The following is a 57,671-nucleotide window of genomic DNA, read 5'->3' on the forward strand; positions in this document are numbered from 1 at the left end:
CCCCGCGTTATTTAGTCCATTCTCATTTGACTTCACTGTCTTTGAATTATCGTAGGAAGTCGTGATGAGATGCCTGTTAATGGATAGTGACAAAGTAGATCCCCTCTCAGTGTACATAATGTTTTTAGCTGCCCACTTATCTTTCATCGGCAGTAAAACTGAAGATAGCCTGAGAGAATGCTGAGTGATAACTGAATGAATTCGGACTGTCCCATACTGTACTCCTTTTCTTTCTTCCTAGACTATAGTCAAGGAAAGCCCCCTCCGCAGGACGGGGAGCTGAGCCCTACTCCAGACAGGAGCAAGTAGAGGGATAATTTGTTACTCTTAGCAGAGAATAAATGAACGTTTTAGAAAATTGAAGGTAGGGAAAAGATGTATGATCCGTATTAGTCATTTGGTTCAAGAAAGACTTATGTTCCTGTTCAAATTTCTGTACTCGCCTACGTATGTGGGCAGCGTAACACCCAGTTCCAGATTTCTAGCTAAAAATATGATAGAATCCATTCCATGGAGTGAAGTTCATGCCGTGGCTGAGCTCGGGGCTGGCACGGGGGCCATCACCCAATACATCCCGTCTACGACGAAAATTCAACCCAAGGTTCTGCTCTTTGAAAAGGACTCGACCATGCAGCAGAGTTTGAAAAGAAGATTCCCAAACTATCTGTGCTATTCCGACTCGCGTGAGCTTCAGCTTGCTATGAAAAATGCTCAAATTGAACAGCTTGACTGTATAATCAGCGGACTGCCATTCTTCAATTTTCCACAAGCAATGCGAGATCAAATCGTAGAACAAATCCATCTATCACTCAGGGATGGAGGAATGTTTGTCGCCTTTCAATATTCTAAACAGATGAAGCAGCAGCTAGGTAAATGGTTTGATATTGAAGAAATCAAGTTTGTACCTATGAACGTTCCACCCGCCTTCGTCTATGTATGCCGAAAGAAAGCTTAAGAAAGGAGTATGGGAATGGATGTTGAATATTTAATTTCCATTATCGAACAATATGGCTATGCAGCATTGTTCTTCTCTCTATGGCTCGGAATTGTAGGACTGCCCATTCCAGACGAAGTTATAGTAATGACTGGCGGGGCCGTAACAAGCATGGGGATACTTCATCCGTTACCTGCTTTTTTACTTGTATATCTTGGAGTTGTGTCAGGCCTGTCCTTAGGTTATGTGTTGGGGAGAAGCTTGGGCACACCCATTTTGGATCGTTTGCGCCGAAAGAAAAAAATGGACAAATATATTACATTTTCAGAAAATTTAATACATAAGTATGGAAACTTCACGATATGTATCAGCTATTTGTTACCAGTCGTTAGGCATATTATCCCTTATATTGTCGGAATCAATAAAATGAGCTTTAAGCGGTATGCCCTCTTCTCTTATTCAACAGGTCTAATCTGGACGCTGATCTTCTTTTGGCTCGGACGTCTCTTTGGCGACCATGTACAAGCAGTAGCAGACCTGATCCATCTTTATGGCATGCAGATGGCATTGCTTCTCATCATGCTGACAGCTATATTTTTTATAATGAAATTTGTGTGGGGGAAGAAAACGACGGAGGATTAAAGGTTGAGGATATTCGGCATGTTCATAATGCAAGCGAATTTGAAAGTTACCGGTCGTGCCACTACGCAGACGGATAGTGCTTCCCATCGCCACCGTCCCCGGATTTCTGAAATAATGTCTTCATCAGTAGAAATCCGGGGACAAAAGCGACCGCTTCGCTTGTACAGCACCATTCCGTCTACTCCGTTTGTCATGTACTTTTTTTCAGTTCAGCATATATAGACCTTATTCCTCTTATAACAGGACAAGAGCTATAGGATCAGATCATAATGGTCGCTTGCCTAACTGTAATTTGAAAAATTTCATTATTCTATTGTTTTCTTAACTCGGTTACCAGTCTCAAAATTATACTCATCCAAATCTCTTGCGGCTTTAAAAACCTATGAGCATTCCCCAAATAAATTTAACCTCATATCTATGTACAAGACGTGTTAGTCGTTCCCCAGTCATCCATAACTTCGTTTCCATCTTCATTTTCTTTCATCGACTTACTCCAGAGATCGTTCGGTATCCAATTCAGTTCTAACCCAGTGAGTAGCCAATTATATTCCGTTTGGATGTTACTTATGGATTCGAAAACCAGTTTTAGATTCGTATAAAAGGGAATTTGCCGTGAACTAATTAATATAGCGTTCATGCAGATTCCCCCTTACACATCTTTTATTCTTATCTGTCACCTTAAAATAAGATTATGATCTCAGTTTGATATCACCATAATGGAGGAAGATAAATGAAAGCTATACAAGAAGCCCTTAATCAATTCGTTTCTATTCGCATGGAACATGTAGCTGGGTCGATGGTGGCTAATTCTCCAGAATACAAAGACTTAATGAATGACTGTAATCAACTTTTTTCTATTTTACATGATTGCTTGCCAAAGGAATACATACAAGCTCTTTACGATTATGATACCAATACTACTCTACTCCAAGGGATGGTTGAATCTTTTATGTACGAGCAAGGCTTGAAGGATGGTATTTGTTTAAACCAAATTTTATCTGATTAATATTTTCACTTCGAAAAGAGAAATTCAACCCTTGTTAGGAGAACTTTATTCTAAATAAATTTTTAACCAAAATTGTGTACTCTACCTGTGTCGAAACAAAGCGTTGGAGATGGAAGATACCATCCAACTGCGCAGCGGCACGACAGGCAACATTTTAGTTCAGGTTTATCCTTTTTAGCAATACTATCCATATGATATACTATAAACTAACAACAGAATGGCTTAGATGGGCGGTCGGCTAGTCTCCTGCAAAGGAGGTGATGCCTGTGGAGGTTAAAGATACGCTGATGTTGATGATTCAATTTGCAACGTTGGTGATCTTGATTATTTCCTTCAACAAAAAGAAATAGACCGCCCTCTGGAAAAGGTTAGCGGTCTATTTTTCTAATCCAACCCTACAGCCACCGCCCTTATAAGCGGCTGTTGTAAAAGAGTGAGGATGTTAGAGCATCCTTACTCTTTTTTAGTATATACTTATTGGCTATAGTTTATCACAAGAAAAACCATATTGCCAATATGGAAAACCTTTTACGGGCAGCTTCAACCCTGGGCTATTTTTTTAATTGAAGCAGCTTAACCAGCTTGTCATGAATGGCCGTATTCGGATAATTTCCACTAAATTGAGAGGAACCCGGACCCATTGCAGTCAATGCTACATCTACTGCGGTGTGTCCTTTTGTCGTCCAATCAATATAGAATGTTTCATTTGTGCCATGAATGGTGAAAGGACCGTCTTCATTGGTTGTACCATCGTCGGCTTCATCTTTCGCATCCTTGCCTTCAATCGCCAAACCGCCCGTTTCATGATCTGCCGTCACTAACACCAATGTATCTGGATGTTTTTTGGCATACTCCTTAGCTACTTTGACAGCCTTGTCCAGCTGTTGTCCAGCTTTAATGGTTAATTCACCTTCATTGTCATGCGCCATCTCATCCGTTCCTTCTTCCTCTACCATCAGGAAAAAGCCCTTTTTGTTTTTGGATAGAACATCAATTGCTTTCGCTGTCATATCCGGCAAAGAAACTGTTGGTTTGTAAGAATTACCCAGTTTGTTGTGAGCTTGGAACATTTCTTCATTGGCGAACAGCCCTAGCAGTTTAGAGCCATTGGATGCTTTCATTTCTGCCTGGTCTGTTACATAGCTATAGCCCAGCTTCTTCGCTTGTTCCACCAAATTTCCTTGAGTCCCCTTACTAGCTTCCTCAGGGTCTTCTGCCGGTGCATCTGGATGTTTGCCTGCTGTTCCGGCAGGGTACCAGAAATCCTCACCCCCGCCCAGAATCACATCCAGCTTGCTTTTCTCAATATACTGCTTGGCAATCTCACTTTGCTCGGAGCGTTTTTCTACATGCGCACCAAAGGCGGCGCCCGTTGCATCGGTCACTTGGCTTGTCGTTACCACTCCTGTAGACATGCCTGATTTTTTAGCCAGCTCCATAATCGTTGTCACTGGTTTTTTATTCAAATCCATCCCAATCGCGCCGTTATACGTTTTCACACCTGTTGCAATGGCAGTCGCAGCGGCGGCAGAGTCTGTAACCAGGTTGTCCCCTGAACTTGTACTAACCAGGCCCGTCACAGGCATGTTGTCCATTTCAAGTAATCCCGACTTTCCAACTGTTGCTAAGCGAATCGCGTTGCGACTGGCTTCTCCCATACCATCACCGATAAAGAGGATGACGTTTTTAGGAGTATCCGCTTTAACTGATGCAGCCTTCTGTGTCTTGGAATCTGCTGTAGCGGACTTCGTAGGAGCCGAGGCTGCAAAAGCTTTAGGAATTTCGGCAGATAATAAGGGTACAGCCAAAACGGTAACAGCACTCATCGCAAGGATACTCTTCTTCATGGAACGCTTTTTCACAAGGTCACACTCCAATAAGTTTAATATAAATATATGATAAAATAATCATATATTTATATTGTAAAACGTCCTCTAGCAAAAGATTATCTGACTGTAAAAAATAGAGTGATCGTCTATTTTTTACAACACATAAAAAAGGCATCGACTCGGGTATACCGAGCGTCGATGCCTGCTGGTGTTTATATTAAATCGCAGCGATATTTTTGCCGATGGGCAGGGTGTAGTACAGCGGTTTTTGCTGTCCGTTTTGCTGATAAACTACAAGCAGCAATGTACGGCCTTCAGCAGTTAGCGGGCTACCACCACCCAGAATATGCTCCAGACTGAACGGCAGAACATCCAGCACAGCGTGCTTTTGCAGTTCCTTTTCACCCAGCTTCAAAGAAGCAAAGGCTGGGATCATCTCGCGGTATGGCTGCGGCTGTTGACTAGCCACACCCATCTCATCCGTGCTTTCCTCGCCCACATCCGCCACCGCAGGTGACAACAGCGCGTCTGGGTGCTGAAGAACCATTTTCATATAGCTGGACCAATCGTCCTTCTCCAAGGTATGTTCCCACCAGATTTTACGCGGTTTGTATTTATGGTTTAGGAAATAATCAAGCTTCATCAGCCCAAGCACCATGCCCATTCGCTTGGTTCCCCGCGATTCTAAAAAGGACTGGAGACGGGTAAACAAGTCTTCGAGTTGATGTCCGATTTTTTGCCAACCCTGTCCTTCCCAGTAGTCTCCGAATTCCTGGAAGAAGTCAAAGGCGGACGAGAATTCACGCTCAATCAGGTAGTTCACTGTATGGTCCATACGATGGGAGTTCCAGTATTTTTCCAATACATCTTCCAAACGTTTGAGCCGTACAATATCGGCAAAGGAAAGGACGTCATTGCTCAACATTTCATACGGCGCAACATCCATATACGTATAGTTATACTTATCGGCGTCAATGCGCAGACCTGTACCACGCAGCATTTTGAGGAAGCCAAGCTGAAGCTCTTCCGGACCGAGCGCAAAAACGTCATTAAACGTTTTACGGAATGTATTGTAGTCCTCCAATGGCAATCCGGCGATCAGATCGAGATGCTGGTCAATTTTACCGCTTTGCTTGACCTTTGTAACGGTACGAGAAAGCTTGGTAAAGTTCTGGCGGCGCTTAACCAGTTCATTGGTGGGATCATTCGTAGATTGGACACCGATCTCAAAGCGAAATACCCCCGGTGGCGCATTCTCCGCCAAATAATCCAATACCTCGGGGCGCATAATATCTGCCGTAATCTCAAACTGGAAGACACAGCCACGGTGATTTTCAATTAAAAACTTGAACATTTCCAACGCATAATCGCGTTTGATATTGAAAGTGCGGTCCACAAATTTAATCAATTTGGCCCCGTTGTCAATCAGATACAGAATATCCGACTTGGTACGCTCGATATCGTAATAACGCACCCCGACCTCAATGCTGGACAGACAAAATTGGCAACTGAACGGACAGCCCCGGCTCGTTTCAAAATAGACTACCCGTTTCCCAAGTTCCGGGATATCCTCTGCAAAACGATATGGCGATGGCAACTCGTTCAAGTCCGCTTTTGGACGACCTGGCATGATAATGACCTCTTCTCCCTTACGGTAAGCCAGTCCATATACAAAATGGAACTTGCGATCCCCCTCGAGCTCCTGCAGCAGTTGATGGAAGGTTTCCTCTCCCTCACCAACAACGATAAAATCCACATTCGCCAAGCGCTTCATCCAGTACTCTATATCGTAAGATACCTCCGGGCCGCCCAAAACAATTTTGACCTCAGGCATAATCTTTTTCAACACATCAATGACTTTAATCGTCTCTTCAATGTTCCAAATATAACAGGAAAAACCGATGACATCTGCCCCTCGTTGAAATAGATCGGATACGATGTTCATCACCGGGTCCTTAATTGTATACTCCGCCAGCTCGATGTCAAAATCCTTTTCACTGTAGGCTTTGAGGCATCGGATGGCTAGCGAGGTATGAATGTATTTTGCGTTTAATGTTGATAAAATGACTTTCATAGGTCACAACCTTCTATAAGTTTGCATGAACTCTTATATTCTTAGTATAGCTATTCAAAATCCTCGTACACATCGTCTGCAAAAATCTCGTCCTCGCTTACCATTCCGCCGGTATTCCCCTGATTTTGAAAGAAATCAAGAAACGGCTTGCCATATTTGCGGAACTTCACTTCACCGACACCCTTGATCCGCAGCATGTCTGCCTCGGATTGCGGACTCGCTACGCTCATCTCTCGCAGCGTGGCATCATTGAAGATGATATAAGACGGTACATGCTCCTGTGCGGCCAGATCGCGACGGATTAAGCGCAATTGCTCAAACACAGTTTCGTTGACCGCAGCAGGGTAGGTATCGCGTCCTTTGCGTCCGCGTGAACCTGCTCCACCAGCAAATGCAGTGGCATGACGCACCACACGCTGCATGACTTCACGCTGACCTCTCAGCACTTCAGCAGCAAGCTGTTGCAAGCGTACGACCGGATACTGCCCTTCGGACAGCATCAGATAGCCTTCCGAAACAAGAACATTGATAATTTCAGCAATTTCTTTTTCTGTACGGTTGCCCATCACACCATAGGTTGGCAGACTGTCAAAACCATACTGCAGCACTTTTTTGTTACGCGAGCCCTTCAACACCGAGGCCACCATAGAAACCCCATACCGCTCCCGCATACGATGAATGCAGGAAAAAATCTTTTGCGCATCTATGGTCATATCGACCAATTCCCGCTCATCTGTGCACGAACTGCATATGCCACACGCTTCATGGTCCTCTGCTTCTCCGAAGTACTCCAGCTGTGCCGAACGCAGGCAGCGAGTCGTGTAACAATAATCAACCATCTGCTGGAGCTTACGGTAGTCGTTGCGCTTGCGGTCTTCATCCTGTGGGTTTTGCTCAATCAGGAACTTCTGGGTCACAATATCTTGCGGTCCGAACAGCAGAATACATTGACTGGGGTCGCCGTCACGTCCTGCGCGTCCCGCTTCTTGTACGTACGCCTCCATATTTTTAGGCATATTGTAGTGAATGACATAGCGTACGTTTGATTTATCTATCCCCATACCGAAGGCATTGGTTGCGACAATGACACGGATATCGTCGTACAGAAACCCTTCCTGGCTATCTGCACGTTCCTGATCTGTCATTCCTGCATGATAACGTCCTGCGGCCATGCCAGCGTCACGCAGGCGTTGATATAAATCATCCACGTCCTTACGTGTCGCTGCATAAATTATCCCCGGTTCACCCTCATGTTCACGAGTATAATTCAGTAAAAAACTGCGTTTGTCTTCCCCACGCAGCACACTGAACGCCAAGTTCGGTCTTCCAAGACCCGTAACGAACGTTTCTGGTGAGCGCAGACGAAGCAGGCGTACGATATCATCCATTACCTGCGGTGTAGCCGTGGCCGTAAATGCAGCTACGATTGGACGTTCATACAGCCCGTCCACGAATGGAGCCACGGCCAGATAGCTGGTACGAAAGTCATGACCCCACTGGGATACGCAGTGAGCCTCATCCACCGCAACGCAGGAAATCGATAACTGTGCCATCTCATCACGGAACCAATCCAGCTCCAATCGTTCAGGGGCAACATACAGCAGCTTCAAATCCCCGTTGCGTGCAGCGCGTATGCGATCATTGACCTCTCGACCACTCAAAGTGCTATTAATGTAGGCAGCTGCAATCCCCATCGTGGTCAGCGCATCCACCTGGTCTTTCATTAGCGAAATGAGTGGTGATACAACAATAGTCAGCCCCTCATGCAACAATGCAGGAATCTGGTAACATATCGATTTTCCGCCACCTGTCGGCATGATGCCCAGCGTATCGTTGCCTTCCAGCATACTGGCCACAATTTTCTTTTGTCCCTCCCGAAAATCGGGATAGCCATAAAATTTTTGCAGCAAGTCCTGCGCCTGTTCCAATGTTGGTGCTTGTACACTCATAGTTTCAAAACTCCTCATATTTCTAGCGTCCTCGACGCATATCGGCTTTTCTTTCGTTACCTTATAGTTTACCGGGGTTCAGGGTAATGTTCAACCGCTGGAAGTCTGTTAATCGGGTTTAGTCTCTTATGGCAATCACTGTTTTCTCATGATATAGTGAACACGGTGCCGCAAATTGGTCCACAACATATGAAGAGACCCGGCTCCAAGAAGGAGAAAGAACCCATGAATAATCGGAAACCCCAACGGAAAAATCATACTAAATCAACACCAAACACAAGTCCTTCCAGACGAAATCACAAACCCGCCGGAAAATCTGGCTCCTATAGACCGGAAGCTCAACAGAGATCCCATACTTTGGATAAAGCTCCTTCCAAAACATACATCGTTCAAGAGCCTGCCGAGCTATTGAGCTTTTTAGTTGAGCATGTGACTGGCATGGGCCGTAATTCCATTAAATCTGCACTGGCTCGTGGACAAGTTTCCGTCAATGGTATTCCTCGTACCGTGCATAATTTCCCGCTGGAGCAAGGACAGACTGTCGCGCTCTCCAAGGAAAAAGTAGCTCCTGTGGTGCCGCTAACCGGGCTGCGTATTTTGCATGAGGACGAAGCTATTATCGTGATCCATAAAGATGCTGGGCTACTTTCTGTCGCTTCTGCGCAGGAACAGGAAGTCACAGCCTATCGCCAGCTTACAGCCCACGTACGACGCGAGCATCCGTACAACCGTATTTTTGTGCTGCATCGTTTGGATCGTGATACATCAGGAGTGATGATGTTTGCGAAAAGCGAAGCCATACAGCAGGAAATGCAACAAGCGTGGAAGGAAGTTGTGTATGAACGAACATACATCGCTCTCGTAGAAGGACAGGTTAAAAAAGACGCGGGCACAATCACCTCATGGCTGAAAGAAAGCAAGACGCTGAAAATGTACTCCAGTCCTTATCCGAATGACGGCCAGCATGCAGTCACTCATTACAAGCGGCTTCAGGCCAATCGGCATTTTTCTTTGCTTGAAGTACGCTTGGAGACTGGACGTAAAAATCAAATCCGAGTGCATATGGAGGATATCGGTCATCCGATTGTTGGAGATAAAAAATACGGTTCCAAGAGCAAGTCGATTGGCCGCCTTGGTCTGCATGCACAGGTATTGTCGTTTATTCATCCCGTCACCGGAGTATTGCTGCGTTTTGAATCCGACATTCCTAAAAGCTTTTTGAATCCATTTCGAGAGTAGCCTGGAGTGAAGCACACGAAGAAGAGTGTAAAAACACAAAAGGAAATTAGGGGGCTGTAAAAAACAGCCCCTTTTTTTGTTGGTTAAGCGGTATGCCTCCGAACACCATCAGCCAGCTTCATCAACTCATCCCATATGTATATGGGTGAATTACACACTGGACATTCTACCCAACCGTTTAAGTAAGGTAACTGGGCAAGAAGTAATTTCTCATCTATTTTTTGAGCATATTCGTATAGCCACTGTATATCGGCACCTCTATGGTCCAATGAACGGGGGCGAATCGGATAGGGGATTAGATTGCCTGAACTGACAGGGTCTTTATCATAGACAACGAGAGTGTCACCCTGTTCATCAGGCCAAATATAGAGCGGGGTACCGCAATGGGGACAATCCAGCATATATTCGTCACCTGTATCAAAAGTTTGTAGCATATAGGCTACGCAATGATCCCCCTCAAAGGCGGCAGCCGCAGCGAGAACATAGCGCTTGCCGACATCTTCTTCGTGTTCTTTCGCATAGAGCACCATTTCTTCCGTCAATTCTGCAAGGCGAACGATGGCACTTCGATATTGCGTATAAATATATTCTGCCAGGCTAGAATCCACTTCCACCTGATCCCTTGCAAATTCTAACGGGATTTTGGTATGTAAGGGATTATTATTCTTCGCTTCAAATATTCCGCAAATGGTATATATATCTGCCCGAATCTCTATATCAGAACTTTTTAGCGCAATGTCTACTAGGTAAGGTACAGCCGCAAAAGTACAAGTATACAACGTATTTTGGTGATACAATTCCTCCCAATACAAGGTGTCAGCCATTTCGCCATCATATCCGGCTTGGAGCTGTTTTAACATTTCTGGAACGTATTGAGAAGAACCGTAGGGGCCTTGGAGCAGAGTCCAGGCCGGATCGGACAAAGCCAGCATCTTGATACTCCTTCCACCGTTTTTCTTACAGTCATGAGATAGGTTTATAAAATGAGTTTGCGATCAAAATTCATTTTAACTTCATAATTCTTAGCTTGTTACGTTTATTTCATTATACGCATATTAGGGACTGAAGTTGCTTTTATCGTTTTGCGCAATGTACAAAGTCACTATTTTTTGGGGTCTATAATCATATTCGGTTAAGCTTTCAGCATTATGAAGATAACATGCATTAAAAATCATGAATTACCGAACCTACATCTTCTGTTGTACTACGAATCTTCTGTCCATTTCGTTCCTTTCCCATATATATTGTTCACATTATAAGCTCTGTTACTTAAAAATTGCTGAGTAAGAAATAAAGTATATTAACGTTTAATTCCCATACATGTAAAATCGAGAGGATCTCAAGTGAATCTGGCTGTTTTTAATGATACCAATCGGGTAAAACATACATGTTCAAGTCTTTATTTTATCCGCTACAAAGCTGATTTTATGAATCGGTATATGAAAAGGCGTGTTGGGAATATTACGTATGAATACTGCGACTATAAGGGGAAATAGCCTATGACTATAACACCGGAACAGCGGATTACCCTGCACGGATTTAACAATTTGACCAAATCATTGAGCTTCAATATGTACGATATTTGTTACACCAAAACCAAAGAAGAACGCGAGGCCTATATTGAATATATTGATGAACAATATAACTCGGATCGACTGACAGCTATTTTAAAAAATGTATCCGATATTATCGGTGCCCATGTACTCAATGTTGCTCAGCAGGATTATGTCCCTCAAGGAGCGAGCGTGACCGTGCTTATATCAGAAGGGCCGATTGTGGAGGTACCGAATGATTCGTATGCAGAATCACCAGGTCCCCTACCTGAGTCTGTCGTGATACAGCTGGATAAAAGTCATATTACAGTCCACACCTACCCTGAATATCATCCAGACGAGGGGATCAGCACATTTCGTGCAGACATTGATGTCTCTACCTGTGGGGAAATTTCTCCACTCAAGGCACTCCACTATTTGACCCATTCCTTTGACACGGACATTATGACGATTGATTACCGGGTGCGCGGCTTTACACGTGATATGAATGGTCATAAGCTTTTTATCGACCACGACATTGCCTCGATTCAAAACTATATTCCCGACGAAGTGCGCAATCAGTATGACATGATCGACGTAAACGTGTATCAGGAAAATATTTTCCATACCAAATGCAAGCTAAAACAATTTGATCTGGACAACTACCTGTTCGGCTACACAAAAGAAAGTCTGAGTGAAAAGGAGCAACAAAATATATCAACACGACTCAAAATCGAAATGGACGAAATTTACTACGGCAAAAATATGACGTAAACCAAAAATGGATCATTTCGCTATACAAAGGACGATTGCTTAGACTGGAATTCAGCCGGGCTTTCGTCCTTTTTGGATACAAAATCATAGATATTACTCAGCTTGATCTGTACAAGTCGAAGAATGTTCACTATGATAGGGGAAGAAACCACTAATTTAAACTATCAGCCTAGATCTTAGATTTACTCCCAATTGTAAGCGCAATCAATTGATCTCACTATTTTGTTATGAAAGACAAAGGAGGAGTTTGTATGCAAGGCGGTATTGGCGGTAAAAATATTATTTTACGACTGGAAATTTCCACCGAGCACATTCAGTTTGGTCAATTGATTACGTTGGTAAACGAACATGGCGGAGATGTCATTGCCATTGACGTCATCCGCACCTCTGAGAAAACCACTGTAAGAGATATTACAGTCACCATTGCTGATCCAGCAGAAATCGACCGAATGATCACCCGGATTAAAAAAGCACAAGGTGTAAAAGTACTGTCCATCTCTGATCGTACCTTCCTCTTACATCTCGGGGGCAAGATTGAAATGCAGCCTAAGGTGCCAATTCAAAACCGTGACGACTTATCCCGGGTGTATACTCCTGATGTGGCGCGCGTATGCATGGCAATTCATGAAGAGCAGGACAAAGCCTTCCGATTAACGATCAAGCGCAACACCGTCGCTGTTGTCTCTGACGGAAGCGCTGTGCTCGGACTTGGCAACATTGGTCCGTATGCAGCCATGCCGGTTATGGAAGGCAAAGCCATGCTGTTCAAGCAGCTCGGTTCCGTCGATGCCTTCCCGATCTGCCTGGATACACAGGACACGGAAGAAATCATTAAGGCCATCAAGCAACTGGCCCCAGCCTTTGGCGGTATTAACCTGGAGGATATTTCATCGCCACGATGCTTTGAAATTGAACAGCGATTACGTGACGAGCTGGACATACCTGTTTTTCATGACGATCAGCACGGCACAGCTGTCGTTTTGTATGCAGGGCTGATTAATGCGCTCAAGGTGGTCGGCAAAGCTCTGTCCGATGTCAAAATTGTTGTGTGTGGTATCGGGGCTGCTGGTGTGGCCTGTACCAAAATTTTGCTATCTGCCGGAGCAGTCAATATTATTGGTGTAGACCGCCACGGTGCGCTTACAGCTGATGAAACATATGAGCATCCGATGTGGAACTGGTATGCGCAGCATACCAACCCCGAACGACTCTCCGGCACGCTATCTGAGGTTCTGAAGGACGCGGATGTGTTTATCGGTCTGTCGGCAGGCGGAATTCTACAACGAGAAGACGTGAAGCGTATGAAAGAAGCGCCTGTCCTGTTCACCATGGCTAACCCGGTTCCGGAAATTAACCCAGAGGACGTCGAGGATATTGCAGGAGTTATCGCCACCGGGCGTTCGGACTATCCTAACCAGATTAACAACGTACTTTGCTTCCCGGGCATATTCCGAGCAGCACTGGATTGCCGCGCCCGTGAAATTAATGAAGAAATGAAGCTGGCGGCCGCAGAGGCCATCGCAAGCACAATCCGTCCTGATGAATTAAACAAGCTATATATTATCCCGGGTGTATTTAACGAAGGCGCTGTACAGCAGGTGCGTAAAAAGGTGATTCAAGCCGCGATTGCGAGCGGTACAGCCAGAAGAGTTCCTAGAGATTTCAGATAAAGGAAAAGGATTGCTCCCGTAAAATGGGTGCAATCCTTTTGTATAGAAAAAATACGAATGTATTCTGGCGTTTTTCACAGCGGTTATGATCTCCATTTAGAAAACAATTGACTGGCACGCTGGGCAAAATCCTCCAAGTTGATGCTGGAGTTGTCCAGCTTGTAATACCATTTTTTGATTGTATCCAAAATCCACGAGGGAACCTTAACTTCAGAGAAACTGGAATACAACGTATGATACGCCCACACCAAATGCTCCCACCGCTTGTCATCGCCTTCTTTTACATATTCAGATACGTCCAATACCTTGGCGCGTCCGTCTTGCATGAGTACATTTTTGAGATGAATATCACGGGGATTCAGCCCCTTGGACCGGACAAATTCCCTCGCCTTTTCCACGTCCAGAATGACCTGCTCCGGCACCGGAATTCCCTGCAGCAGGCAATCCAGCAACGTAATACCCGATTCGTAACTAATAACAATATACTTATCGCCTTTTCCGTAATAATGAGGAAAAAAATCAGACCCTTGCAAACGCTCGTATACATCAGCCTCTGCATCTTTTTTCTCGATCGCCATGTCTGAATACACCTTGAACGCGTAGCCTGGCAACGTATCGAGTGTAAATACGGCTGCATCTGTCCCAATGCCAATACAGCGTACGCCTTGGGTGGCTGTTTTAATGGTAACTGGGTCATTATCCTCCGTACTATATACGGTCACTTGACTTATGATGTCGTCTGCCTGCCTCCATTGTTCTACCATGCGCGGGTCCCTCCTTCTCTGTTCTACCCATTTCAAATGAAGTTAGATTTATAACAGATAAATAGTAGTACGGACCAGCTTTTGAAATAGCTTCAAAATAGGTTAGATTCTTTTGGATAACACAGTATGTACCGTGTCTAACGTGCGTCCGGCAGGAGCAGCCTTCTTAGCTCTGCGTAGCTTGCCGCAGTTTTATAGGCCCCAGTTACATCCGACTCTGGAGTAGCGTTCCTGTGATTGAACCAAATGACTTGCCAATTTGCAGCTATAGCTCCCGTCACATCATTACGCCAGGAATCTCCAATGTAGCAGCAATGCTCTGCTAAAGTTCCTGTCCGTTCGTTCACTATTTCAAAAATGCGTGGATCAGGCTTGGCATAACCAACGGTTCCAGACACAAAGATATGCTCTGCCGCAACATGATTTTCCAGTGTCATAGCCTTGATTTTGCTCATCTGGTGTTCTTCAAGACCGTTCGTAATCAAACCAACCACATAGCCAGCCGAGATCAATTCATCAATTAACGAGGTAGCCCCCTCAAAAGACTCAATTCGGTACTGACGATCCAAGTATTCTTGTTGGACATGCACTGCCTGCTCACGGGTAATATCTACCCCGAATTCTTGTAGAGCCAGAATAAAACGACCTTCCCTCATATCATCCAGTTCATCCTGCCCTGCCTTCCCCTCCAATAGTCCTCCTTTAGCCGATAGTAAATCGCTGTAATAGCGAATACGATGGTAGACTTCCTCATATGGAAAACGCTCACTTAATCCTAATACTGTACGCAATGCATCGCGTGTAGGGTGCAAATGATCGTACATCGTATCATCTACGTCAAAAAAAACAGCCTTCTTTTGCAAGTTCATATGCCCACTTCTTTCTGTTAAATCTTTGGATGACACTCCTCTATACCTTGTCCTGATATTATACCCGTTGGCCTATTGCGTTGCACCCTGTCTTCCCAGCCCTTATTCTGCATTCACACTTCGCAGGTGATAACATACACTGAAAAGACTGCATTTTCGCAAACTTACTTTATTTCTCTACTTCGCTGACTAGGTATCTTGTCCTGGTTTGAACGAAAGCGTTTTATTTGACAACACACGGGTAAAAGGTCACATTTTTGAAAATATTCGTCATACAGGTTTACATTTCGTGTAAAATCACGTACCTTTTAGGGATGAACGCTTTACAGATGTACTTGGATAAGGGAGGTATACACAATGGATTCCGGTTCTAACCTAGCCTATGGATCAGCCACACCTTTGATTGAGGCACTTATAGAGTTTGAACAGGAGCTTGAAGCGAACCGGCATTCTCTGAGTTTTGATTTGGGATTGATTATGGAACAGGGTCGCGCTCCGCGATATATGGCTACACCACCAGATGTTATTCCTTTTGCCCACGCTGGGGTGGACGGGATACATTATGGCTTTTTAACTGACTTTGGTCTTGAAAAAGACCTTTCACGTGCTCCGATTGTGTGCGTTTCTCCCGTCGATTGGACAGGGGTATGGGTGGTTGCACGCCACTTGCAGGATTTTCTAAGCGTTGCTTACACAGAAAATAGTTCATTAAAACGCTACTATGCCAGTGGAGCTGACTATTCTGGACATGCTGGTCAGCGTCCTCCACAAGCTATAGATGAACGTACGGCGTATGTACGTGAATGCTTTCGGGAGCGCTTTGGCATTCTGCCGATTCAAGATATGGCTTCCTATATCGATAGCTTGCGAACAGAACGAAAGCAAAATGAAGTTGCTCCTACGTTGAATGGGCTGGGTATTCAGGCATCCCGTTCTATAAAGCGCAGCTCTTCTATTGCAAGCGACTTCTTAAACGTTACGGAGCCGTTCCTTTGGGAACAACAAGGTGAAGCTATACGCGAGTTGTTCCGCAGTGGTTCGCGTGAGGCCAGACTGGCCTTTATTAGGGATGCTCAGACACGGCATCTGTTCACCCATTCAGCCCTTCGTGCTTTTATAACAGGACAGCTTAAGTTGATGGGCTTGTCCGAGGCTGCAGCATATCTAGAAGAGTCCTACTATACCGTTATTCCTGATACGATAGAGTCTTGATAAATTCCCTAGATTCCCCCAATTTAACCGCCTCTGAAAAGGCGGCTTTTTGTGCTACAATAAATGAAAACAACAGGGTCGAACGACCTGGGACGCATGAAAGAGAGCGAGCATGAATAATTATTCCTACCCTACTCCTGAAATCATTGAGGTTTGTCTGCTGGCAGGCAAACTGATGATGCAAAATGGAGCCGAGACCTATCGTGTTGAAGACACGATGTCCCGCATTGCTTCGGCCTATGGCATCCCCCAGTCCCATAGCTATGTAACACCCACTGGAATTTTCTTTGCCATCAATGATTCGGAACCTGCCAAGCTAATCCGAATCGTAGAGCGGACCACGGATTTGCACAAGGTGACAGAGGTCAACTCTATTTCACGTAAAATCAGCACAGGCACCTTGTCTCCCAGCGCAGCTGTAAAAGAGCTTTCGGAAATTGAACGTGGTCCTCTCCGCTACTCCAGTCGTGTACAGCTGATCGCTGCAGCGTTGGCCAGCGGTTGCTTTATGATCATGTTTGGCGGAGTCTGGCGGGATTTCCCTGGAGCTGTGTTGTGTGGGGGGATCGGATTTGCAGCCCTACAATATTTTCACAGGCTCGTTAAGGTTAAGTTTTTCTCAGAATTTTCTGCATCTTTTCTAATCGGCTTACTGGCGGCTCTGCTCGTGATCGTTGGCTGGGGGCAGATGATGGATAAAATTATCATTGGTTCCGTTATGCCGCTCGTGCCAGGCTTGTTAATTACAAATGCCCTTCGGGATTTAATGTCCGGGCACCTTGTCTCAGGACTTTCCAAAGGTGCAGATGCTTGCCTGACGTCTTTCGCCATCGGGGCTGGTGTTGCAGTTATCATTTCTTATATGTAATTTGGAGGAGATCCAAGCTTATGCTTGCACAATTATTCACAAGCTTTATTGCCACCGCTGCTTTTGGTATCCTGTTTCACGCCCCCCGACGCTCGCTGCTGCAATGTGGTTTTGTCGGTATGCTGGGTTGGCTTGTCTATTATTCAACCACGGATAGCATGGGACCTGTGACTGCCAGCCTTTTAGCCACAATCCTTATCGGCATCGTCAGTCAAGGTTTTGCTAGACTGTACAAAATGCCTGTGATTATTTTCAGCGTGGCAGGCATGATCCCCCTCGTGCCAGGAGGAATGGCCTATAATGCCATGCGCCAATTCGTACAACAACATTATCCTCAAGCACTGGAGCTGGCCATAAACACGCTGATGATCGCAGGGGCCATAGCAGTCGGCTTGGTGATGTCTGAGGTGCTTAATCAAATCTTTCACAGCATACGTTTTAAGCCTCAGCGTTAAAAATGAAGAAATAGCAAAGTAAAAAAGGCTGCTCCCAAAATCGCTACACTGACAGTGTATGAGACGATGCTGGAGACAGCCTTTTTCTGTAGCTCAATATTAATCTACTCGCTTGCCCAATATAGCCAGATCTCGCTCTACGCTGTCGAGCACGGCAACGCGCGGATAGTACCCCCATTGCTCAAAGCCAAACTTCCGCAGCAACGCAATACTCGGCTCATTATGACCAAACACAAACCCCAACAAGGTTGTAATTCCCAGTCTAGGACATTCATTCAGCAAGTGCTGTACCAGACGGCTTCCAGTTCCGGTTCCACGAGAATCCTCATGAACATAAATGCTAATTTCCGCTGTACCATTATAAGCTGGACGTCCATAAAAGGACTGAAGGCTGGCCCATCCGGCAATGGTACCCTTTTGTCTTAGTACCCACAAAGGGCGATGGTTTTCCTCATGAGCCTCAAACCATGGAATACGGCTCTCCACTGTCACCGGCTCCAGATCTGCTGTGACCATTCGTCCTGCAATCGTAGAATTATAAATATCCACAATATCGGGAAGATCCTCCCTGCATGCAATTTCAATGGAAAAAGATTGATCCTTGTTCATTATCGTATCTGCCCCCCTATTGTGGTGATTTATTTATTGTACAGGACAAGCGCCGGAACCGCCATATCGAGTTGTTTTGCGGATTAACCCCAAAGGGTCTTATAATAGAGCTTGAACATAAGCCAGCGCTACATTAACCAATTTAACAACATGAGACGGGAGGTATGCTTCGGAGTCAAAGGAATCTGGAGCAACTTAATATGAATATTGGAACTCAAATTTTGATTTTGGAAGTGTCTATGGGACCTTTTTTTGGAAATTCGATCATTCATCCTGTACTGCTCAAAGATGAGGATGGACTTACATTGATAGACTCGGGTATGCTCGGCCAATTGGAGCCTCTGCGCAAGGCTATTTCAGATGTGGGTGAGGATATAAGCCGTCTGAAAAGAATTATTATAACGCATCAGGATATTGACCATATCGGAAATGTTCAAGCACTGCTGGACTTGCTACCGAACACTGCCCTGCTGGCCCATAAGGATGACATTCCTTATATGACAGGAGAACGACCATTTATAAAGCTGACGCCGGAACGCATCAATCTGATGGAGCCTGCACTCAAGCAACAAGCAGAGGATATGATTCGCCGCCTGCCAGATTTGCGCTTTGCTCATATGCTTGAGGATGGTGAACATCTGCCTTATGGTGGAGGCATACAGATTATTCATACACCTGGTCACACGCCCGGACATATCAGCTTGTATGTGCCTGCACACAAGCTGTTGTTGGCAGCAGATGAACTGCGTGTAGTCGAAGGTGAGCTGGTCGGTCCCGCTGAGTCAGCTACGCCGGATATGCCGTTGGCTCTAAAGAGCCTTGATAAGCTGACTGTATTGGATGTTGATAAGGTACTCTGCTACCATGGTGGTTACTACGATCACAACGTACAGGCACGTCTGCAAGCATTAAGTCAGTCAAGAGAGTCAACCATTTAAAGATATAAATTAGGGTGTAACAAGAGCTATAATGAATAAATGGACAGAAAGGAATGAGACTCTATGAATGATAAAATTGCCAAATTGTATGGTGAACTCAAGTCACAAGCTTGGGATGGTCTGCTTGTGACCGATCCCAAACACATTTACTACCTTACAGGATTCTCCAGTGATCCACATGAGCGTTTTCTAGGGCTCGTGCTGCTTCGCGACCAAGAACCAGAACTGATTGTACCAGCTCTGGATGCCGAAGCCGCTCAAGCAGCTTCTTCCGTGAAGCGTATATCCACCCACACCGACACAGACAATCCATATGATCTGTTACGCCAACGCACAGGTACCGAAGTGAAAGCTTTCGCACTGGAAAAGGAGCATGTCTCCGTCCTCCGTTACGAACAATTACATACTGCCATTGGTGCGGCTCAATATGTGGACTTGGGTCCAGTGCTTCAAGAAATGCGCGTGAGAAAGACTCCTGAGGAAGTACAACGTCTGAAACATGCAGCTCGTTTGGTGGAAGATGCTCTTCGTCACGGCCTAACCCATGTTCGCGAAGGGGTGACGGAAGTCGAACTGGTAGCCGAAATCGAATACCAGATGAAAAAACTCGGGGCAGATGGCCCATCCTTTGACACTACAGTGTTGTCTGGACCCAAAACAGCCTTGCCTCATGGTGTTCCAGGGACCCGCAAGCTGCAACACGGCGATCTGCTCATGTTTGATATGGGTGTATATTCCGATGGTTATGCTTCGGATATTACGCGCACTTTTGCCTTCGGCAAGCTGTCGACTGAGCTGGAAACGATATATAATACGGTTCTTCGCTCAAACGAAGCCGGAATTGCCGCCATTCGCCCGGGAGTTTCCTGTGCATCCGTAGACCAAGCAGCTCGAGCCGTTGTTGAAGCCGCTGGATATGGCCCTGCTTTTAACCATCGGGTTGGACATGGTCTTGGTATGAGCGTTCATGAATATCCGTCTGTACACGGAGGTAACAGCGATCTGCTTCATGAAGGGTTCGTGTTCACGATTGAACCTGGCATCTACGTGCCAGGTCTCGGAGGTGTGCGGATCGAGGATGACGTTCTGGTCACCTCTGAGGGTGTGGAAGTGCTGACCTCCTTTCCGAAGGAACTGACCGTGCTGGGATAAAAAAAAGAGGGGCAACCCCAAGCCAATCATGGCTTGAGGGTTTGCCCCTCCTCTTCTATCAAGCGGAAATTGCGTGCGATATACAAAATCGGTGTACCGGCTGCAGTCAGTACGAATTTTAAGATGTAGGTGGTAAACAGCAGCTCGATCCATATCCCCCACGCATAGCCGTAAAAAGCAATACTACAGAAAATAAGAGTGTCTATAAACGAGCTGATCATCGTGCTGCCATTGCCGCGAATCCAGAGCTGATGACGCTCCGGGAAAAACTTGCGAATCCAGGCGTATAGACGCACATCCAGCAATTGGCTGACCGCATAGGCTGTCAAGCTGGCAAGCGCAAGCCTTGGCAACAATCCGAAGAGCTGTTGCATCGGTGTCTGGGCAAAATCCGTTGCAGTAGGCTCAAACAATAGCACCATCTGCATCGTAATTGTTGTCATAATCAGAGTGAAAAAGCCGAACCATACAGCTTTTCGCGCCTCTTTAGGCCCATATTTTTCATTTAGTAAGTCGCTGGCCATATACATAGAAACATACATTGTATTTCCCAATGTCGTGGTAATGCCAAGCAGATCAATGGTTTTGGTTACCTGAATGTTGGCCAATACAGTAGCAACGCCAATCCAGGCGTACAGCCCTTTTTTACCAAACAACCGATAACATAACAAAAAGAACATAAAATTGACGAGGACAAATGCTGCCCCCCATAACAGATTAAACATGAAATCCTCCTAGTTTTGATAGCGCGGGATGGTTGCGAACCGCGGTTCATCCGAACAAGCCGGAAAAACATTATTTTAATGTATCATAGATTAAGATTGGTGAACAGCTTTAATTCACGCGGTCATAAGCCCAAAATAAAGAGCCGACCTTAGGGTCGGCTCTAAGTATGGAGGTACACACTGCACGTGTACATATGCAATAGATGCGATATGAGACTGCATTGTACACCATCCGTCTATCTTTTACTTAAGAGTGCGCCGCTGCATCCAGATCCGTGCCATGGTTGTTGAACACGTCTTGATCGTTCTCCTTGAGTACTTTGCCAGAGATAAGACCTGCGGTAATCGAATCATTAACATTCAACGCGGTACGTCCCATATCAATCAATGGTTCAACTGAAATGAGCAATCCAGCCAAAGCCACAGGCAGGTTCAGGGTAGAAAGCACGATCAGTGAAGCGAAAGTGGCACCACCGCCTACACCTGCCACCCCAAATGAGCTGATCGTAACAACCAGAATAAGTGTGAGGATAAAATCCCAGCTTGTAGGATCTATGCCCACGGTTGGTGCAATCATGACTGCCAGCATCGCCGGATAAATTCCAGCACAGCCGTTTTGCCCAATGGTTGCTCCCAGGGTTGCGGACAAATTCGCGATGCCGTCGGACACACCAAGCTTTTTCGTTTGTGTTTCAACATTTAATGGAATGGTCGCTGCACTGGAACGAGACGTAAAAGCAAAAACCAGTGTAGGCAATACCTTTTTCACATATGTCACTGGATTGTAGCCGAACAAGGCCAACAAAATAAGATGAATGACGAACATAACCAATAAAGCCACATAAGAAGCAAGTACAAACTTGATCAGCTTCAAGATTTCATCCGGATTTGTCGTAGCTACGACTTTCGTGATCAGTGCCAAAATACCGTAAGGCGTTAATCTCAGCACTAGCGTTACAATCCGCATCACTACAGCGTACACTGCGTCGATCACTTTGCGGAAGGTTTGTGCCTGTTCCGGTTTTTTACGATCTAAACCAAGCACTGCCACCCCGATAAAGGCCGAGAAAATAACCACTGCCAATGTCGATGTACGGCGTGCCCCCGTCATATCTTCAAAAGGATTCGAAGGAATAAATTCCAGCACCTGCTGTGGAATGGTCATATCCTGGACTGTTCCCAGTCGTTCTTCCATCTTCAGGCCCTGTGCCTGCTCCTTCTCCCCACTTTGAATCTCAATTGCTTTCAGATCAAAAGACAGGCTGGTTACAATACTTACTGAAGCAGCAATTGCCGTTGTAATCAGTAGCACTGCAATAATGGACACGCTTATTTTGCCAAGGTTCTGTCTTCCCTTCAAATTCATAATAGCCGAAATAATCGATACCATGATCAACGGAATCACGACCATTTGCAGCAAACGGACATAACCATTACCTGCAAGGTTGAACCAATCGACCGATTTGGTAATGACCTCTGAGCCAGACCCATAAGCGTACTGAAGAATAGCCCCGTAGATCAGCCCGAAGCCGAGCCCGGTAAATACTCTTTTTGTAAAAGAGATGCGCTTTTTCTGCATCCAGACCAACACGCCGAGCAGTGCAAGCAGCACGATAACATTCAAAATAATAAAGAAGGTATCCATATATCATTTCCTCCAAACTTAAACGTAAAATGTTTTCTAAAGTGACCCTTCAATCCGAAGATTACTATATCACAAAGCCAACTATTTTTGTAGGTTTTATTGAAATAAAAATAATAAAGCTGCTTCAGCCTTAGATTTTATGAAAACGACAAACAGCAAACCTTCGTAAGATGAAGGCTTGCTGTTTGTTATTCTGAACACAACGATTCGTATTCAATGTATACGTAGATTTTTCGACTGTCAGACGATCACTGTATATAACAGTTCCTGTTCCTTAACCACTTTTTGCTGATTTCCAGCAGGTTTCAACTCGCTAAACTGATCTACATTCGTAACAATAACAGGCGTAATCGTTTCGTAACCAGCCTTGCGGATCTCCATTAGATCAAACTCCAGTATAAGATCGCCTACTTTCACACGATCTCCTGCTTTAAGATGGGGCGTAAAATGAAGTCCTTTTAGTTTAACAGTGTCCATCCCAACATGAATGAGCATTTCAAGTCCTGAATCACTCACCAAGCCTACAGCATGTCCGCTCTTGGAAATGGAGAACACTGTGCCGTCAACCGGGGAAACAACCCGACCTTCGGAGGGTTCAATAGCCCATCCTCTACCCATAATTTCTTGAGAAAATGCAGGATCATTGACTTCACTAAGCGGTTTAACTTCACCCATAATTGGGCTGAATACCGGGATTTCCTCACCTTTCGGCAGCGAGTTCATCGCAGATTGTGCCACTTCCTCAGTGGAGATGTCACCGGCAGTATCTGCTGCTTGTGGTGCTTCTTCGTTCTTTTCATCTGTAAAACCGATCACATAGGTAACAATCGTAGCAACTACAAATGCAATGATGAGACCAAGAATTGCGTACAGGAATGTCGGTCCAATAAACATTGCCAAACCAGGCAAACCAACGAGTCCCCCAACGACGTATGCTTTTGTACCAAACAAACTCATGAAGCCCCCGCCGACAGCTCCGCCAATCAGCGCTGCAGTAAACGGTTTTTTAAACCGCATATTCACACCATACATTGCAGGCTCGGTTACACCCATAATAGCCGTCAAGCTTGTGGAGAAGGCCACTGTTTTGACTTTGGCATTTTTGGATTTCAAGAATACGCCAAGTGTAGCACCCGCTTGAGCCAAGTTAGCTGCACCCATAATTGGAATCATATAGTCATAGCCCAACGTTGCAATCGAACCGATCATAATAGGAACCAACGCGTAGTGCATACCCGTCATAATGATCAGCGAGAAGGTACCGCCCAGCAGCAGACCTGCAAGTGCACCTGTATTTTCAAACAACCAAGAGATACCGCCTGACAGGCCATTACCAATAATGGAGCCGAGTGGCCCTACAGCAACTAAAGTCAAAGGGACAATAATCAATAGAGTCAATGTCGGAACAACGAGCAGCTTCAGTGATGCATGTGTATACTTATCAATAAATTTTTCAACATAAGATGCTAGCCAGACTGCAATAACGATTGGAATAACGGTCGAAGAATACGTGGCCGCTGTCACCGGAAGACCAATAAAGCTAACCTTCACGTTAGATGCCAGTAAAGCTGTAATCGTCGGGTGCAAAATGGACGCACCAATCGCCGCACCAATAAACATATTACTGCCAAGTTTTCTAGCCGCACTCACAGCCAAAATAATCGGCAGGAAGTAGAATGCACCGTCACCTATTGCCGCTAAAATCGTATAGGTTTGGCTCTTATCGGACATCCAGTTCATCGCTACCAAAAGAGCAATGATCCCTTTGATCATACCTGCACCAGTGATCGCCGGTAAAATAGGTGTAAACATACCCGCAATAAAGTCGAACAGTTGACTGATCGGGTTTTGTTTTTTCTTGGATGCAGTGCTGGTGCTTGCTTCACTTTGCGGAGCCTTGGACATGTTGCTCACCAATGCTTTGTACACGTTAGCTACATCATTACCGATAATCACCTGAAACTGGCCGCCACTTTCCATGACTCCCATGACGCCATCCGTTTTTTGCAACTGCTCTTTCTGAGCTTTCTTATCATCGTGAAGGTTGAAGCGCAAGCGCGTCATGCAGTGAATGACCTGCTCTACGTTTTCTTCTCCACCGACCAATGTAAGTATCTCTTTGGATAATTGATTTCGATCCATGAGGTTTTCCTCTTTTCTTTTAAGGTATAAAGTGTGAAAATTCGGAACAAAAAAAACCTGAATACAGAAAGCAGACAGCTTGATAAAAGCCAATCTTCTTTCAGCATTCAGGTTTTGCCTTCTGGTTTAGAAGTAGCAATCCTAAATCCCTGATCATACATGAAATCATTGATTTTTAATGATACGCTCGATATGAATGGTGAGATACAGCATCTCATCCTGGGACAAGCTCCGACCATAGATCTTAGTCGTATAATCTCTTATTTTTTCCGCACAAGCATAAGCGTCCTTATATTGTACCTTAACCATATCATGAAGGGAATTATCTGTATTTTGTACAGGCGTTCCATTCATAACCCGTTGGGCAAAAAATTTGAGATGTGTAATAAAGCGGTAATAGCTTAACGACTCCTCATCCAGCTCCATTACAAAAAAGCGGCTAACAATGTTTATGATATCCTTGACAATATTAGTCAGGGTTATCGTTTCACGCATTTCACTGTTAAGCTGTGCATTCACCAAATGTAAGGCAATAAACGCCCCTTCATCATCTGGAAGTGTAACCCCCAGCTTGTCCTGAATCATGTGTAATGCTTTGGTACCAATTGCGAATTCCTTGCGGTACATTCGTTTGATTTCCCAGTAAAGTGCATTCTTGATGTCCATACCCAAACGATAACGCTCTATGGCAAAATGGATATGATCTGTCAGCGAAATATAGATGCTGTCATGCAACTCTACACCAAGTATCGTTTTGGCATATTGGATGATTTCATCAGAAATTTCAACATACTCAATAGGGATATCAGACATCAGGGTCATCAATTTGCGGGAAACTTCGGTACTTTCAAGCTTAAATATTTTCTCGATTTTCCCTTCTTCAATCTCATCGCCTGTGTTTTTTTTAAAAGCAATTCCTCTTCCCATAATGACTAATTCTTTCTGCTGTTCATCAATGACCGTTACGACGTTATTATTCAGCACCTTTGCAATCTTCATTCCATCACCTTAAGCCGCTTGGAGTAGTAAAAAAAGGCAATACCAAAACTGACACATAGTGCCTGTTTATGGTTTTGCCCGATATGCTCAGTAACAATCCATGATTGTGCAGTTTTGATTAACTGACATCATAATATCATATAAACACTGAGCTGACAAGATTTTTTTGTAAACACTTTCATGAGATGATTAGGCGCTAGCGCTGCAACTTAACTGTTAGAGTTCTTTTCCACATTCAAACCCGAGGAATCACTGATACGGGATGCGGATGCAATTTTTGATGGCCCCTCTTTTTCATCCACAAAGCCCATAAAATACGTAATTACGCCAGCCGTAACAAACGAAATCAGCATGCTCAAAATAGCGTAAACAAATGTAGCATCGGAAAACAGGGGTAAGCTTAGCAAGCCAGATAAGGCTGCAAAAGCAGTCAATTTCACTTCAAACAGACACATACATGCCCCACCAATAGCCCCGCCGACCAGTCCCGCGATAAGCGGTTTTTTGAAACGCACATTAACGCCATATAATGCCGGTTCAATGATTCCCAACATAGCCAACAGGCCTGTGGAAGCAGCGAGTGTTTTAACTTTGGCATTTTTGGACTTAACACATACGCCGAAGGCCGCGCCTGCCTGAGCCATAACTGCCGCCGCAACAACAGGAGTAATAGAATCATAGCCATTCGTAGCCATGGATTCTATTATGTTCATCGACATCATATATTGCATGCCTGCAAAGTGGAGCACAGGTATCGTCCCGCCAAACAGCAGACCTGCAAATACGTCCGCATCGTCAAACAGTGAAGCCAAACCATCCGACAAGTTATGAGCGAGGGACGTCCACAGCGGGCCAAAAACAAACAGCAATAAAGGCACAATCATGATAAGCGTCAATGTCGGAACGATCAGCAATTGAATTGAATAGCGGTCGAACCTTATCAATCCCTTTTCAATCTTCGATGCAAGCCAGACACCAATAAGGATCAGTATAAAAGAAGCAAGATACTGTTGCTCCACCACGGGTAAACCGTCTGAGTTCATTTTTAGGCTGGATTGCAGCAGCTCTATAATGCCGGGAGAATATGAGCTGATCCCAATTGCCGCCGCAATAAATATATTGCTACCAAGCTTTCTTGCTGCATTGATCGCTATCATAACGGGCAAAAAATAAAATACGCTCCCACCAATGTACCCTAAAGCGGTTAAGACTTGAGAATCAGAAAAAAAGTCTACCACCAATAAAACAGTCGCAATCCCCTGAATGATTCCTCCGCCAATTAGCAATGGCAAGAGCGGAATGAATACGCCTGAGATAAAATCAAACAGGCGACTGATCGGATTCCCTCTTCTATTCGCTTTATCTTGATCTATAGATGGCTTCTGGTTATCTTCTCCTTCAACCTTCAAATTTAATTCCTTAGTAAGTAATTCCTGGTCCATAACTGCCTTTTCCCCTTTTATATGTATATTGAAGGCCACATTCGAACTTATTAAAGCAAGCTTAGAAGAAGCTTGTAAAAAGTGGTATTCCTTATACTACTTATATTCCTTCTTTTTTACAATAGTTATAAAAGCACAGATAAAGCTTTTTAATTTCTTACTCCTGATAATTTACATCAAACTTACATCTAAACACCCAAGACCATAGTTATATATTTTTTGTTTGTTTTTGGGCAAATATGACTATTCAACCGTCTGTTAATTATGTAAAATAGGTCTAACCTACTTTTTAGTAAATCATGGATTACTTCCCTTTCTCATATCTTGTTCCTTGAATACAGCTGAAATATACATAGAATCCGAACATTTTCAGTCTTTTCTTCAAGCAAAGAAAGGAAAACAAGTAGATCATGGCGTGTCTAGTATCTCGTTGGACAAGCGTCCTACATCAAGCAGGGAAATTTGTCTGTTTTATTACCAGCATGTGAGAGGAGAATTTTCATGAAGCGTTTTAATCGTTCCCTCGGCGCAAAATTGCGAATTATGTTTTTGTTAATTCAGCTCTTTGCGTCCCTTCTGTTCAGTATTAGTTTTTATGCAGTGTCCATGAGTATCATCAATAGCAGTGTCATGCCTCAAGTAGATCAGTTGCTAGAGACTGGAGCAAAAAATGTGTATCAGGATCTCAATATTTCCTTAGCTGTTCAAGCTGGGCAAGGAAGCAGTTCTGATTCCGGCTCCGCTATGCAAATGGAAGCTTATCTTCAGGACAAGGTCGACACCCTCAAATTAGAATCGGCATATATTGCGGTTTTGAAGGATGATGGCAAGACCGAGGTTGTCGCACGAAACGTAAAATCAGCATATAAGGTTAAGGATGCGCTCGTTCCTGTTGAGGATATTAAAGAAGCCAAACAAGGCGAGATGAATATCAGTGGTATTTACAGTGACTCACACGGGGTACACAAAACCGCCTTCTTTGCTATATCGGGCAGCAATCTGGTGCTTGGCGTGAACGAAGATGTCGGATTCGTACAGGAAAAATCCCAACAAATTCTATGGATTTGCATAGGTATTACACTGGCAACACTTATACTGGGCGGAATTATTTCTACCCTTGTCATACGTAAAGTTGTGCAGCCTATTGCTGAATTGGTTCGTCATAGTGAAAAAATTGCCCAAGGTGACCTTTCGCAAGAAACGAAGGTTCAGGGAGTTAATGAAATTGCTCAACTTGCCCGCAGCTTTCAATCTATGTCTCACAACTTGAAGGAAATGATCGGCCACGTGCTTACAACATCAGGTGCAGTTGTTCAAGGATCGGATGAGCTGCTTCGGCGGACTGAGGCTATGAGTGTCAAAGTGCAGGACTCTACAGTTGCCGCTGAGGAAGTAGCCAAGGGAAGTACCAGCATCGCTTCTGCTGCTGCTGAAAATGCTCAGGCTATGGAAGAGATCGCTCAAGGAGTTCAGCATATCGCTTCCTCTGCCAATGATGTATCTGACCAAATCAGTGAAGCAACCAAAGAAACGGTTAATGGGAATACACTTGCTCAAAAAGCTGTAGCTCAAATGTCACAGGTAGGACACGCTGCCGATGAATCGCTTCGATACATACATAGTATGAACGAACGCTCAGAAGCTATCGGCAGCATCGTCTCTGCAATTTTCGATATTACAAAGCAGATTCAGATGTTGTCGCTGAATGCCTCCATCGAGGCTGCCCGCGCGGGCGAACATGGACGAGGCTTCGCCGTAGTTGCCGGAGAAGTTCGCAAGCTCGCAGAGCAATCCAAAGAAGCAACACAGGAAATTTCGGACTATTTGGTTACCATTCAGGAAGTGTCGAAGCAATCTGTGGACTCTGTGACCCAGGTTAGCCGTGAAATTCATTCGGGAACGGAAATGGTTCAACAGGCGAGTTTCGCCTTTAGCCAGCTAAGTGAGTTCATGCAAAAGATCAACGCTACGATTCAAACGGTATCCGCAGCAACGGAGCAAGTATCCGCCAGTTCGGAGGAAGTATCTGCTTCCGTGGAAGAGACAGCTCTCATCGCTGCCAATGCACAGCATATGATTCAGGAGATCGGTTTTAATGCCGATGAGCAGCTGAATGAAATGGAAAGCCACAGTGAGGTTGTTCGTCAATTAAGCCAACAAGCAACTGAACTGCAAAAGGCGGTTCAAAAATTTAAAATTTAGTAAGCTGATATCCTAAAAAAGGTATCTCTTAGTCACAAAAATGACTGTAGAGATACCTTTAATTTTTACAAATGATTTTTTATGAAATTGGTGAACTTATCCCCAGGATGCGATAAATTTGCTCCATATCCAAATGAGTGCGTACCACCTCTGCGACACGGTCAAACTCTTGTTCCTTGGCTTCACGCACAGTAAAAGTGCTGTCCAAAGGTACCAAGCCCTTGGCTTGTCTCAGTCCATCCAACCAAGACCTGCGAAAACGGTCATTATCAAACACACCATGCAAGTAGGTTCCCCATACCCTACCGTCTGTCGTGCCCCAACCTTCCTCAAAGGCGGTTCCTTCACCACGCCGAATCTGGAACAATGTTTTCATTTTTGTTGAGACTAGAGCCTTGTCTATAGATATGCGCGGTTCTGGGACATACTCTGTAACACCCATATGTATTTCATAGCCTCCAATGACTGGTTTCGAGGCAGAACCTGAATCAGATGCAGAGCTTAGCAAAAGCGGGCAATGATTAGACAGGGTTCCTTGAACGCGCACGGTTTGCTTTTCCTTTAAGAAGGTCGTGGATAGTGCTAGCCAACCTAACCCATCTGCCTGCTGCGGCAACCCAGATTCGACGGCATCGGGATCAAAAAGCGCTGTACCCAGCATCTGATAGCCTCCACAAATGCCAACCAGCTGCGTGCGTCCTGTCTTCACGGCCTCTCGAATGTCATCCTCCAGCCCTCTTTCACGCAATTCCAGCAGGTCTCCGATGGTGTCTTTGGTTCCTGGTAAGATAATGGCATCTGGTACGCCCAATTGTCCGGCCTCTGTAACATAACGCACGCTTACGTCTGGCTCTGCAGCCAAAGCATCTGTGTCGGTAAAATTGGAAATACGCGGATATCGTATCACCGCAATATCCAATTCTTTATCCTTTGCTGATTCCTTAGGCTTCTTGTCCAGTACCACCGAATCCTCTGCCTCAATACGAATGTCCGGTAAATAGGGCAGTACACCGAGTACAGGAATGCCTGTCCGTTCTTCCAGCCAGTCTAATCCTGGTTGAAGCAGGGACAAATCGCCTCTGAATTTGTTAATGATAAATCCACGGATACGCTGTACTTCATGGGGCTCCAGCAACTCAATGGTCCCTACCAAAGAGGCAAAGACACCGCCCCGGTCGATATCCGAAACCAGCAATACTGGAGCATCCGCCCAGCCTGCAAGGTTCATATTTACAATATCGCGGTCCTTTAAATTAATTTCTGCCGGACTGCCTGCCCCTTCCATAAGCACAATATCATAGGTATCGCGCAGCCGATTCAGCGCATCCATAACGGTGTGCTTGGCTTGTGGCAAAAAATCCTTTCGGTAATCGGAGGCGCTCATATAGGCATAAGGTACACCGTGTACAACAATTTGTGAGTGCATATCCTTGACCGGCTTAATCAGAATCGGATTCATGTCGGTCGTCGCCTCAATACCACAAGCTTCAGCCTGTACTCCCTGTGCACGTCCAATTTCCTTGCCGTCCTCGGTAACATAAGAGTTTAACGCCATATTTTGTGACTTAAACGGTGCGGGACGGTAGCCGTCCTGCAGAAAAATCCGGCACAGTGCGGTCGTCACCACGCTTTTGCCCACATCCGACGCTGTTCCTTGAAGCATTAATATAGCTGCCGGGTTCGTGCGGGACGGTTCGAAAGTTGACAATTGCCTCTTCCCCTTTAACGAATTCATTTCAAATTTGGTCACAGCCCGTACAAAATGACAATTAACAGCAACAAAACCGTCTCCAGCAATTCGTTCAAAGCTCCGTATATATCCCCCGTAAGCCCCCCAAGACGGTGGTTAATACGGTTTGCTGTAAAGGTTCCAACTCCGTAGGCCAAGAGCGGAAGCAACACAAATGTTATCCAGATTGGAAGACTTTCAGCATACGAAAGAAGCATCTGTAAGTGTGACCCTGCCAACGACAGGTTCCCTGATTCCTCTGTTACTGTGGCTACGCCTGCAAGAATATATTGGCCTGCGGCAGCACCTAGCGTCACGACTACAGCCCAGAATAGGGCCAGTCCGACACGTCCACCACTCATATCTGCAAAACGCGCCGCCAGTCCATCATCGTTGCGGGCTTTAGGCCAGCGCTTCATTGCATGTACCATAAACCAACGGCTCCAAACCATCGGAAGCAACAACAAGCCGGACACATTCCGTTCAGCCAGCACGGTATACAGCAAAGCAGCCTTGAGCATGAGTAGCAGTACACAAGCAATAACCCCCATCGCTCCTACACGGCTATCTTTCATAATCTCCAGCATCCGTTCACGGGACCGGTAGCTGAATAAGGCATCAGCCGCATCCATCCACCCATCCAGATGCAGGCCGCCTGTCAACCAGACCCAGATAGCCAGGGTAAGAATCGCACACGGCAGTGGTGGCAGTACCATAGTAGTAATCGATGCAAAGCCCCAAACGATAATGCCAATAACCACTCCAACCAGCGGATAATAGCTTGCACTGCGTTTCAGCAGCTCCGGGGAAAAATCCAGCTCCGCCTTGACCGGTAGACGGGTTAAAAATTGAAAAGCCGCAGCAACAGCCTGACGTTCACGGCTCATAGCTTATATTCCAACTGTTTAAGTTCTACGGGAATGCCCGCCGTCACTAAAAAAACTTCATCACAAAGACGGGCGATCCGCTGATTCATCATTCCGCTCAAATCCCGGTACAGCCTTCCAAGTGGATATTCTGGTACAATACCGTCACCGACCTCATTGGTTACGATGACGAGCGATCCCGAATACTGCTCCACAGCTGCCGTCAGTTCATCCATGGCGGCTCTGGCCGCTGCTTCGCCGTCCTCACCCGCGGCCAGCAGCACGTTCGACAGCCACAGAGTCAGGCAGTCGACCAGCACCATAGGCGCAGGCTGCGACGCTTGAGCATCGCCAAGCTGTCGCAGCAGCTCCGGCAGCGCCTGCGCTTCCTCCAGCGTCTGCCAGTCATACCCGGCAGAATTGCGCTGGAGTCGATGAAGGGCGATGCGTTCCTTCATCTCCACATCATAGGCTTGCGCTGTTGCAATGTAGCAGGCGCGCGGGGCGCGCGACATGCATAATCGCTCGGCAAAGTCGCTTTTTCCGCTGCGTGCCCCGCCGGTCACGAGCGCCTTCATCGCTGCGCGGCTCCCTGACCGTCCGATACGCCTGCATCGGCAAAGGTCGCCATTTCGCGCATAATACGGCACGCCGCATCAACCAGGTGCAAGCTAAGCGCACCGCCCGTGCCTTCCCCGAGCCGCATGTCCAAATGAAGCATAGGCTCCAGCTTGAGCTGGCGGAGCACCGCTGCGTGTCCACGCTCGTCCGAGGCGTGCGAAGCAAGCATGTACGCCGCGCTCGCAGGCGCAAGCGCGCGTGCAGCAAGAGCAGCCGCGCCGGAAATAAAGCCATCCAGCACGACTGGACAGCGGTGTGCGGCTGCGCCGAGGATGACGCCTGCCAGGGCGGCAATCTCCAGACCGCCGACCTTGGTCAGCACGTCGAGCGCGTCATTTCCATCTGGCTGGTTCACGTCCAATGCGCGGCAGACCACCGCTATTTTACGGGTAAGCCCCGCGTTATCTACCCCCGTGCCCCGGCCTACGATAACCTCCGGTTCCAGTTCGGTAAGGGCACATACGACCGCAGCACTGGCTGTCGTGTTCCCGATACCCAACTCCCCGGTAACGAATAGCCGTGTGCCATCTTTGAACGCTTTGGCTACAGCTTCAGCTCCGGCCAAAATCGCCTGCTCCGCTTCCGTGCGCAGCATCGCTGGACCTTTAGCCATATTCGAAGTGCCCATGCGTACCTTACGGTTCACCAAATTCGGGTGAGAAACATCCGCATTCACACCAACATCTACTACCTGGACATCGGCGCCCGCATGACGCGCCAGCACATTAATTGCTGCGCCGCCTGACAGCATGTTATACAGCATCTGCTGCGTGACCTCAGCTGGAAAGGCGCTAACTCCCTCTTCGCACACTCCATGATCCGCAGCCATGACCATCACCGTTTTACGAACAAATTCAGGCTTGTCCACTCCAGTTATTCCTGCTAGCTGAATGACCAAACTCTCCAGCTTTCCAAGACTTCCCGGTGGTTTTGTTAATTGGTCCAAATGGGCTGAAGCTGCCGAAGCCGCCACCCCATCCAGCTGGGCAACGCTATCGATCAATTGACGCAGCTTGTCGTTCATCCCTTCCACTCCCTGCTCCTTTTTATGTTCACCATATCCTATTGATCTCCTGTAGACGCAACGCCTCTGCGCAGCAAGAGCTGCGGCACGCCGCTATCGGGATGCGGAAGCATCACAGGCTCCACACCATATACACGACGAATCCGGTCCTCCGTTAACAAATCCGATGAAGCACCCAATCCCTCAACTATTCCATCCTTAAGTACAAGCAAATTATCGCAAAATTGAGCCGCCAAATTAAGATCATGCAGGACAGCAATGATTGTCACACCCGTTTCTTGACGCCATTCTGCCAGCAACTCCATAAATTCAAGCTGGTAGCGCAAATCTAGATAGGTCGTAGGTTCGTCCAGCAGCAATATCTGTGGCTCCTGTACCATCACTTTTGCCAATGCTACACGCTGTCGCTGTCCTCCACTCAAGCGGTCCAATGTTCTGTCGGCCAGTGAAGTGAGGCTTAATCGTGCTAGAACCCGATCGGTGATCGCCTCCACATCAACTCCCTTTTCCCTCCCTAGCCAGTCCTGATGAGGGAACCGTCCCATTTCTATAATTTCCCTAACGGTGTATCTCACTGAAGGTAGTCCCTCCTGCTGGAGAACAGCTACAAGTCGGGAAAGCTCTTTTCTGCTGTAGCTACCGATCCTTTGACCATAGATACGAACACTTCCAGCAGTCGGCTGATCTACACCAGAAAGCAGATGCAGCAAGGTCGATTTTCCACTCCCGTTCGGACCAATGATTCCCCACCAAGCTCCTTCATCTACGTTCCAGCTAATATTTTTCAACACCTGGAACTCTCCATAAGCACGGGTAAGACCTGCTACCTCTAGCGCCCGATCATGCACCTTCTGTGTTTCACTTTGTTCGGTCACAACAGATCCCCCCTGCGCAGCTTCTTGTTCCGGTACAGGAGATACGCAAAAAACGGTGCCCCAACAAAGGCCGTCATAACGCCCAGAGGAATTTCCGTTGGGGCCAGCAACGTGCGTGCTGCCGTATCTGCCCAAGCCATAAAAATAGCCCCACCCAGTGCAGATAACGGAACAATCATCCTATAATCAGGGCCTGTCATCAGACGGATAATATGGGGTACAACGAGTCCGACAAAACCAATGACTCCACATACCGAGACAGCGGCAGCTGTCAGCAGCGTGGATATGATCAGAACAGACAGCTTCGTCGCATCTACATGAACCCCCATATGAGACGCTTGACGTTCACCCAAAGCCAGAATATTCAGCACCCGTGCCCTGTTCCATAAAAAAAACAGTCCTATGATCACGTAAGGTAACAGAATTCCTGTATATGACCAACCTCGCAGACTAAGACTTCCCATCGTCCAATACAATATTTCATTGACCGTTTCCTTCGACATGGCTGTCAAAAAGGAAACAATGGCTCCGAGAAAAGATTGCATCACCACACCTGATAAAATGAGGCTTTGTGTGGGAATTTTCCCGCCTTCTCGTGCCAATGTCAGCACCATCCACAACGTCAGCATTCCGGTTATAAATGCTACTAGCGGAAGCGTCCATATACCCACAAATGAAAATTGGAGCCCCCAATAAATCAGTACTGCTGCTCCTACCGAAGCCCCCGAGGATACCCCCAGTGTATACGGATCAGCCAAGGGATTACGCAACACCCCCTGAAATCCGGCTCCCGCCAGCGCCAGCGCTGCTCCAACCAACATTCCCAGTAACACCCGTGGCAGTCTGACCTTTAAAATAATCTGCTCTGCGGATGTATTCCAATCCGGTATAAACGTATCGCCTAACCACGGTAGGTGGTTGATCAAAATACCTGTGATCTGGTTGACCGGAAGACTGACCGAGCCGATGCCAAGACAGAGCAGTAGCGTCAGCAGCAGCAAGACAAGACCTGTCCCCCCAAAACCGATCAGTCTACGGTTCATTTGAAAATTTCAGGGTACACGCCCTTAGCCACTTCCTTAAGACCTTCTGTTACACGTGGACCTGGACGGCTGATCAAATTATCATCTACGGCAAATACACGATTGTTACGAACAGCCGATATTTGCTCCCATCCACTGCGAGCTTTTATGATATCGCCGAGGGACTGGCCTGTTTTGTCATCCTTCACACTTTTGCTGTATAAAATCACGTCAGGGTTTGCAGCTATAATATTTTCCTCACTGATTTGGTACCATCCCTTCTGCGTGGCACCTACATTTTCGCCACCAGCTAACGTAATCAGTTCGTCCATAAACTCGCCTTTACCCACTGTCCAGCCTGGTGAAAACTCGACGTATACCCGCAGCTTCTGCCCTTTGCCGATATTTTTAACTCCTTCTTTCACTTCCGCTACATCTGCTCTCATCTTGTCAGTCACCGCTCTCGCTTCTTTCTGATGATCGGTGATTTTCCCATACAATTCGATGTTAGCTATGACATCTTCAACTGTCTTCGGTTCTGTTTTAAAAATCATAATTCCCATGTCACGCAGTTTAGTCGTAGCCTGTTCACTAAGTGAAATCCCTGCAAAAACGACATCAGGGTTCGCAGCAATAATCGCCTCTTCGTTCGGTTTCATAATACCGCCCACTTTAGGCTTTTTCGTAGCTGCCTCCGGGTAATCAGAGTAGTCGGAGACACCAACAATTTCCTTGTCCAGTCCGATAGCGAACAACGCCTCGGTTTCTGCCGGAGAGACGGAAACGATCTTGTCCGGTGCCTTTTTAAATGTAAATTCCTGACCTGTTGCATCCTTAACCGTTAGCGGGTAAACCGTTTTGCCCGGAGGCTCTTGTGCGGTTACGGTCTGTCCCGGCTGCTGTGAAGAAGCTTGGCCCGCTGTATTTTCTACATTTTTTCCATTCGCGCCACATGCACTCAGCACAACTGTCAATGTCAGCGCCAATAGACCTGTTGTCCATACCTTTATTTTTTTTCCTGCCATGATTTGCACCCCTTCATACAAAAATCGTTAAGAGCGTTACTTGAACATCATCCGATATTTTTCTCATTTCAGCCTTCTTTTCCTATCAAAAACCCCCGCATCCTCATATCAGGATACAGGGGTCACGTTAGCACAGATCGTGCGCAGGCGGGCAGCTTCTTTCCGCATGGACAGTCACTGCGAACACGTCATCCTTTCCTCGAAGGATTATGGTGACAGGCGGACGGGCAGGTATCCTGACTTATGGAAGAGGCATGCCCTGATATTCTTTCACATGCTTGGCGGCACATGTAACAGGGCTAATGAGCATGTTTCCATTTACAGTGGCGGGACCGCGTCGGAATCACACCGACTTCCCTTTTAACAGCGCAATGAAGAAAAGCAAGTTCCCTCACACGGCGCCGACCTCGTCTGCTGGATATTTGATGTAGTGTAGTCAAGCCGTTCTTTTACTTGATGATTATAGGTTAAAAAGAGTTAGCTTACAACCCAAACAGCTGCTTGATTCACCACAACTCCCCTAGTGAAAAAACAATTTTGCTATACAATTGTGCAGTCCTGCCAGCCTTAAGTGAAGCCTAATCGCTTCTCCCGGTTTTGGATTCAGGCTCCAAAAATCATGATCTGGTATCAGCATACAAACCAATTGGCGAATTACACCACCATGCGTGACAGCCAAAACAGAGGGCGGTGCAGCATTCAACTCTATTGGCTGAACCTCCAAAGCAATGCGCCACGCAAACAGAGAGTCAAGGAATTCGCGCAGACGGTTCACAAAATGGTCCCAGGACTCTCCTCCAGGCGGGGTGATTCGTTGTGGCTCATCAATCCAAGCACGATACAACGCCACATCCTTAAGCATGTCATACGTTTTTCCATCCCAATCGCCAAAGTGAAGCTCTCGCAGACGTGGTTCCATGATAGAAGGCATAGCAGATAGAGAACGTTCAGCCGGCAATGCTGATTCCGGCAAAATGATCTGCAAGGTCTGGCGACATCGCATTAAGTCGCTGCAATAGATTCGAGTAAAGGATTGGCCCTGCAATTTTTCCTGTACAGGCTTTAATTCCTGCTCTGCTCCCGGCAGCAAACCCAAGTCGGTGTGTCCCAGATATCGACGTTCCTTATTCCATAAGGTTGTGCCGTGACGAACTAGCACAAGTTCCATGTCCCACTGTAGATCTTCATTAGCATCATTCAGCTCACTAAGCTGTTGCAAGTTCGGACTTGGTACACGTTCTCGCGCTTTTTTTCCTTCTATATTTTGTTTCAAAATGATGTCACCCCTCACTGCACCCATCCCAGGGCAATACATCCTGCGGCCCCTAACCAACACAACCCTACAAACATAGTGGATACAGCGAACATCAGCCGGATTGTATGCCGGATATCTTTCGATTCCAGCGGTCGTATCGCTTCGCCCATATATGCTCGAAACGAGCGTATGCCATGATACACGTTATAGCCACCAAGACGAATCCCCAGCGCACCTGCCACCGCTGATTCGGGAAAGCCGCTGTTTGGACTGGGGTGCAGACGGGCATCCCGCTTGACTGTACACCAGCTTCGTGCAGCATCCAGCCGATACAACCAGGCCGCTATTACAAGCATAACTGCTGTCAGTCGAGCCGGAATGTAGTTAGCTACATCATCCAGACGTGCTGAGGCCCAGCCTAAATGCAGATACTTTTCATTTTTGTAGCCAACCATCGAATCAAGCGTATTTACAGCTCGATATGCCAGTGCCAAGGGTGCTCCTCCAATCAGAGCATAAAAAAGCGGGGAAATAATGGCGTCCACGATATTTTCAGCGACCGTTTCGACGGTACCACGTACGATTTCAGGCTCGTCAAGCTGCTGTGTATCCCTTCCGACAATCATGCCCAGTTCCCGACGTGCCATAGCCAGGTCGTTCGCCTGTAACGCTCGGTATACTGACATTCCTGCGTCCTTTAGCCCTTTGGAAGCAATCGTAGTTGCGATCAGAACAATTTCTGCGACGACGGACAACCACGGGTGAATCCAGGCAAGCACACGCAACAGCCCCCAGGCAAGCACAAAAGAGCCTCCTGCCACAATAAGTGGAAGCAGCATGCCCGCACGTTTCAGTCCCTGGTCACTGCGGGCCTTACGACGAATCGCTTTTTCCAATGCTGAAATGGCATGTCCCATGCCGATGACTGGATGCGGCAACCATCTCGGATCACCGATTAGCCTGTCCAGCAGATAGGCAGCCATGATAACCAAGCTAACGATCACGCCGCTGATCCTCCTCCAGCACTTCACGGAGTGCAGACAGCAGCCTATCGTTGGCTTCGGCGTCCTTGACCGCAATTCGAAAATGGCTCGCCGACAGCCCCGGATACATGGCACAGCTACGTATAAGAATTCCACGCTGTCCAAGTGCCCGCTGAATAGCTGATGCACTCCACGTTCCCGGCGCTCTTGCCAGCACGTAATTGGCTTCGCCGGGAACGACACCGCAGCCCCATTCCGCCAAGGCAGTCAGTAAGCGACTACGCTCCGTAGCAATCAGTTCCTGTGTGCGGCGCTCATAAGCTTGCCCACTTCTCAGACACGCCTCCCCGGCCAGCAACGCCAATCCATTAACACTCCAGGTCACCTGTTTGGCCGTCATTTGCCGGATATAATCTGGATGAGCAATCGCATAGCCCAATCGCAAGCCGGGAATGGCATAAAATTTGGTCATCGATCGGATCAAAATCACATGTGGAAAGCGATCCAGCACAGGCAATAGTGAGATTTGCCGTTCCAAAGGGATAAAGTCAATAAAAGCTTCATCCACTACCAGCACGGTATCCGTTCTGCCAGCCGCTTCTGCCAGCTCATATAGCTCCTGCTCGCCATATTGCACACCGTTCGGATTATTCGGCTGCCCAAGGAACAATACTTCTACCTGCTCCATGAGCTGAAGAATGTCGTCCACGTCCGCCTTCCATTGAAGCGAGGCCTTCCCGTATACCCGGTGGACCTCGGCTCCGAATTTGCGAGCCAGTTCAGCATATTCCGAAAAACACGGCTCCACTGTGCCCACTCGCTTGGGAGCCAAGCCCAATAGCAAAAGCGCCATGCTTTCAGCCGCGCCGTTACCGATGCTCAACGACTCGGGTGGAACCTGTAGTCGCCGTGCGAGCATATTTTTAAAATGGCGGTGTCCAGGGTCTGGGTAACGAATCACCGTGTCAAATGAGCTCTGCAGCGCCTCAAGCACCTCCGGTGGCGGACCAAGCGGATTAATATTCGCGCTAAAATCCACAAAATCCGCAGCAGCTCCTCCAAATGTCGCGGCAGCTGTTTCCCTGTCCCCGCCATGACCGTAAACCTCTATCATTGCCTATCATCCTTTCCGGCCATTTCCAATCATTTAGCTCCATTATGAGGCTGTTTTTTGCGTCCCGTCAATGCAAATGAGCTTTTGTGTACCTGGCTTACTTGGGTTACAATAGAGAGAGGCACACATAAAAATACACAGTTTGCATACACGGAGGAATGGACATGCTGTTCATCGACAATCAGGGCATACACGATCCAGCCATTAATCTTGCCATTGAGGAATACGCACTCAAGCATTTACCGCTGGATGACAGCTATCTGCTGTTTTACATTAATCAGCCTTCTATTATTATAGGCAAGCATCAAAACACCGTTGAAGAAATCAACGCTGAGTTTGTGAAAGACAATAATATTCAAGTCGTTCGTCGCCTGTCTGGCGGCGGGGCTGTATATCATGATCTCGGTAACTTAAATTTCAGCTTCATTACCAAGGACAACGGGGAGTCCTTTCATAATTTCCTCAAATTTACGCAACCTGTTATCGACGCCCTGCACCAAATGGGAGTAGAAGCCGAAATGACTGGACGCAACGATCTGCAAGTCGGAGAACGTAAAATTTCAGGAAACGCTCAATTTGCCACACGTGGACGTATGTTCAGCCATGGTACATTGATGTTCAACCTGAATCTGGACAATGTGGCTGCATCACTGCACGCCAATCCCGAGAAATTCAAATCCAAAAGCACAAAATCCGTCCGTAGTCGCGTGGCTAACATCAGCGAACTGATGGACCGAGAGATGACCATAGAACAATTTCGCGAGGAATTGCTGCGATCCATTTTTGGCTCAGAATTGGATCAGGTGCCTCAATATAAGCTCACCGATGAGGATTGGGCTAAAATCCATGAAATTTCCAAAGAACGCTATCAATCGTGGGATTGGAACTACGGTCTATCCCCTGAGAGCAATATCAAGCACACACGTAAATTCCCGGTCGGTATTATAGATATCCGCATGGATCTGAAGGAAGGCTACATCCGTGATATTAAAATCTATGGGGATTTCTTCGGTGTAGGTGATGTCGCTGATATTGAAAATATCCTGCGCGGCAAGCGCTATGATGAAGGTGAGGTCCGTCAAGCCTTATCCGCTCTCGATTTGAAGCATTACTTTGGTAATATTGAGCTGGACGACTTTGTTGGACTTGTATTTTTGGAAGACTAACCGTTACTTTTTTCCAAGGTTTCAAGCCAATACTTCAGTGGTTATAAGGGGACAGGCTCTTATGGGCGCCGTCCCTTTTTCAATGCAATATTGTCATTTTGAATATTATAAGATACAATTTTAATATTGCCCCATGATAGAGATAAAGGAGAGAATACCGATATGTATAAATTAATTGCCATTGATATTGATGATACTCTCATTAATGACCAGAAAGAAGTTACTCCAGCGACACAACAGGCTTTGGAAGCTGCTGTAGCTAAAGGTGTGGTGGTTACTCTCGCTACTGGACGAGCTTATGCCTCCGCGCACAAAATTGCACGCCAGACGGGGTTGAACGTACCGATCATTACCTACCAAGGAGCTTTGGTTAAAAACCTGCTGGACGAAAACGTGCTGTATGAGCGTTATGTTCCACTCGTAGCTGCACGTCGTCTGTATGAATTCTGCGTGGAACGCAATCTGCATTTGCAAACATATATAGATGACAAGTTGTACACACGTGAAGATAATCAAAAAATTAAAGATTACACCGAGCTGAACAACACGGAATATTTTGTAGAGCCTGTGTTCAGTAAAGTTATAGAGCAACCGGCTCCTAAATTGCTGATTATCGACGAGCCGGAAGTATTGGACGAATTAATTCCGGAACTTCGCGAATTGCTTGGCAGTGAAGTGCATATTACAAAATCGAAGCCTCATTTCCTGGAAATTATGCATCATGAAGGCACCAAGGGCCACGCTCTTGCCTTCCTTGCAAACCATTTTGGTTGTGATCTGTCGGAGACCATTGCCATCGGCGACTCTTGGAATGACCATGAAATGCTGGAATGTGCCGGTCTTGGCATAGCGATGGAGAATGCGATTCCTGATTTGAAAAAGCTGGCTGATTACATTACTCGCAGCAATAACGAAGACGGTGTTAAGCATGCCATCGACAAATTTGTACTCAATGTGGAATAAGCAAAAAAGTGATTATTAACAGATATTTTTGAATGAAGCATTACAACAACAAAGCCTCCAAACGCTGCATGTTTAGTAATATACGGCAGTTTGGAGGCTTTTTCTATCACATTACATCATATCCTAACAACTTCGAAATATCAGGCAGCAGAGCGTACTTTGCGTCTGTTCACCAGACGGATAATTCCGTTATTCATACACATCAACCCGGTCACAATGAGCAGCACCCCTGCCAGCATCCACCAGCTTACATGTTCTCCATATAAAAAAGCACCCAGGCCTACAGCAATCGGTGGTGAAATATAGAGCCATGTGGTCGGAAACAATGGATTTGTACGCGCCATAAGCCAGTAAAATAGTGTCTGCGCAATCATGGAGCCAAACAAAATCAAATAAAATAAAGAGCCTACGGCAGGCAGCAGATTCCATTCCCCAGAATTCCAAGGCTCCGTGAAAGCCGACAGTACTAGCAGCATCCAACCCCCATGGAACATTTGGGCTGCATTTAAGGCAATCGGGTTCGTATCACGAAACGCCTCCATGACTCGCTTGGAATAAAGGGCTCCTCCCGAATAGCATAGCTCACCCAGCAAAATGGCCATACAGCCTGCCAGCCACAGACCACTGATTTGAACGGCCAAGCCGGGCAATACCACCAACACGACCCCGAGAAAGCTGATCATGCAGCCCATAAGCGTAATTCGTGTTGTCTTTTGCCGCAGTATTGCAGACTGCATCAGCACAATCATCATCGGTCCAGTTGCTGACAAAATAGCACCGATCCCCGAACTGACATATTGCTCTGCCCAATACAGTGTTGAGAATGTACCGAAGGTCGTTCCCGTGCCAATCAGCAGCATTTCCTTACGCCATAATAACGACCACCGAACCTTTCCTGACAGCCTCATCGCAATAAACAAGATTGCCCCTGCTGCCATAAAACGTGCGCCTGCCGATAAGAATGGCGGAAGTCCTGCCTCCACTCCCACTTTGATAGCCAAAAATGTGGTGCCAAAAATAAGACACATAACTGTAAAAGCGATACCAATCATGACACTTCCCTCTCCCTTCTATTACTCACAAGCATACAAGGAGACAGACAGAACAGATGGACACCTACAGAACAGTTTTGTACGTTTTGGAAGTGCTGTATAGTACAATACACATAAAGGAGCGTGGACAGCATGGGCAAGGTTAACAGCGAATTATTGTTTTCAGCAGAAAATATCTCGACAGAGCCGAGCTTAAAGCTGTATGAGCAGGTCGTCCATTACGTAAATGTGCGGATTGATCGCGGGGACTGGCCAGCAGACGCTAAATTACCGTCCGTGCGAAGTCTGGCTCAGGAGCTGGGTGTGCATCGGTTAACCGTATTCCGGGCATATCAGGAGTTAAAGCAACAAGGACGCATCTATGTAAAAGATAAATCGGGATATTACGCTCATGCTTCCCATGCAGCAGAATTGGGAACATGTACTGCCTATTCGGAGCGCTCATCCACAAAGCGGATCTTCCAATCGGAATCCTTTTACATGGCAGACGATCCGTCTGTTTCCGTCTGGAGAGGACTGGATGGACTCACCCAGGTTCATGCCGTGAACGCAGACTTCCAATTTTCCAAGGCCCTGATTGATCCCTCTCTCCTGCCTAACCGATATTGGAGAGAATTAATGATGCAGCTGTTTGAAAAGCATCCGAAAATCGCGGCTACCTATTCTTCTGTGCAAGGAGATGCTGAGCTTCGTGATGCCATGGCGCAGCATTTTAGCACAGATAAGCATTTCGCAGTATCAACAGACGAAGTACTGATTACCTCCGGCGCACAGCAGGCTATCGATTTGGTTTCCCGTTCTCTGGTCCGTACAGGAGATCGTGTATTAATTGAACGTCCGGCCTATGGTCCCGCTATGGAAATATTCCGTAGACAAGGAGCCCGTCTGACTGTAACTGACATGCGGCCAGAAGGTTATGATATGGATCAGATTGAATGGTGCCTGAAAACGGAAAAACCGCGTCTCTTCTATATAAATCCGACCTTTCACAATCCGACCGGCTTTACGCTCCCTGATGAGCAGCGCAAACGGCTACCCGAACTAGCTGAGCGCTACGGCTGTCTTATTGTCGAGGATGACAGCACCTATGATATCAGCTTTGGTCAAAAGCCACCTTCTCCGATTTTCGCCTATGATATCTCGGGAAGCGTCGTCTATATTCGCAGCTACAGCAAATATGTCGCACCTGGTCTGCGAATCGCAGCCGTAACCTGTCGGCGCCAGCTCATGAACAGCCTGCTAAGCGTCAAAGCGTTGGTGGACAATGGATCGCCGTTGCTGAATCAAAAGCTGTTTTTACAGTATTTCCAATCGCCACGTATGCAGCAGCATCTAAAAAAGCTATGCATCGCGCTCCAGATTCGCAAGGAAACGATGGAGACCACTCTCCGTGATTCCGGTTGGACATGGACCAGCCCGGCGGGGGGACTCAACCTGTGGCTCCAACTACCTTCTACGATCAAACCTAATGAGCTGCTGGCCAAAAGTATACAAGAGTCTGTTTCCTTTGTGCCTGGCAATGTATTTGATCCCACCGGCGCAGAGGGTAAAACGCATATACGGCTGTCCTATTCCTACGCCAATGAGCTGCAAATCAAAGAGGGGATCTCCACACTTCTACGCATCAGTCGAACGATGTAAATCGTTATTCTAACGGCAAGCTCATGCCTGTGTGTGCCAAGCTGATCCCTTTCAACAGCCCGTAGTTGTGTGTGATATCTACATCATGGGACATATGTGTAAATACCGTGCTTCCGGGCTTCAGTCTTCCTACAAGTTCCTGGGCCTCCAGCATGTCATATACCGAGCGGGTGGTATACTCCGCTTCCTCATGGTAAAAGCTCGTCCCCAGCACGAGTAAATTCAGATTATGTAAAGGTAAAATTTCCGCTTCGTTCAGTCCAATCGAATCCGAACAGTAGGCCCATGAGAAGCCGTCTTTTTCCAAACGATAAGCGTAAGCATATCCGTTCTTCCCGTGATTCACACGCCATCCCCGGATGTTCCATCCGCCAAGTTGGACTCCCTGATCGACCGGAATAAGATCCAGGTTTCCGGGGAGCCAGGAAAATTGACGCAAGATCGTGTCGATCACTTCCTGTGGAGCGAACAAGCGCCCTCTGTTCCCGGTCCAGCGACAGGCATCCGCCCATTCTGGCAATCCTCCAATATGGTCAAAGTGTGCATGCGTCACGAGGATCGTAGAGATAAAACGCAGACTGCGCAATTCTAGCTGTTTGCGCCAGTCAGGGCCACAATCAATCATAAAATCCTCTGTCCCGCTTTCAATCAGCACAGACGACCTCAACCTTACATTTGCTCCTGTCGTACGAGCCTCAGTGCACACGAGACAATCACAATATACACGCGGAACCCCCATTGCATCCCCCGTGCCAAGAAAAATAAGCCGATTCATGAGTTAACTCCTATCTATCTGGGTGTTTTTACTACTATTATAACGAACATACCAAGTCTTCGTAAATCACTCCAGCGACCAACGACAAAAGGAGCATGTCCAAAGCCGTAAAACAGGCCAGACATCCCCCTTATATGTGATCTTTTTATTTTAGATGATGATAGGCATGGGATCTTCCTTCAGGCGGTTTTCCACCATCCAGCTGGACTCCTCATTATATAGATAGGCCCGATGCACCAACACTCGCACCTGCTGACCAGGTTCCAACGTAGATTTCTCCAGCGAGCGGTATGTCATAAGACGTTGGTCCCCGACCTGAACTTCAACCATCCATTCACTCCCGCGAAAATGTAAATGCTTCACAATGCCTTCTTCGGTCGCCGACAGAAGCGCAAATTCCTCACTCGGTCCGACATCAATGTATTCAGGGCGAATCAAGGCACGTGTCCCTACTCCGGCAGCTTCCTCGAAGCCTCTAAGACTACCCGCCTGTTCAATCACTGTGGATTCCCCAATAAAGGAAGCCACAAACGGGGTCCCGGGTTTTTTATAGATATCCCAAGGCGTTCCCTTCTGCTCCAGCCTTCCTTGATTAATCACCATAATCTCATCCGCCACTTCAATCGCCTCGTCCTGATCATGGGTAACGAAAATAGAGGTAATGCCCACTCGCTCAATCAACTCTCGCAACCAGGTGCGCAGCTCCTGGCGAATCTTCGCATCAATAGCCGCAAACGGCTCATCCAGCAGCAGCAGTTGAGGCTCTGGTGCCAAAGCACGCGCAAAAGCAACCCGCTGTCGCTGTCCACCTGACAACTGATGCGGATAACGATGCTCAAAACCTTTGAGCCCCGTGAGTTCAACCAGCTCTGTGACCCTTTCCTTAATGCGGGTTTTGGAACTTTTTTTCACTTTCAAACCAAAGGCAATATTGTCATACACGCTCATATGCTTAAACAAAGCATAGTTTTGAAATACAAATCCGATTCCACGCTCCTGTGGTGTCAGTTCGTTCACCCTTTTTCCGTGAAAATGGATCTCTCCTGCATCCGGTTGCTCCAGTCCCGCCAAAATACGAAGAATGGAGGTTTTCCCCCCGCCACTTGGACCGAGCAAACCAATAAGATGACCCGTCTGAATATCAAAAGATACGTCCTTTACCGCATGAAAATTACCGAAATGCTTGTTTAATCCTCTTACTTCCACATGCATATCCGTACACTTCCTTTCCGCTTCTGGACCAGTTTAGGCACAGCAGCAGCCTTGCTTACCGCAAAGCACGCACCTCATTTGAAAACATTCAATTATTCCAATAAAATTACTTTGTTTTTTTCTTATGTGATACTTTACCAAAGGAAAGCAATTTTCGTCAACTCAATATATTATCTTGAGAATGAAAAGGGTAAAGTAATACATAGAAGGGAGATGGATTTATGTTGCATACTTTTGAATTATCTACGACACGGCGAGATGAAATGCGTGATATTACACGCGAAGTTGCAGCCTTTATCGAAAAAAGCGGGGTGCAGCAAGGAACAGCACTCATTTATTGTCCGCATACGACAGCCGGCATCGCTATTAATGAAAATGCCGACCCTGATGTCAAACATGATGTGATTTTAAGGCTGGATGAGGTTTATCCGTGGGAACATCCCCAATATCGTCATATGGAGGGAAATACGGCGTCCCATCTAAAATCCATTACGACAGGCCCCTCACAAACGGTTATCATTCATGAGGGAAAGCTGTTACTCGGACGATGGCAGGGACTTTATTTTTGTGAATTCGACGGACCACGCAGACGTCAATACCATGTAAAAATTATGAAGGGCTGACGTAGGCGCAAAAAAACAGACGATGGTGTCCTCCCGTTGAGTACATCATCGTCTGTTAAATTCTTAGTCGCTTTCGCAAAGTACCGTAATGATAAGTCACCGTCATGAAGTGCAAACACCCAAAAAAGCGCCCTACATGTTTATGGCTAAAGCGTGTGAATGCAGGTACGCTCATAGATGTCTGCACAGCAGCTTTACATGTGCTAAAGCAGCGGGCCTGATTTCTTCAAAAGTTAAACCATCCTGAATATAAAATGATACAAAACCATGCATGGATAAAAACAGACTTTTCGGTACCCTTGAGCATTCTTCCTCTGAATGTCCCTGACCACTCAATTCCTGGCGGATCATGGACGCAAATAATTCCACACAACGGTTTTGCTCTGTACGACAGTATGCGAATAGCTCTTCATCGTGCATCATGAACATAATTTCGTACTGGTATGGATTTTCCAAGCCAAAACGGATATATTCCAGCATCAAGTACTCCAACCTGCTCAAGCCATCATCAGGTGTGCCTGTTGCTGCTTGCAGTAGAATTCCACGCAATGTATTAAAATCTTCAATCACAATGGCGTAGAACAGTTCAGCCTTCTCTTTAAAATGATAATATAATGAACCATGACTGTAACCCAGATGCTGGCCAATGCTGCGCATTGAAATCGCACGGTAGCCCTTGGTGATAAACAAGTGCCTGGCCGCTTCCAGAATCCGCCCTCTTGACAACTCCTGTTCTACTGCTCTTCTAGCCATATTATTTATTCCCCTTCAATAAAGTAAAGCTGCTCTCCCTCCGACACAAGCGATTGTCCCTGTGTCAAGTCGGTTATCCAGTTGCAGAAGGATTCCGCATCACTAGCCAGCGGCAGACAGGTTAAAGTAACTTTATCCGTAAACATCGTTTCCCCGGTACGGATGCTGCGATTACGTAATTCATTTTCCACTTTGCCTAACCAGGTATAATCCAACTCCACAAAAACTTCACGATGCAGCACACGCGTAATTGCATCCCCTGCTTCAACAGCTGCAACAGCACCATCTGAGTATGCGCGAATCAGTCCGCCTGCTCCCAGCAAAATTCCGCCAAAGTAACGGGTAACCACAATGGCGACATTTTTCAGCTTCTGATTGCGTATTACCTCCAAAATAGGCTTACCCGCCGTCCCGCTCGGTTCTCCGTCATCCGATTGCTTTTGAATTTCGTCTCTTTCACCAATCATATAAGCAGAACAATTATGGGAGGCATTCCAATGCTCTTTTTTGATGCGTTCTATGAAAGCAACTGCTTCTTCCTCAGTTTGAACAGGCTGAATATGGCCGATAAAACGGGATTTTCGGATTACAATTTCCTTGTTGCCGGCACCGCGTACGGTTCGGTATTGTTCCAACATACACGTATAACCTTCCTTACTTCATTTTACAAGAAAGCAGTCCCCCGCTTCTGGCAGCTGGTGAACTGCTTTCCTGTACTTAATTGATGCTATACCCTATAACGCTTCTGAACGAAACCCTGTTTCGAATCAGAGATTATAATCCCCTTATTCAGACAATCTCGCTTCAAGCTCAGCTTTTTCTTTTTCAAAGCCTGGTTTGCCGAGCAGCGCAAACATGTTCTTTTTGTAAGCTTCTACGCCCGGTTGATCAAACGGATTCACGCCCAACAGGTAGCCGCTGATGCCGCAAGCCTTTTCGAAGAAATAAGCAAGGTAGCCAAAGGAGTAAGGGCTCAAGTCAGGAATATTTACAATCAGGTTAGGTACTTGTCCATCTGTGTGAGCCAGCAATGTACCTTGGAACGCTTTTTTGTTTACAAAATCCACCGTTTTTCCTGCCAGGAAATTCAGTCCATCCAGATCATCTTGATCTGCTTCGATGGTAATGTGGCTAGGTACATTTTCTACTTGGATTACTGTTTCAAAAATGTTACGGCTGCCTTCCTGAATGAATTGTCCCATGGAGTGCAGGTCTGTCGAGAAGTCAACAGAAGCTGGATAAATGCCTTTATAATCCTTGCCTTCGCTTTCTCCGTACAACTGTTTCCACCACTCGGATACGAAATGCAAAGACGGCTCATAGTTTACGAGAATTTCAATTGCTTTACCTTTGCGGTACAACGCGTTACGAACGGCTGCGTATTGGTAAGCCTCGTTCTCAGCTACATTCGGGTTGCTGTATTCTTTGGAAGCGTCTGCCGCGCCCTGCATCATTTCCTCGATGTTGATGCCTGCTGTAGCAATCGGCAACAAGCCTACAGCTGTCAGCACAGAGTAACGACCACCCACATCATCAGGAATAATGAAGGATTCATAGCCTTCTTCGTTAGCCAGCTTTTTCAGAGCGCCCCGTTCTTTATCTGTTGTAGCATAAATACGTTTGCGCGCTTCTTCTTTACCATATTTTTTCTCCAGAGCCGCACGGAATACGCGGAAAGCGATAGCTGGCTCTGTTGTCGTACCTGATTTGGAAATGACATTCACAGAGAAATCTTTTCCTTCAATCAGTTCCAACAAATGATTCATATATGTAGAGCTGATGTTGTTGCCTGCAAAATAGATAGCTGGGCCCTTGCGTTGATCTTTAGGCAGTGCATTGTAGAAAGAATGCGACAGCATTTCGATCGCAGCACGTGCTCCAAGGTAAGAACCGCCAATACCAATTACAATCAATACTTCGGAATCACTTTGAATTTTAGCAGCAGCCTTTTGGATGCGCGCAAATTCTTCTTTATCATAATTGGTAGGCAGGTCGATCCAACCCAAGAAATCGGAACCTACACCTGTTTGGTTGTGCAGTTGCTCATGAGCCAACTTGATGGGCTCTGCAAAATAATCAATTTCGTGCTGACCTACAAAGGAGAGTGCTTTAGTGTAATCAAAAATAACTTTTTTAGACATGTTTGGAACCTCCTGTTTGGTATTACTAAGACCATGAATACGAACATAAGGACTTAGGAATAGGATACTTTAATTTGCTGAGCCTGACAAGCTTGCGTTACCTGTGTGTCCTGTGCCTCGACAGACCCTGCTGTAGATAGGGTAGCATGCTCATGCTACAATGAACTGAGAGCAATCTGTTTCAATATTCAATTCAAGCCGAACTCGCATCTGCATCGGACAGCAATTTCCAACAAGAAAGGTGATTAGCAATGAAAAACATCGGATTTATCGGACTGGGCACCATGGGCGCCCCGATGGCATCCAATCTGCTAAAGCAGGGATTCGGAGTCACAGTTTATAATCGTACTGCTTCGCGCTGTGAACCCTTGGTAAAGCAAGGCGCACGTGCAGCTTCAACCCCTCGTGAAGCAGCTGAAGGGCAGCACCTGGTCATTACCATGGTCAGCGACGATCAGTCAATACGTGACGTCTATTACGGTCAAGACGGTGTGTTTGCTGGTCTTACGGCCGGTATGACCGTGATGGACAACAGCACGATTTCACCTGAGCTGGTCAAACAACTGGCCGCTGAAGCGGACAAGCTGGACTGCTCCTTCATTGATGCACCTGTAACAGGCAGCAAGCCTGCCGCTGTAGATGGAACACTCGTGTTCATGGTTGGTGGTCATGCAGAAGCGATTGCCGCACAATCAGATGTTTTTGATACCTTGGGCAAAAAGGTGCTCCATATGGGACCAAACGGCAGCGGTGCTGTGGCCAAGCTCGCTCATAATACGATGGTCGGTATAAATAACCTCGCTCTGGCTGAAGGCTTTGCTATCGCGGCTAAATCCGGCATTCCAGCAGACAGCTTCCTGGAATTGGTGCAGCTCGGATCGGCAGGTAGCAAAGCTGCTGACCTGAAAGGGCGCAAAATCATCGAGCATGATTTTAGCAACCAGTTCTCACTTGCCCTGATGCTCAAGGATTTGAAGCTCGCTTCCTCACTTACAGACAATTTGTCCATCCCTGCCCCTATGTTGTCCATTGCAAAAAGCTTGTTTCAAGCTGGACAAACACAAGGCTACGGCGATGAGGATCTATCTGCCGTCGTAAAGACATACGAAGCATGGATTGGCCGCACCATTGGTGGTCAGCCTCTTGAGTAAACTGAACTTTTCTTTGTAACCATGCTGCTGTGCGTTTATACTTATGACACAGCTTTAGGGTAAGAACACTTGGCATGTAGTAGCCCGAGTGCTCTTACCCTTTTCAGCTCATTATTCTGGATAAGAGCAGCAATAATCTGTTACACTTCGTACTTCCAACTTGAAGGAAGACTTTGCAGGCACATGAAAGGTTGATGTGCCTTGTATTTCCAGCCATTCCTCAGTACCTGGAAGTAGCACTCTCAGGTCTCCTGCCAAAATCTCCATAATCTCACGGGAATCCGTCCCAAATTCGTACGTTCCCGGCAACATAATCCCCAATGTTACCTTACTGCCGTCACCCAGGATAACTGTACGACTTGTAACCTGACCATCATAATAAACATTTGCTTTTTTAATTACGCTTACTCCATCAAACTGTGTCATTCGTTATCCCCTCATCTGCTCTCAATGGTGAATGAATATGGTGCATCATAACATAATTTGAATTCCAGCTTCAGTATGAAAATACACACTTTATTTGTGTGCTCTTTCCACCGATAATTCAAAGGCTTTTTTTCGCAAATTACAAATGTATGAAACAAACAGCCGTAAGCCTTACTCAGGTTACGACTGTTTGTGATACATGGATTGCCACAATTAGGTACGTGGTTTGCCAGCAATACACGCTCATTGCTTTATGGACAAACTCCTCCTAATTGCTGACGCTCCAGTGTTTTATTTCAACAAAGCTTTCACACGGCTAACAACATTTTCTACTGTAAAGCCGTATTCCTTAATTACACGGTCACCAGGTGCGGATGCACCAAATGTGCTGATACCGAGAATGTCGCCTTGGTCGCCGACATATTTTTCCCATCCCAGTGGATATGCCATTTCTACAGCCAAACGAGCTTTAACTTCAGGCAGCAGAACGGAATCTTTGTAAGCTTTATCTTGTTTTTCGAACAGATCCCAGCTTGGGAAGCTGATAACGCGTACTTGAATGCCTTGTTCTGCCAGTGCTTCCTGTGCTTTAACAGCCAGTTGTACTTCGGAGCCTGTAGCCAGAATTTGAGCAACCGGCTTGCCGTCTGTTGCATCTGCAACCACATAAGCACCACGTTTGATGCCTTCGCGTGCATGCTCAGCAGTAGCAGCCAGGATTGGCAGGTTTTGACGAGTCAATACCAGTGCAACCGGGTTTTTCTTGTTTTCCAGCGTATAAGCCCAAGCAGCAGAAGTTTCATTACCGTCAGCCGGACGAATAACCGTCAGGTTCGGGATAATACGCAGAGAAGCCAATTGTTCGATCGGCTCATGAGTCGGACCATCTTCACCTACAGCAATACTGTCGTGAGTCAGAACGTAGGTTACAGGCAATCCCATCAGAGCTGCCAGACGAACGGCCGGACGCAGATAATCTGTAAATACGAAGAATGTACCGCCGAATACTTTAACACCCTGGTGCAACGCCATACCGTTCATCGCAGCTGCCATACCAAACTCGCGGATACCGAAGTAAATATTACGGCCAGCGTAGTCTTCTGGTGTAAAGTTCGTCAGGTTGTTCAAATGTGTCATTGTGGAGCTTTCCAAGTCAGCAGATCCGCCTGTCAGGAAAGGAACGTTTGGAGCCAATCCGTTCAGTGCATTACCAGAAGCTACACGAGTTGAAACCGCTTTGTCCTCTGTGGAGTATTTCGGAAGGTCACGATCCCATCCTTCTGGAAGATCCCCGTTTACAGCAGTTTCGAACTGTGCTGCCAAATCAGGGTGAGCTGTTTTGTATTTCGCGAATTGTTCATCCCATGCTTTATTAGCCGCGATACCGCGTTCTTTTACTTTAGCAAAATGCTCGCGAACCTCTTGTGGTACATGGAAGTCCTCTTCGTATACCCATTTGTAGAATTCTTTAGTCAGTTTGGCTTCTTCTGCTCCCAGCGGGGAACCATGAGTACCACCGTGTCCACCTTTACCTTGTTTGTTCGGGCTTCCGTAACCAATGACTGTTTTTACTTCAATCAATGTAGGACGTGTTGAGTCGGCTTGTGCTTCTTCAATTGCTTTTTGGATCGCTGGAAGATCATTACCATCTTCTACACGCAGTACTTGCCAGTTGTATGCTTCAAAGCGTTTGGCAACACTCTCGGAAGAGGACAGATTAAGCTTGCCGTCCAGTGTAATATCATTGGAATCAAACAATACGATCAGCTTACCCAGTTGAAGGCGACCAGCCAGCGAAGCGGCTTCATGCGAAATACCTTCCATTAGATCGCCATCGCCACAAATAGCATATGTGAAGTGATCCACGACTTTAAATTCGTCTTTATTATATGTTGCACCCAGTTGTGCTTCTGCCATAGCCATACCTACGGACATTGCCAAGCCCTGTCCCAGTGGTCCAGTTGTAGCATCTACACCAGCAGTGTGTCCAAACTCAGGGTGACCTGGTGTAAGGCTGCCCCATTGACGGAATTGCTTCAGCTCTTCCATAGGCAGATCATAGCCGCTCAGGTGCAGAAGACTGTAAAGCAGCATAGAACCGTGTCCTGCAGACAGTACGAAACGGTCACGGTTCACCCATGTAGGGTGATCTGGGTTATGGTTCATTGTTTTAGCAAAAAGTTGGTAGCCCATTGGTGCGGAGCCCATCGGCATACCAGGGTGCCCGGAATTTGCTTTCTCGATGGCATCAATCGCCAACGTACGAATGGTTGTGATCGACAAATTGTCAATCGTGGAGTTTTCATCCTTTTGAATCGCTTGGTTCTGGTCAGTCATGGTTTGCCTCCTCATATTGTAAAAAGTATGTCAATTGCATTCGGTCATACTCTTCAATATCACCGCCCGATAAAGAAACAGAGACTATTGAAGTGAGTGAATCCGCTTGAATGTTTCAATATGACTTATACACTCATAAGTATTGTACCATTTGCTGTGGAAGTTTGCCAGATCGTTTGTAAAGATGATTGTCGAAATGTAGTACGAGCCCTTATATCAATATACCCGTTATGTATTAACCTCATTTAAAAAATATAGAAACCGCAAAAAAAAATTTATATAGGGGCTTGTTATAAGGCAAATCTCCACACAAAAAAACAAAGCCCATTGTGCACTGGGCTTTGTTTCATCCAAAATGTATAGTCACAAGCTTTCGACATTTTGAAATATAAAGTTCAATTAAAAACGACCGTTTTGTTCTCATGAACCAGAATACGATCCTCTGTATGCCACTTCACAGCTCTTGCCAAAACGACCCGTTCAATCGTGCGACCGATCCGTTTTAGCTCATTTACATCATCTCCGTGGCTTACTCGCTGCACGTCCTGCTCAATGATCGGACCGCCGTCCAATTCCTCGGTGACATAATGCGCAGTAGCACCAATAATTTTCACACCGCGATTATAGGCTTGGGCATACGGTTTGCCACCCACGAATGCAGGTAGAAAGGAATGATGGATATTGATAATCCGGTTGCGATAATGCTCAATAAACTTGGGCGAAATAATCTGCATATACCGGGCTAAAATGATCACGTCGATCTCTTCGCCAATGACCTCTAGCTGACGCCGCTCTGCCTCTGGCTTGGTGTCGGCTGTCACCGGTATGTGGTGATAAGGAATGCCAAAGGACTCCACATACTCCTTCATATCCAGATGATTACTAACCACTAATGAAATATCCGCGTCGAGATCCCCTGCTTGCCATTGCCACAGTAGCTCTACCAGACAGTGGTCTTCTTTGGAAACGAAAATAGCCAATTTTTTCTTGCGGCTGACCGCAGAAATCGTCCACTCCATACGAAATTGCTCGGCAACAGCGACAAAGTCCTGCTCCAATTGCGACTGGGCTGCACTTAAATTTGGCAGATCAAATTCGATCCGCATAAAAAACATACCGCCGGACGGGTCCATTGTATATTGGTCAGACTGAACAATATTGGCCCCATGCTCATACAAAAAGCGGGACACAGCCGCTACAATACCTGGCCCATCTGGACAGGATACAAGCATGCGCGCACGGTTTTCATGTGTAGATGGAGTGCTGTTTAGCTGATGTTTAACGTGAAGTTCCATGTGGCTATTAATCCCCCTTGTCTTATACCGTCACTGGCAGATGACTACCGGCAAACCAGGCAATCAACCGTTGATTAATGTGTTCTTCGCTCATCTCTGGGAAAAGCGCTGCTTCCGTTATCATGTCATACAGACGCTCCAGTGGCTCACGTGGGTCTGATTTTCTTGCTTTGGCATCGTTTTTCAGCAGAGTCCAGGTGTCCAGTACAAACTTACGGACATCCACATCCTGTTTTTTGAAAAACGAGTGCAGTTGCTCCACCTGCCCCAAAAACTCATCTCCAAAGCGTTCTTTTACATTACCACGCAGCAAGGCAATCTCAACCTCATACATTGGTCGCTGAGTTTTGGCTTCTTTTCCAATCCACGGCGTCTCCAAAATAAACGGGCGTCCTTGAAGTGCTTTATGATGTACCACATTATGAATGGTCTGATAGCCAATCCAGCCTGATCCAATCGGCGTATGACGGTCTTTATGAGCGCCAACTGGGTTTTTGCTGTCATTAATGTGAACAACTGCGATGCGATTCAAGCCGACAATACGATCGAATTGCTCCAGTACACCATCCAGATCATTGACAATGTCATAGCCCGCATCATGAATGTGACAAGTGTCCATACAAATCGTAAGACGCTCGTTGCGCTCTACTTTATCTATAATGGAGGCAAGTTCCTCAAAGGTACGCCCCATTTCGGTGCCTTTGCCTGCCATCGTTTCAAGTGCAATGTTGACATCTGTCTCCTTTACACCGTTCAGTACCTCGTTCAAACCATCGGCAATACGCCCAATTCCGTACTCTGCATCTTTATCTGTAAAAGCCCCTGGATGCAGTACGATATTCTTCACACCAATCGCATGTGTGCGCCGAATTTCCTCCTGGAGAAAGCTGACCGCAAGCTCATAGGTATTTTCTTTGTAAGAGCCGAGATTGATGATATACGGGGCGTGCACCACGATATCTTCCATTCCCTTTTCTGTCATTAGCTGCTTGCCTTCTTCTAAATACATGGACTCCATCGGCTTACGGCGCGTGTTTTGAGGTGCCCCCGTGTATATCATAAACGAGCTGGACCCGTAAGAAGACGCTTCTTTTGTAGCGCTGAGCAGACCCTTGTCCGAGAAGGACACATGAGAACCAATTTTCAGCATGATTTTGATTCATCCCCTTATCCTGTTATGCTTGTCTTATTTTAATTTAATCATTTTAACGTGATTATCGAAATCAAACAACATAGCTTTTATGGCAGCTTTTTTAGATGACTCTCTTAGGAAGCACGCAGACATCGTGCACAGGAGTGTAAATGTTATTGAAAATACAGGTGGATAAAAGAATGAATTGATCTTCTTTAGCGTACACAGGTACATGAACATGAAGTTTTTGTATCAAAAAGGGTTATATTTTATAACAGAAACTTTTTTTGAATTGGAAGGAGAATTGGCTTCATGAACATCATCGTATGCGGAGGAACTGGATTGGTGGGAAGTGCGCTAGTCAAAAGTCTGCTAGATGACGGATTTACTGTGAAAGTCATTACCCGCAAGCCACTGGTTGGACACGAAGCAAGCCCTCGCTTGCAGTATATGAGCTGGAACGAATTAAAACAAAAGCCTGAATTACTGGAAGGCACAGATGCGGTTGTCAATTTAGCCGGTGAGACGCTGAATCAGCGCTGGACGGACAAGTCCAAGCAAAGAATTCTTCAATCACGACTACAATCCGTTGCCCGGTTGGCCCAAGCGTTGAATGCTCTGCAAAAAAAACCGAAAGTCATCATTCAGGCTTCGGCTGTGGCCGCCTACGGCACATCCCTGACCGAAACATTTGACGAAAAAAGTTCGCTCCGTTCCGAAGATTTTCTGTCTCAAGTGGTTAAGCAATGGGAGGAAGCTGCCGATGCCTATCCTGCTGATGCACGTTTAATTAAGTTACGCATCAGCCTTGTGCTGGAC

At 46.4% G+C, this 57,671-nt stretch carries 54 protein-coding genes and 1 riboswitch (2 of these 55 running past the window's edge); of the genes, 19 read left to right on the forward strand and 35 right to left on the reverse strand.

The genetic code is table 11. The annotated features are described in order from the left end of the window. Nucleotides 1-93 carry the start of a hypothetical protein gene (locus ABEW32_RS24155; RefSeq protein WP_430192525.1) on the reverse strand. 741 nt of this gene lie to the left of the window's left edge, so only the first 93 of its 834 coding nucleotides appear in the window; it begins with the start codon at nucleotides 91-93; its stop codon lies beyond the left edge, outside the window. A 286-nt stretch (nucleotides 94-379) separates the two neighbouring features. On the opposite strand from ABEW32_RS24155, the gene ABEW32_RS24160 reads away from it, so the two are divergent. Together ABEW32_RS24160 and ABEW32_RS24165 are read left to right on the forward strand one after the other, a co-directional pair. Beyond that, a complete protein-coding gene (locus ABEW32_RS24160) occupies nucleotides 380-955 on the forward strand; it encodes a class I SAM-dependent methyltransferase (RefSeq protein ID WP_430192527.1) in 576 nt (191 codons plus the stop codon). A 15-nt stretch (nucleotides 956-970) separates the two neighbouring features. Then, on the forward strand, nucleotides 971-1,576 hold the full coding sequence (locus ABEW32_RS24165; protein ID WP_430192529.1) for a DedA family protein: 606 nt from the start codon (nucleotides 971-973) through the stop codon (nucleotides 1,574-1,576). Here the strand turns inward: ABEW32_RS24165 and ABEW32_RS24170 are convergent. Next, on the reverse strand, nucleotides 1,573-1,770 hold the full coding sequence (locus ABEW32_RS24170; RefSeq protein ID WP_430192531.1) for a hypothetical protein: 198 nt from the start codon (nucleotides 1,768-1,770) through the stop codon (nucleotides 1,573-1,575). The genes ABEW32_RS24165 and ABEW32_RS24170 overlap by 4 nt on opposite strands. Before the next feature lie 221 nt (nucleotides 1,771-1,991). Next, nucleotides 1,992-2,213, reverse strand: coding sequence for a hypothetical protein (locus ABEW32_RS24175; protein WP_430192533.1), 222 nt, complete (start codon nucleotides 2,211-2,213; stop codon nucleotides 1,992-1,994). A 93-nt stretch (nucleotides 2,214-2,306) separates the two neighbouring features. Here ABEW32_RS24175 and ABEW32_RS24180 point away from each other — a divergent pair, with 93 nt between their 5' ends. Together ABEW32_RS24180 and ABEW32_RS24185 are read left to right on the forward strand one after the other, a co-directional pair. After that, a complete protein-coding gene (locus ABEW32_RS24180) occupies nucleotides 2,307-2,582 on the forward strand; it encodes a hypothetical protein (protein WP_430192535.1) in 276 nt (91 codons plus the stop codon). Between the two features lie 260 nt (nucleotides 2,583-2,842). After that, entirely contained in the window at nucleotides 2,843-2,932 is a 90-nt protein-coding gene (locus ABEW32_RS24185) for a putative holin-like toxin (protein ID WP_007429455.1), read from the forward strand. Between the two features lie 201 nt (nucleotides 2,933-3,133). Here the strand turns inward: ABEW32_RS24185 and ABEW32_RS24190 are convergent, their stop codons facing one another. From ABEW32_RS24190 to recQ, 3 genes are all read right to left on the reverse strand, one after another. Continuing rightward, entirely contained in the window at nucleotides 3,134-4,444 is a 1,311-nt protein-coding gene (locus ABEW32_RS24190; protein ID WP_430192537.1) for an alkaline phosphatase, read from the reverse strand. Between the two features lie 184 nt (nucleotides 4,445-4,628). Continuing rightward, the gene (locus ABEW32_RS24195; protein WP_430192539.1) at nucleotides 4,629-6,485 is read right to left on the reverse strand and encodes a B12-binding domain-containing radical SAM protein; all 1,857 of its coding nucleotides are present in this window, start codon (nucleotides 6,483-6,485) and stop codon (nucleotides 4,629-4,631) included. Between the two features lie 50 nt (nucleotides 6,486-6,535). Beyond that, nucleotides 6,536-8,434 (reverse strand): DNA helicase RecQ, encoded by a 1,899-nt coding sequence (gene recQ, locus ABEW32_RS24200; RefSeq protein ID WP_430192541.1) that lies wholly within the window; start codon nucleotides 8,432-8,434, stop codon nucleotides 6,536-6,538. Nucleotides 8,435-8,659: 225 nt separating this feature from the next. Here recQ and ABEW32_RS24205 point away from each other — a divergent pair, with 225 nt between their 5' ends. Next, nucleotides 8,660-9,673, forward strand: a complete 1,014-nt coding sequence (locus tag ABEW32_RS24205; RefSeq protein WP_430192543.1) for an RluA family pseudouridine synthase — start codon at nucleotides 8,660-8,662, stop codon at nucleotides 9,671-9,673. A gap of 83 nt (nucleotides 9,674-9,756) precedes the next feature. On the opposite strand, the gene ABEW32_RS24210 is transcribed toward ABEW32_RS24205, so the two are convergent. Beyond that, nucleotides 9,757-10,605, reverse strand: a complete 849-nt coding sequence (locus ABEW32_RS24210) for a hypothetical protein (RefSeq protein WP_430192545.1) — start codon at nucleotides 10,603-10,605, stop codon at nucleotides 9,757-9,759. Between the two features lie 567 nt (nucleotides 10,606-11,172). Between ABEW32_RS24210 and speD the strand changes: the two genes are divergently transcribed. Next, nucleotides 11,173-11,979 carry an adenosylmethionine decarboxylase gene (gene speD, locus ABEW32_RS24215; RefSeq protein ID WP_430192547.1) on the forward strand — a complete coding sequence of 269 codons (807 nt, stop codon included), beginning with the start codon at nucleotides 11,173-11,175 and terminating at the stop codon, nucleotides 11,977-11,979. Between the two features lie 251 nt (nucleotides 11,980-12,230). Beyond that, nucleotides 12,231-13,649, forward strand: a complete 1,419-nt coding sequence (locus ABEW32_RS24220) for an NAD-dependent malic enzyme (protein WP_430192549.1) — start codon at nucleotides 12,231-12,233, stop codon at nucleotides 13,647-13,649. Between the two features lie 83 nt (nucleotides 13,650-13,732). Here the strand turns inward: ABEW32_RS24220 and ABEW32_RS24225 are convergent, their stop codons facing one another. Both ABEW32_RS24225 and ABEW32_RS24230 read right to left on the reverse strand, forming a co-directional pair. After that, the gene (locus ABEW32_RS24225) at nucleotides 13,733-14,413 is read right to left on the reverse strand and encodes a protein kinase family protein (RefSeq protein WP_430192551.1); all 681 of its coding nucleotides are present in this window, start codon (nucleotides 14,411-14,413) and stop codon (nucleotides 13,733-13,735) included. A gap of 137 nt (nucleotides 14,414-14,550) precedes the next feature. Continuing rightward, nucleotides 14,551-15,282 (reverse strand): HAD family hydrolase, encoded by a 732-nt coding sequence (locus ABEW32_RS24230; RefSeq protein ID WP_430192553.1) that lies wholly within the window; start codon nucleotides 15,280-15,282, stop codon nucleotides 14,551-14,553. A gap of 357 nt (nucleotides 15,283-15,639) precedes the next feature. Between ABEW32_RS24230 and ABEW32_RS24235 the strand changes: the two genes are divergently transcribed. The 3 genes from ABEW32_RS24235 (at nucleotide 15,640) to ABEW32_RS24245 (ending at nucleotide 17,817) form a co-directional block, all read left to right on the forward strand. After that, nucleotides 15,640-16,494 carry a hypothetical protein gene (locus tag ABEW32_RS24235; RefSeq protein WP_430192555.1) on the forward strand — a complete coding sequence of 285 codons (855 nt, stop codon included), beginning with the start codon at nucleotides 15,640-15,642 and terminating at the stop codon, nucleotides 16,492-16,494. Nucleotides 16,495-16,606: 112 nt separating this feature from the next. Beyond that, nucleotides 16,607-17,362 (forward strand): threonine/serine exporter family protein, encoded by a 756-nt coding sequence (locus ABEW32_RS24240; protein ID WP_430192557.1) that lies wholly within the window; start codon nucleotides 16,607-16,609, stop codon nucleotides 17,360-17,362. 20 nt (nucleotides 17,363-17,382) lie between these two features. Beyond that, the gene (locus tag ABEW32_RS24245; RefSeq protein ID WP_430192559.1) at nucleotides 17,383-17,817 is read left to right on the forward strand and encodes a threonine/serine exporter family protein; all 435 of its coding nucleotides are present in this window, start codon (nucleotides 17,383-17,385) and stop codon (nucleotides 17,815-17,817) included. 99 nt (nucleotides 17,818-17,916) lie between these two features. On the opposite strand, the gene ABEW32_RS24250 is transcribed toward ABEW32_RS24245, so the two are convergent. Then, nucleotides 17,917-18,426 (reverse strand): GNAT family N-acetyltransferase, encoded by a 510-nt coding sequence (locus ABEW32_RS24250; RefSeq protein WP_430192561.1) that lies wholly within the window; start codon nucleotides 18,424-18,426, stop codon nucleotides 17,917-17,919. A 200-nt stretch (nucleotides 18,427-18,626) separates the two neighbouring features. Between ABEW32_RS24250 and ABEW32_RS24255 the strand changes: the two genes are divergently transcribed. Further along, entirely contained in the window at nucleotides 18,627-19,364 is a 738-nt protein-coding gene (locus tag ABEW32_RS24255) for an MBL fold metallo-hydrolase (protein ID WP_488168823.1), read from the forward strand. 63 nt (nucleotides 19,365-19,427) lie between these two features. Beyond that, nucleotides 19,428-20,516, forward strand: a complete 1,089-nt coding sequence (locus ABEW32_RS24260) for a M24 family metallopeptidase (protein ID WP_430192565.1) — start codon at nucleotides 19,428-19,430, stop codon at nucleotides 20,514-20,516. Between the two features lie 26 nt (nucleotides 20,517-20,542). Here ABEW32_RS24260 and ABEW32_RS24265 read toward each other — a convergent pair whose 3' ends face one another. The 5 genes from ABEW32_RS24265 to ABEW32_RS24285 form a co-directional block, all read right to left on the reverse strand. Next, complete coding sequence (locus ABEW32_RS24265) at nucleotides 20,543-21,241, reverse strand: queuosine precursor transporter (RefSeq protein WP_016820648.1); 699 nt, start codon at nucleotides 21,239-21,241, stop codon at nucleotides 20,543-20,545. A 247-nt stretch (nucleotides 21,242-21,488) separates the two neighbouring features. Continuing rightward, complete coding sequence (locus ABEW32_RS24270; protein WP_430192568.1) at nucleotides 21,489-22,886, reverse strand: L-cystine transporter; 1,398 nt, start codon at nucleotides 22,884-22,886, stop codon at nucleotides 21,489-21,491. A 240-nt stretch (nucleotides 22,887-23,126) separates the two neighbouring features. Then, nucleotides 23,127-25,028 (reverse strand): beta-glucoside-specific PTS transporter subunit IIABC, encoded by a 1,902-nt coding sequence (locus ABEW32_RS24275; protein WP_430192570.1) that lies wholly within the window; start codon nucleotides 25,026-25,028, stop codon nucleotides 23,127-23,129. A 165-nt stretch (nucleotides 25,029-25,193) separates the two neighbouring features. After that, the gene (gene licT, locus ABEW32_RS24280) at nucleotides 25,194-26,027 is read right to left on the reverse strand and encodes a BglG family transcription antiterminator LicT (RefSeq protein WP_013369998.1); all 834 of its coding nucleotides are present in this window, start codon (nucleotides 26,025-26,027) and stop codon (nucleotides 25,194-25,196) included. Between the two features lie 209 nt (nucleotides 26,028-26,236). Continuing rightward, entirely contained in the window at nucleotides 26,237-27,469 is a 1,233-nt protein-coding gene (locus ABEW32_RS24285) for a PTS transporter subunit EIIC (protein ID WP_430192572.1), read from the reverse strand. A gap of 501 nt (nucleotides 27,470-27,970) precedes the next feature. Between ABEW32_RS24285 and ABEW32_RS24290 the strand changes: the two genes are divergently transcribed. Then, nucleotides 27,971-29,671 (forward strand): methyl-accepting chemotaxis protein, encoded by a 1,701-nt coding sequence (locus tag ABEW32_RS24290; protein ID WP_430192574.1) that lies wholly within the window; start codon nucleotides 27,971-27,973, stop codon nucleotides 29,669-29,671. Between the two features lie 79 nt (nucleotides 29,672-29,750). On the opposite strand, the gene ABEW32_RS24295 is transcribed toward ABEW32_RS24290, so the two are convergent. The 10 genes from ABEW32_RS24295 to cobD form a co-directional block, all read right to left on the reverse strand. Then, nucleotides 29,751-31,379, reverse strand: coding sequence for a cobyric acid synthase (locus ABEW32_RS24295; RefSeq protein WP_430192576.1), 1,629 nt, complete (start codon nucleotides 31,377-31,379; stop codon nucleotides 29,751-29,753). A gap of 38 nt (nucleotides 31,380-31,417) precedes the next feature. After that, nucleotides 31,418-32,287 (reverse strand): adenosylcobinamide-GDP ribazoletransferase, encoded by an 870-nt coding sequence (cobS, locus tag ABEW32_RS24300; protein ID WP_430192578.1) that lies wholly within the window; start codon nucleotides 32,285-32,287, stop codon nucleotides 31,418-31,420. Next, nucleotides 32,284-32,844, reverse strand: a complete 561-nt coding sequence (cobU, locus tag ABEW32_RS24305) for a bifunctional adenosylcobinamide kinase/adenosylcobinamide-phosphate guanylyltransferase (protein WP_430192580.1) — start codon at nucleotides 32,842-32,844, stop codon at nucleotides 32,284-32,286. The genes cobS and cobU overlap by 4 nt, the downstream gene beginning before the upstream one ends. Further along, on the reverse strand, nucleotides 32,841-33,911 hold the full coding sequence (cobT, locus tag ABEW32_RS24310) for a nicotinate-nucleotide--dimethylbenzimidazole phosphoribosyltransferase (protein WP_430192582.1): 1,071 nt from the start codon (nucleotides 33,909-33,911) through the stop codon (nucleotides 32,841-32,843). The genes cobU and cobT overlap by 4 nt, the downstream gene beginning before the upstream one ends. 38 nt (nucleotides 33,912-33,949) lie before the next feature. Then, the gene (locus tag ABEW32_RS24315; protein ID WP_430192584.1) at nucleotides 33,950-34,786 is read right to left on the reverse strand and encodes an ABC transporter ATP-binding protein; all 837 of its coding nucleotides are present in this window, start codon (nucleotides 34,784-34,786) and stop codon (nucleotides 33,950-33,952) included. After that, entirely contained in the window at nucleotides 34,783-35,829 is a 1,047-nt protein-coding gene (locus ABEW32_RS24320; protein WP_430192586.1) for a FecCD family ABC transporter permease, read from the reverse strand. The genes ABEW32_RS24315 and ABEW32_RS24320 overlap by 4 nt, the downstream gene beginning before the upstream one ends. Next, nucleotides 35,826-36,833, reverse strand: a complete 1,008-nt coding sequence (locus ABEW32_RS24325; protein ID WP_430192588.1) for an ABC transporter substrate-binding protein — start codon at nucleotides 36,831-36,833, stop codon at nucleotides 35,826-35,828. Before ABEW32_RS24325 ends, ABEW32_RS24320 begins: the two co-directional genes overlap by 4 nt. A 209-nt stretch (nucleotides 36,834-37,042) precedes the next feature. Continuing rightward, a riboswitch (cobalamin riboswitch) is annotated at nucleotides 37,043-37,258 on the reverse strand. A 95-nt stretch (nucleotides 37,259-37,353) separates the two neighbouring features. Next, a complete protein-coding gene (locus ABEW32_RS24330; protein WP_430192590.1) occupies nucleotides 37,354-38,106 on the reverse strand; it encodes a histidine phosphatase family protein in 753 nt (250 codons plus the stop codon). 14 nt (nucleotides 38,107-38,120) lie between these two features. After that, nucleotides 38,121-39,092, reverse strand: coding sequence for an adenosylcobinamide-phosphate synthase CbiB (gene cbiB, locus ABEW32_RS24335; protein WP_430192592.1), 972 nt, complete (start codon nucleotides 39,090-39,092; stop codon nucleotides 38,121-38,123). Further along, nucleotides 39,082-40,185, reverse strand: a complete 1,104-nt coding sequence (cobD, locus tag ABEW32_RS24340) for a threonine-phosphate decarboxylase CobD (protein ID WP_430192594.1) — start codon at nucleotides 40,183-40,185, stop codon at nucleotides 39,082-39,084. Before cobD ends, cbiB begins: the two co-directional genes overlap by 11 nt. A 164-nt stretch (nucleotides 40,186-40,349) precedes the next feature. Here cobD and lplA point away from each other — a divergent pair, with 164 nt between their 5' ends. Both lplA and ABEW32_RS24350 read left to right on the forward strand, forming a co-directional pair. After that, nucleotides 40,350-41,351, forward strand: coding sequence for a lipoate--protein ligase (lplA, locus tag ABEW32_RS24345; RefSeq protein ID WP_430192596.1), 1,002 nt, complete (start codon nucleotides 40,350-40,352; stop codon nucleotides 41,349-41,351). Nucleotides 41,352-41,513: 162 nt separating this feature from the next. Further along, nucleotides 41,514-42,314, forward strand: coding sequence for a Cof-type HAD-IIB family hydrolase (locus ABEW32_RS24350; RefSeq protein WP_016820665.1), 801 nt, complete (start codon nucleotides 41,514-41,516; stop codon nucleotides 42,312-42,314). A gap of 140 nt (nucleotides 42,315-42,454) precedes the next feature. Here the strand turns inward: ABEW32_RS24350 and ABEW32_RS24355 are convergent, their stop codons facing one another. Further along, entirely contained in the window at nucleotides 42,455-43,366 is a 912-nt protein-coding gene (locus tag ABEW32_RS24355) for a DMT family transporter (RefSeq protein WP_430192598.1), read from the reverse strand. 132 nt (nucleotides 43,367-43,498) lie between these two features. Here ABEW32_RS24355 and ABEW32_RS24360 point away from each other — a divergent pair, with 132 nt between their 5' ends. Continuing rightward, nucleotides 43,499-45,007 (forward strand): aminotransferase-like domain-containing protein, encoded by a 1,509-nt coding sequence (locus tag ABEW32_RS24360; protein ID WP_430192600.1) that lies wholly within the window; start codon nucleotides 43,499-43,501, stop codon nucleotides 45,005-45,007. Between the two features lie 4 nt (nucleotides 45,008-45,011). On the opposite strand, the gene ABEW32_RS24365 is transcribed toward ABEW32_RS24360, so the two are convergent. Next, nucleotides 45,012-45,782, reverse strand: a complete 771-nt coding sequence (locus tag ABEW32_RS24365; RefSeq protein ID WP_430192602.1) for an MBL fold metallo-hydrolase — start codon at nucleotides 45,780-45,782, stop codon at nucleotides 45,012-45,014. A 150-nt stretch (nucleotides 45,783-45,932) separates the two neighbouring features. Continuing rightward, the gene (locus tag ABEW32_RS24370) at nucleotides 45,933-46,994 is read right to left on the reverse strand and encodes a sulfate/molybdate ABC transporter ATP-binding protein (protein WP_430192604.1); all 1,062 of its coding nucleotides are present in this window, start codon (nucleotides 46,992-46,994) and stop codon (nucleotides 45,933-45,935) included. Nucleotides 46,995-47,215: 221 nt separating this feature from the next. Between ABEW32_RS24370 and ABEW32_RS24375 the strand changes: the two genes are divergently transcribed. Continuing rightward, a complete protein-coding gene (locus ABEW32_RS24375; protein WP_430192606.1) occupies nucleotides 47,216-47,617 on the forward strand; it encodes a secondary thiamine-phosphate synthase enzyme YjbQ in 402 nt (133 codons plus the stop codon). A 171-nt stretch (nucleotides 47,618-47,788) separates the two neighbouring features. Here the strand turns inward: ABEW32_RS24375 and ABEW32_RS24380 are convergent, their stop codons facing one another. From ABEW32_RS24380 to ABEW32_RS24390, 3 genes are all read right to left on the reverse strand, one after another. Further along, nucleotides 47,789-48,370, reverse strand: a complete 582-nt coding sequence (locus ABEW32_RS24380; protein WP_025364337.1) for a TetR/AcrR family transcriptional regulator — start codon at nucleotides 48,368-48,370, stop codon at nucleotides 47,789-47,791. 5 nt (nucleotides 48,371-48,375) lie between these two features. Continuing rightward, a complete protein-coding gene (locus ABEW32_RS24385; protein ID WP_430192608.1) occupies nucleotides 48,376-49,008 on the reverse strand; it encodes a YigZ family protein in 633 nt (210 codons plus the stop codon). A gap of 147 nt (nucleotides 49,009-49,155) precedes the next feature. After that, nucleotides 49,156-50,511, reverse strand: a complete 1,356-nt coding sequence (locus ABEW32_RS24390) for a glucose-6-phosphate isomerase (RefSeq protein WP_430192610.1) — start codon at nucleotides 50,509-50,511, stop codon at nucleotides 49,156-49,158. A gap of 251 nt (nucleotides 50,512-50,762) precedes the next feature. Here ABEW32_RS24390 and ABEW32_RS24395 point away from each other — a divergent pair, with 251 nt between their 5' ends. Then, on the forward strand, nucleotides 50,763-51,662 hold the full coding sequence (locus ABEW32_RS24395) for an NAD(P)-dependent oxidoreductase (protein WP_430192612.1): 900 nt from the start codon (nucleotides 50,763-50,765) through the stop codon (nucleotides 51,660-51,662). A 111-nt stretch (nucleotides 51,663-51,773) separates the two neighbouring features. Here ABEW32_RS24395 and ppnP read toward each other — a convergent pair whose 3' ends face one another. The 4 genes from ppnP to ABEW32_RS24415 all read right to left on the reverse strand — a co-directional run bounded on the left by ppnP (nucleotide 51,774) and on the right by ABEW32_RS24415 (nucleotide 56,870). Next, on the reverse strand, nucleotides 51,774-52,088 hold the full coding sequence (gene ppnP, locus ABEW32_RS24400; protein ID WP_013369973.1) for a pyrimidine/purine nucleoside phosphorylase: 315 nt from the start codon (nucleotides 52,086-52,088) through the stop codon (nucleotides 51,774-51,776). A gap of 291 nt (nucleotides 52,089-52,379) precedes the next feature. Further along, nucleotides 52,380-54,425 carry a transketolase gene (tkt, locus tag ABEW32_RS24405; RefSeq protein ID WP_430192614.1) on the reverse strand — a complete coding sequence of 682 codons (2,046 nt, stop codon included), beginning with the start codon at nucleotides 54,423-54,425 and terminating at the stop codon, nucleotides 52,380-52,382. 395 nt (nucleotides 54,426-54,820) lie between these two features. Further along, entirely contained in the window at nucleotides 54,821-55,720 is a 900-nt protein-coding gene (gene purU / locus ABEW32_RS24410) for a formyltetrahydrofolate deformylase (RefSeq protein WP_430192616.1), read from the reverse strand. Nucleotides 55,721-55,742: 22 nt separating this feature from the next. Continuing rightward, the gene (locus ABEW32_RS24415) at nucleotides 55,743-56,870 is read right to left on the reverse strand and encodes a deoxyribonuclease IV (protein ID WP_430192618.1); all 1,128 of its coding nucleotides are present in this window, start codon (nucleotides 56,868-56,870) and stop codon (nucleotides 55,743-55,745) included. 294 nt (nucleotides 56,871-57,164) lie between these two features. Here ABEW32_RS24415 and ABEW32_RS24420 point away from each other — a divergent pair, with 294 nt between their 5' ends. After that, nucleotides 57,165-57,671, forward strand: the 5' portion of a protein-coding gene (locus ABEW32_RS24420) for a TIGR01777 family oxidoreductase (protein ID WP_430192620.1). Its footprint extends 408 nt past the window's final position; the window shows 507 of its 915 coding nt (coding positions 1-507); the start codon lies at nucleotides 57,165-57,167; its stop codon lies off the right edge, out of view.

It is taken from the genome of Paenibacillus jamilae, assembly GCF_050482105.1.
Lineage (GTDB): Bacteria > Bacillota > Bacilli > Paenibacillales > Paenibacillaceae > Paenibacillus > Paenibacillus jamilae_B.

Bases quoted from the DNA above. Each gene is read 5' to 3' on its own strand.
- ABEW32_RS24290 (WP_430192574.1), top strand. From the start codon at position 27,971: ATGAAGCGTTTTAATCGTTCCCTCGGCGCAAAATTGCGAATTATGTTT.
- ABEW32_RS24360 (WP_430192600.1), top strand. From the start codon at position 43,499: ATGGGCAAGGTTAACAGCGAATTATTGTTTTCAGCAGAAAATATCTCG.
- purU (WP_430192616.1), bottom strand. From the start codon at position 55,720: ATGGAACTTCACGTTAAACATCAGCTAAACAGCACTCCATCTACACAT.
- lplA (WP_430192596.1), top strand. From the start codon at position 40,350: ATGCTGTTCATCGACAATCAGGGCATACACGATCCAGCCATTAATCTT.
- ABEW32_RS24175 (WP_430192533.1), bottom strand. From the start codon at position 2,213: ATGAACGCTATATTAATTAGTTCACGGCAAATTCCCTTTTATACGAAT.
- ABEW32_RS24240 (WP_430192557.1), top strand. From the start codon at position 16,607: ATGAATAATTATTCCTACCCTACTCCTGAAATCATTGAGGTTTGTCTG.
- ABEW32_RS24210 (WP_430192545.1), bottom strand. From the start codon at position 10,605: ATGCTGGCTTTGTCCGATCCGGCCTGGACTCTGCTCCAAGGCCCCTAC.
- ABEW32_RS24220 (WP_430192549.1), top strand. From the start codon at position 12,231: ATGCAAGGCGGTATTGGCGGTAAAAATATTATTTTACGACTGGAAATT.
- ABEW32_RS24370 (WP_430192604.1), bottom strand. From the start codon at position 46,994: ATGCATGTGGAAGTAAGAGGATTAAACAAGCATTTCGGTAATTTTCAT.
- licT (WP_013369998.1), bottom strand. From the start codon at position 26,027: ATGAAGATTGCAAAGGTGCTGAATAATAACGTCGTAACGGTCATTGAT.
- ABEW32_RS24195 (WP_430192539.1), bottom strand. From the start codon at position 6,485: ATGAAAGTCATTTTATCAACATTAAACGCAAAATACATTCATACCTCG.
- ABEW32_RS24325 (WP_430192588.1), bottom strand. From the start codon at position 36,833: ATGGCAGGAAAAAAAATAAAGGTATGGACAACAGGTCTATTGGCGCTG.
- cobD (WP_430192594.1), bottom strand. From the start codon at position 40,185: ATGATAGAGGTTTACGGTCATGGCGGGGACAGGGAAACAGCTGCCGCG.
- ABEW32_RS24235 (WP_430192555.1), top strand. From the start codon at position 15,640: ATGGATTCCGGTTCTAACCTAGCCTATGGATCAGCCACACCTTTGATT.
- ABEW32_RS24250 (WP_430192561.1), bottom strand. From the start codon at position 18,426: ATGAACAAGGATCAATCTTTTTCCATTGAAATTGCATGCAGGGAGGAT.
- ABEW32_RS24270 (WP_430192568.1), bottom strand. From the start codon at position 22,886: ATGGATACCTTCTTTATTATTTTGAATGTTATCGTGCTGCTTGCACTG.
- cobS (WP_430192578.1), bottom strand. From the start codon at position 32,287: ATGAGCCGTGAACGTCAGGCTGTTGCTGCGGCTTTTCAATTTTTAACC.
- ppnP (WP_013369973.1), bottom strand. From the start codon at position 52,088: ATGACACAGTTTGATGGAGTAAGCGTAATTAAAAAAGCAAATGTTTAT.
- ABEW32_RS24415 (WP_430192618.1), bottom strand. From the start codon at position 56,870: ATGCTGAAAATTGGTTCTCATGTGTCCTTCTCGGACAAGGGTCTGCTC.
- ABEW32_RS24180 (WP_430192535.1), top strand. From the start codon at position 2,307: ATGAAAGCTATACAAGAAGCCCTTAATCAATTCGTTTCTATTCGCATG.
- tkt (WP_430192614.1), bottom strand. From the start codon at position 54,425: ATGACTGACCAGAACCAAGCGATTCAAAAGGATGAAAACTCCACGATT.
- ABEW32_RS24265 (WP_016820648.1), bottom strand. From the start codon at position 21,241: ATGTTTAATCTGTTATGGGGGGCAGCATTTGTCCTCGTCAATTTTATG.
- ABEW32_RS24230 (WP_430192553.1), bottom strand. From the start codon at position 15,282: ATGAACTTGCAAAAGAAGGCTGTTTTTTTTGACGTAGATGATACGATG.
- ABEW32_RS24205 (WP_430192543.1), top strand. From the start codon at position 8,660: ATGAATAATCGGAAACCCCAACGGAAAAATCATACTAAATCAACACCA.
- cobU (WP_430192580.1), bottom strand. From the start codon at position 32,844: ATGAAGGCGCTCGTGACCGGCGGGGCACGCAGCGGAAAAAGCGACTTT.
- ABEW32_RS24260 (WP_430192565.1), top strand. From the start codon at position 19,428: ATGAATGATAAAATTGCCAAATTGTATGGTGAACTCAAGTCACAAGCT.
- ABEW32_RS24365 (WP_430192602.1), bottom strand. From the start codon at position 45,782: ATGAATCGGCTTATTTTTCTTGGCACGGGGGATGCAATGGGGGTTCCG.
- recQ (WP_430192541.1), bottom strand. From the start codon at position 8,434: ATGAGTGTACAAGCACCAACATTGGAACAGGCGCAGGACTTGCTGCAA.
- ABEW32_RS24255 (WP_488168823.1), top strand. From the start codon at position 18,627: ATGAATATTGGAACTCAAATTTTGATTTTGGAAGTGTCTATGGGACCT.
- ABEW32_RS24185 (WP_007429455.1), top strand. From the start codon at position 2,843: ATGCCTGTGGAGGTTAAAGATACGCTGATGTTGATGATTCAATTTGCA.
- ABEW32_RS24390 (WP_430192610.1), bottom strand. From the start codon at position 50,511: ATGTCTAAAAAAGTTATTTTTGATTACACTAAAGCACTCTCCTTTGTA.
- ABEW32_RS24245 (WP_430192559.1), top strand. From the start codon at position 17,383: ATGCTTGCACAATTATTCACAAGCTTTATTGCCACCGCTGCTTTTGGT.
- ABEW32_RS24355 (WP_430192598.1), bottom strand. From the start codon at position 43,366: ATGATTGGTATCGCTTTTACAGTTATGTGTCTTATTTTTGGCACCACA.
- ABEW32_RS24225 (WP_430192551.1), bottom strand. From the start codon at position 14,413: ATGGTAGAACAATGGAGGCAGGCAGACGACATCATAAGTCAAGTGACC.
- ABEW32_RS24375 (WP_430192606.1), top strand. From the start codon at position 47,216: ATGTTGCATACTTTTGAATTATCTACGACACGGCGAGATGAAATGCGT.
- ABEW32_RS24170 (WP_430192531.1), bottom strand. From the start codon at position 1,770: ATGACAAACGGAGTAGACGGAATGGTGCTGTACAAGCGAAGCGGTCGC.
- ABEW32_RS24160 (WP_430192527.1), top strand. From the start codon at position 380: ATGATCCGTATTAGTCATTTGGTTCAAGAAAGACTTATGTTCCTGTTC.
- ABEW32_RS24275 (WP_430192570.1), bottom strand. From the start codon at position 25,028: ATGGATCGAAATCAATTATCCAAAGAGATACTTACATTGGTCGGTGGA.
- cobT (WP_430192582.1), bottom strand. From the start codon at position 33,911: ATGAACGACAAGCTGCGTCAATTGATCGATAGCGTTGCCCAGCTGGAT.
- ABEW32_RS24350 (WP_016820665.1), top strand. From the start codon at position 41,514: ATGTATAAATTAATTGCCATTGATATTGATGATACTCTCATTAATGAC.
- ABEW32_RS24165 (WP_430192529.1), top strand. From the start codon at position 971: ATGGATGTTGAATATTTAATTTCCATTATCGAACAATATGGCTATGCA.
- speD (WP_430192547.1), top strand. From the start codon at position 11,173: ATGACTATAACACCGGAACAGCGGATTACCCTGCACGGATTTAACAAT.
- ABEW32_RS24285 (WP_430192572.1), bottom strand. From the start codon at position 27,469: ATGGACCAGGAATTACTTACTAAGGAATTAAATTTGAAGGTTGAAGGA.
- ABEW32_RS24380 (WP_025364337.1), bottom strand. From the start codon at position 48,370: ATGGCTAGAAGAGCAGTAGAACAGGAGTTGTCAAGAGGGCGGATTCTG.
- ABEW32_RS24395 (WP_430192612.1), top strand. From the start codon at position 50,763: ATGAAAAACATCGGATTTATCGGACTGGGCACCATGGGCGCCCCGATG.
- ABEW32_RS24320 (WP_430192586.1), bottom strand. From the start codon at position 35,829: ATGAACCGTAGACTGATCGGTTTTGGGGGGACAGGTCTTGTCTTGCTG.
- ABEW32_RS24385 (WP_430192608.1), bottom strand. From the start codon at position 49,008: ATGTTGGAACAATACCGAACCGTACGCGGTGCCGGCAACAAGGAAATT.